This window comes from Micromonospora sp. U56, assembly GCF_018070095.1.
Lineage (GTDB): Bacteria > Actinomycetota > Actinomycetes > Mycobacteriales > Micromonosporaceae > Micromonospora > Micromonospora purpureochromogenes.
This window is the reverse complement of record NZ_JAGPYL010000016.1, coordinates 1-56,262: the sequence shown is the minus strand read 5'-3', so window position 1 is coordinate 56,262 and position 56,262 is coordinate 1. Positions and strand designations below refer to the sequence as shown.

Annotated in this window: 53 protein-coding genes and 1 pseudogene (1 of these 54 only partly in view); 26 read left to right on the top strand and 28 right to left on the bottom strand. The window is 73.8% G+C overall.

Annotated features, from left to right (window positions below; all coding sequences use genetic code 11):
- On the bottom strand, positions 1-459 hold the 5' portion of the coding sequence (locus KBX37_RS08760; protein WP_210775407.1) for a helix-turn-helix transcriptional regulator. It extends 366 nt beyond the left edge of the window; only the first 459 of its 825 coding nucleotides appear in the window; its start codon is at positions 457-459; the stop codon falls past the left edge of the window.
- Between the two features lie 254 nt (positions 460-713).
- Between KBX37_RS08760 and KBX37_RS08755 the strand changes: the two genes are divergently transcribed.
- The gene (locus KBX37_RS08755; protein ID WP_154941882.1) at positions 714-1,097 is read left to right on the top strand and encodes a WhiB family transcriptional regulator; all 384 of its coding nucleotides are present in this window, start codon (positions 714-716) and stop codon (positions 1,095-1,097) included.
- A gap of 269 nt (positions 1,098-1,366) precedes the next feature.
- Here the strand turns inward: KBX37_RS08755 and KBX37_RS08750 are convergent, their stop codons facing one another.
- The 3 genes from KBX37_RS08750 to groES form a co-directional block, all read right to left on the bottom strand.
- On the bottom strand, positions 1,367-3,016 hold the full coding sequence (locus tag KBX37_RS08750) for a molybdopterin-dependent oxidoreductase (protein WP_210775406.1): 1,650 nt from the start codon (positions 3,014-3,016) through the stop codon (positions 1,367-1,369).
- 128 nt (positions 3,017-3,144) lie between these two features.
- Positions 3,145-4,791: a chaperonin GroEL gene (groL, locus tag KBX37_RS08745; protein WP_210775405.1), complete on the bottom strand. Its 1,647-nt coding sequence runs from the start codon at positions 4,789-4,791 to the stop codon at positions 3,145-3,147.
- 70 nt (positions 4,792-4,861) lie between these two features.
- Positions 4,862-5,176 (bottom strand): co-chaperone GroES, encoded by a 315-nt coding sequence (gene groES, locus KBX37_RS08740; protein ID WP_088960325.1) that lies wholly within the window; start codon positions 5,174-5,176, stop codon positions 4,862-4,864.
- A 287-nt stretch (positions 5,177-5,463) separates the two neighbouring features.
- Here groES and KBX37_RS08735 point away from each other — a divergent pair.
- From KBX37_RS08735 to KBX37_RS08700, 8 genes and pseudogenes are all read left to right on the top strand, one after another.
- A pseudogene (locus KBX37_RS08735) lies at positions 5,464-6,476 on the top strand (SAM-dependent methyltransferase).
- Between the two features lie 28 nt (positions 6,477-6,504).
- Positions 6,505-6,984 (top strand): Cys-tRNA(Pro) deacylase, encoded by a 480-nt coding sequence (gene ybaK, locus KBX37_RS08730; RefSeq protein ID WP_210775404.1) that lies wholly within the window; start codon positions 6,505-6,507, stop codon positions 6,982-6,984.
- A gap of 245 nt (positions 6,985-7,229) precedes the next feature.
- A complete protein-coding gene (locus KBX37_RS08725; RefSeq protein ID WP_210775403.1) occupies positions 7,230-8,327 on the top strand; it encodes a sugar ABC transporter substrate-binding protein in 1,098 nt (365 codons plus the stop codon).
- 33 nt (positions 8,328-8,360) lie between these two features.
- On the top strand, positions 8,361-9,185 hold the full coding sequence (locus KBX37_RS08720; protein WP_210775402.1) for an ATP-binding cassette domain-containing protein: 825 nt from the start codon (positions 8,361-8,363) through the stop codon (positions 9,183-9,185).
- The gene (locus tag KBX37_RS08715; RefSeq protein WP_210775401.1) at positions 9,182-10,441 is read left to right on the top strand and encodes a sugar ABC transporter permease; all 1,260 of its coding nucleotides are present in this window, start codon (positions 9,182-9,184) and stop codon (positions 10,439-10,441) included. The genes KBX37_RS08720 and KBX37_RS08715 overlap by 4 nt, the downstream gene beginning before the upstream one ends.
- Positions 10,442-10,460: 19 nt before the next feature.
- Entirely contained in the window at positions 10,461-11,642 is a 1,182-nt protein-coding gene (locus KBX37_RS08710; protein WP_210775400.1) for an ROK family protein, read from the top strand.
- Between the two features lie 44 nt (positions 11,643-11,686).
- The gene (locus tag KBX37_RS08705) at positions 11,687-11,983 is read left to right on the top strand and encodes a DUF1707 domain-containing protein (protein WP_210775399.1); all 297 of its coding nucleotides are present in this window, start codon (positions 11,687-11,689) and stop codon (positions 11,981-11,983) included.
- A 135-nt stretch (positions 11,984-12,118) separates the two neighbouring features.
- Positions 12,119-12,856 carry a DUF4142 domain-containing protein gene (locus tag KBX37_RS08700; protein ID WP_210775398.1) on the top strand — a complete coding sequence of 246 codons (738 nt, stop codon included), beginning with the start codon at positions 12,119-12,121 and terminating at the stop codon, positions 12,854-12,856.
- Positions 12,857-12,924: 68 nt separating this feature from the next.
- Here the strand turns inward: KBX37_RS08700 and KBX37_RS08695 are convergent, their stop codons facing one another.
- Genes KBX37_RS08695 through tsaB form a run of 4 tightly spaced genes read right to left on the bottom strand, consistent with a single transcriptional unit; the run spans position 12,925 to position 15,399 of the window.
- On the bottom strand, positions 12,925-13,179 hold the full coding sequence (locus KBX37_RS08695) for a hypothetical protein (RefSeq protein ID WP_210775424.1): 255 nt from the start codon (positions 13,177-13,179) through the stop codon (positions 12,925-12,927).
- Positions 13,180-13,202: 23 nt separating this feature from the next.
- Positions 13,203-14,249 carry a tRNA (adenosine(37)-N6)-threonylcarbamoyltransferase complex transferase subunit TsaD gene (tsaD, locus tag KBX37_RS08690; protein ID WP_154941871.1) on the bottom strand — a complete coding sequence of 349 codons (1,047 nt, stop codon included), beginning with the start codon at positions 14,247-14,249 and terminating at the stop codon, positions 13,203-13,205.
- Positions 14,249-14,725: a ribosomal protein S18-alanine N-acetyltransferase gene (gene rimI, locus KBX37_RS08685; RefSeq protein WP_307849005.1), complete on the bottom strand. Its 477-nt coding sequence runs from the start codon at positions 14,723-14,725 to the stop codon at positions 14,249-14,251. The genes tsaD and rimI overlap by 1 nt, the downstream gene beginning before the upstream one ends.
- Positions 14,722-15,399, bottom strand: a complete 678-nt coding sequence (gene tsaB / locus KBX37_RS08680) for a tRNA (adenosine(37)-N6)-threonylcarbamoyltransferase complex dimerization subunit type 1 TsaB (protein WP_210775397.1) — start codon at positions 15,397-15,399, stop codon at positions 14,722-14,724. The genes rimI and tsaB overlap by 4 nt, the downstream gene beginning before the upstream one ends.
- A 266-nt stretch (positions 15,400-15,665) precedes the next feature.
- On the opposite strand from tsaB, the gene KBX37_RS08675 reads away from it, so the two are divergent.
- Positions 15,666-16,373: a helix-turn-helix domain-containing protein gene (locus KBX37_RS08675; protein ID WP_210775396.1), complete on the top strand. Its 708-nt coding sequence runs from the start codon at positions 15,666-15,668 to the stop codon at positions 16,371-16,373.
- Here KBX37_RS08675 and ung read toward each other — a convergent pair.
- The 6 genes from ung to KBX37_RS08645 all read right to left on the bottom strand — a co-directional run bounded on the left by ung (position 16,362) and on the right by KBX37_RS08645 (position 21,846).
- A complete protein-coding gene (gene ung / locus KBX37_RS08670) occupies positions 16,362-17,063 on the bottom strand; it encodes a uracil-DNA glycosylase (protein ID WP_210775395.1) in 702 nt (233 codons plus the stop codon). The two genes, KBX37_RS08675 and ung, sit on opposite strands and share 12 nt — an antisense overlap.
- A 53-nt stretch (positions 17,064-17,116) precedes the next feature.
- On the bottom strand, positions 17,117-17,599 hold the full coding sequence (gene tsaE, locus KBX37_RS08665) for a tRNA (adenosine(37)-N6)-threonylcarbamoyltransferase complex ATPase subunit type 1 TsaE (protein WP_210775394.1): 483 nt from the start codon (positions 17,597-17,599) through the stop codon (positions 17,117-17,119).
- Positions 17,596-18,687: an alpha/beta fold hydrolase gene (locus KBX37_RS08660; RefSeq protein WP_210775393.1), complete on the bottom strand. Its 1,092-nt coding sequence runs from the start codon at positions 18,685-18,687 to the stop codon at positions 17,596-17,598. Before KBX37_RS08660 ends, tsaE begins: the two co-directional genes overlap by 4 nt.
- 55 nt (positions 18,688-18,742) lie before the next feature.
- Positions 18,743-19,861: an alanine racemase gene (gene alr, locus KBX37_RS08655; protein ID WP_210775392.1), complete on the bottom strand. Its 1,119-nt coding sequence runs from the start codon at positions 19,859-19,861 to the stop codon at positions 18,743-18,745.
- A gap of 88 nt (positions 19,862-19,949) precedes the next feature.
- Positions 19,950-21,422 (bottom strand): NAD(P)H-hydrate dehydratase, encoded by a 1,473-nt coding sequence (locus KBX37_RS08650; protein ID WP_210775391.1) that lies wholly within the window; start codon positions 21,420-21,422, stop codon positions 19,950-19,952.
- 55 nt (positions 21,423-21,477) lie between these two features.
- The gene (locus KBX37_RS08645) at positions 21,478-21,846 is read right to left on the bottom strand and encodes a holo-ACP synthase (protein ID WP_088960309.1); all 369 of its coding nucleotides are present in this window, start codon (positions 21,844-21,846) and stop codon (positions 21,478-21,480) included.
- Between the two features lie 144 nt (positions 21,847-21,990).
- Here KBX37_RS08645 and KBX37_RS08640 point away from each other — a divergent pair, with 144 nt between their 5' ends.
- Complete coding sequence (locus KBX37_RS08640) at positions 21,991-22,308, top strand: hypothetical protein (protein ID WP_307849004.1); 318 nt, start codon at positions 21,991-21,993, stop codon at positions 22,306-22,308.
- Positions 22,305-24,017 carry an alpha/beta hydrolase gene (locus KBX37_RS08635; protein ID WP_210775390.1) on the top strand — a complete coding sequence of 571 codons (1,713 nt, stop codon included), beginning with the start codon at positions 22,305-22,307 and terminating at the stop codon, positions 24,015-24,017. Before KBX37_RS08640 ends, KBX37_RS08635 begins: the two co-directional genes overlap by 4 nt.
- A 142-nt stretch (positions 24,018-24,159) precedes the next feature.
- Here KBX37_RS08635 and glmS read toward each other — a convergent pair whose 3' ends face one another.
- Positions 24,160-26,073: a glutamine--fructose-6-phosphate transaminase (isomerizing) gene (glmS, locus tag KBX37_RS08630; protein ID WP_210775389.1), complete on the bottom strand. Its 1,914-nt coding sequence runs from the start codon at positions 26,071-26,073 to the stop codon at positions 24,160-24,162.
- 242 nt (positions 26,074-26,315) lie between these two features.
- On the opposite strand from glmS, the gene KBX37_RS08625 reads away from it, so the two are divergent.
- From KBX37_RS08625 to KBX37_RS08610, 4 genes are all read left to right on the top strand, one after another.
- Positions 26,316-27,275: an MmpS family transport accessory protein gene (locus KBX37_RS08625; RefSeq protein ID WP_210775388.1), complete on the top strand. Its 960-nt coding sequence runs from the start codon at positions 26,316-26,318 to the stop codon at positions 27,273-27,275.
- A 32-nt stretch (positions 27,276-27,307) separates the two neighbouring features.
- Positions 27,308-28,501 carry a pyridoxal phosphate-dependent aminotransferase gene (locus tag KBX37_RS08620; protein WP_210775387.1) on the top strand — a complete coding sequence of 398 codons (1,194 nt, stop codon included), beginning with the start codon at positions 27,308-27,310 and terminating at the stop codon, positions 28,499-28,501.
- Positions 28,498-29,607: a low specificity L-threonine aldolase gene (locus tag KBX37_RS08615; protein ID WP_210775386.1), complete on the top strand. Its 1,110-nt coding sequence runs from the start codon at positions 28,498-28,500 to the stop codon at positions 29,605-29,607. Before KBX37_RS08620 ends, KBX37_RS08615 begins: the two co-directional genes overlap by 4 nt.
- Positions 29,608-29,973: 366 nt before the next feature.
- A complete protein-coding gene (locus KBX37_RS08610; protein ID WP_247657449.1) occupies positions 29,974-30,936 on the top strand; it encodes an aldo/keto reductase in 963 nt (320 codons plus the stop codon).
- 169 nt (positions 30,937-31,105) lie between these two features.
- On the opposite strand, the gene glmM is transcribed toward KBX37_RS08610, so the two are convergent.
- The 7 genes from glmM to KBX37_RS08575 all read right to left on the bottom strand — a co-directional run bounded on the left by glmM (position 31,106) and on the right by KBX37_RS08575 (position 36,606).
- The gene (gene glmM / locus KBX37_RS08605; RefSeq protein ID WP_210775385.1) at positions 31,106-32,461 is read right to left on the bottom strand and encodes a phosphoglucosamine mutase; all 1,356 of its coding nucleotides are present in this window, start codon (positions 32,459-32,461) and stop codon (positions 31,106-31,108) included.
- A gap of 113 nt (positions 32,462-32,574) precedes the next feature.
- Positions 32,575-33,039, bottom strand: a complete 465-nt coding sequence (gene rpsI / locus KBX37_RS08600) for a 30S ribosomal protein S9 (RefSeq protein ID WP_088998399.1) — start codon at positions 33,037-33,039, stop codon at positions 32,575-32,577.
- A gap of 20 nt (positions 33,040-33,059) precedes the next feature.
- Entirely contained in the window at positions 33,060-33,503 is a 444-nt protein-coding gene (rplM, locus tag KBX37_RS08595; protein ID WP_154941857.1) for a 50S ribosomal protein L13, read from the bottom strand.
- Between the two features lie 191 nt (positions 33,504-33,694).
- Positions 33,695-35,077 (bottom strand): nitrate/nitrite transporter, encoded by a 1,383-nt coding sequence (locus KBX37_RS08590; protein ID WP_374103701.1) that lies wholly within the window; start codon positions 35,075-35,077, stop codon positions 33,695-33,697.
- 124 nt (positions 35,078-35,201) lie between these two features.
- Complete coding sequence (locus KBX37_RS08585; protein WP_088960296.1) at positions 35,202-35,495, bottom strand: type II toxin-antitoxin system PemK/MazF family toxin; 294 nt, start codon at positions 35,493-35,495, stop codon at positions 35,202-35,204.
- Entirely contained in the window at positions 35,485-35,742 is a 258-nt protein-coding gene (locus KBX37_RS08580; RefSeq protein WP_154941856.1) for a DUF6364 family protein, read from the bottom strand. The genes KBX37_RS08585 and KBX37_RS08580 overlap by 11 nt, the downstream gene beginning before the upstream one ends.
- A gap of 162 nt (positions 35,743-35,904) precedes the next feature.
- Entirely contained in the window at positions 35,905-36,606 is a 702-nt protein-coding gene (locus KBX37_RS08575; protein WP_210775383.1) for a class I SAM-dependent methyltransferase, read from the bottom strand.
- Positions 36,607-36,752: 146 nt separating this feature from the next.
- Here KBX37_RS08575 and KBX37_RS08570 point away from each other — a divergent pair, with 146 nt between their 5' ends.
- From KBX37_RS08570 to KBX37_RS08550, 5 genes are read left to right on the top strand one after another with little or no spacing between them, the layout of a single operon-like run.
- A complete protein-coding gene (locus tag KBX37_RS08570) occupies positions 36,753-38,861 on the top strand; it encodes a molybdopterin oxidoreductase family protein (RefSeq protein WP_210775382.1) in 2,109 nt (702 codons plus the stop codon).
- A complete protein-coding gene (locus KBX37_RS08565; RefSeq protein WP_210775381.1) occupies positions 38,858-40,288 on the top strand; it encodes an FAD-dependent oxidoreductase in 1,431 nt (476 codons plus the stop codon). Before KBX37_RS08570 ends, KBX37_RS08565 begins: the two co-directional genes overlap by 4 nt.
- Before the next feature lie 56 nt (positions 40,289-40,344).
- The gene (gene nirB / locus KBX37_RS08560) at positions 40,345-42,876 is read left to right on the top strand and encodes a nitrite reductase large subunit NirB (RefSeq protein WP_210775380.1); all 2,532 of its coding nucleotides are present in this window, start codon (positions 40,345-40,347) and stop codon (positions 42,874-42,876) included.
- A gap of 32 nt (positions 42,877-42,908) precedes the next feature.
- Positions 42,909-43,256, top strand: a complete 348-nt coding sequence (gene nirD / locus KBX37_RS08555; protein ID WP_210775379.1) for a nitrite reductase small subunit NirD — start codon at positions 42,909-42,911, stop codon at positions 43,254-43,256.
- Positions 43,256-44,344 carry a uroporphyrinogen-III synthase gene (locus KBX37_RS08550; protein WP_210775378.1) on the top strand — a complete coding sequence of 363 codons (1,089 nt, stop codon included), beginning with the start codon at positions 43,256-43,258 and terminating at the stop codon, positions 44,342-44,344. Before nirD ends, KBX37_RS08550 begins: the two co-directional genes overlap by 1 nt.
- A 12-nt stretch (positions 44,345-44,356) precedes the next feature.
- On the opposite strand, the gene KBX37_RS08545 is transcribed toward KBX37_RS08550, so the two are convergent.
- The 4 genes from KBX37_RS08545 to KBX37_RS08530 all read right to left on the bottom strand — a co-directional run bounded on the left by KBX37_RS08545 (position 44,357) and on the right by KBX37_RS08530 (position 49,066).
- Positions 44,357-44,977, bottom strand: a complete 621-nt coding sequence (locus tag KBX37_RS08545; RefSeq protein WP_210775377.1) for an ATP/GTP-binding protein — start codon at positions 44,975-44,977, stop codon at positions 44,357-44,359.
- Positions 44,958-45,320, bottom strand: coding sequence for a DUF742 domain-containing protein (locus tag KBX37_RS08540; RefSeq protein WP_088960287.1), 363 nt, complete (start codon positions 45,318-45,320; stop codon positions 44,958-44,960). The genes KBX37_RS08545 and KBX37_RS08540 overlap by 20 nt, the downstream gene beginning before the upstream one ends.
- Positions 45,321-45,410: 90 nt before the next feature.
- The gene (locus tag KBX37_RS08535; protein WP_007465177.1) at positions 45,411-45,818 is read right to left on the bottom strand and encodes a roadblock/LC7 domain-containing protein; all 408 of its coding nucleotides are present in this window, start codon (positions 45,816-45,818) and stop codon (positions 45,411-45,413) included.
- Positions 45,815-49,066 (bottom strand): sensor histidine kinase, encoded by a 3,252-nt coding sequence (locus KBX37_RS08530; protein WP_210775376.1) that lies wholly within the window; start codon positions 49,064-49,066, stop codon positions 45,815-45,817. Before KBX37_RS08530 ends, KBX37_RS08535 begins: the two co-directional genes overlap by 4 nt.
- 436 nt (positions 49,067-49,502) lie before the next feature.
- Here KBX37_RS08530 and KBX37_RS08525 point away from each other — a divergent pair, with 436 nt between their 5' ends.
- On the top strand, positions 49,503-50,684 hold the full coding sequence (locus KBX37_RS08525; RefSeq protein ID WP_210775375.1) for an ABC transporter substrate-binding protein: 1,182 nt from the start codon (positions 49,503-49,505) through the stop codon (positions 50,682-50,684).
- Between the two features lie 12 nt (positions 50,685-50,696).
- Here the strand turns inward: KBX37_RS08525 and KBX37_RS08520 are convergent, their stop codons facing one another.
- Positions 50,697-51,581 carry an ABC transporter permease gene (locus KBX37_RS08520; protein ID WP_307849003.1) on the bottom strand — a complete coding sequence of 295 codons (885 nt, stop codon included), beginning with the start codon at positions 51,579-51,581 and terminating at the stop codon, positions 50,697-50,699.
- A 103-nt stretch (positions 51,582-51,684) separates the two neighbouring features.
- A complete protein-coding gene (locus tag KBX37_RS08515; RefSeq protein ID WP_210775373.1) occupies positions 51,685-52,713 on the bottom strand; it encodes an ABC transporter substrate-binding protein in 1,029 nt (342 codons plus the stop codon).
- Between the two features lie 268 nt (positions 52,714-52,981).
- Here KBX37_RS08515 and KBX37_RS08510 point away from each other — a divergent pair, with 268 nt between their 5' ends.
- The 4 genes from KBX37_RS08510 to KBX37_RS08495 form a co-directional block, all read left to right on the top strand.
- Entirely contained in the window at positions 52,982-53,761 is a 780-nt protein-coding gene (locus KBX37_RS08510; RefSeq protein WP_210775372.1) for an ABC transporter ATP-binding protein, read from the top strand.
- Positions 53,762-53,763: 2 nt separating this feature from the next.
- Positions 53,764-54,714 (top strand): LLM class F420-dependent oxidoreductase, encoded by a 951-nt coding sequence (locus KBX37_RS08505; RefSeq protein ID WP_210775421.1) that lies wholly within the window; start codon positions 53,764-53,766, stop codon positions 54,712-54,714.
- Positions 54,711-55,019 carry a cupin gene (locus KBX37_RS08500; protein ID WP_210775371.1) on the top strand — a complete coding sequence of 103 codons (309 nt, stop codon included), beginning with the start codon at positions 54,711-54,713 and terminating at the stop codon, positions 55,017-55,019. The genes KBX37_RS08505 and KBX37_RS08500 overlap by 4 nt, the downstream gene beginning before the upstream one ends.
- 65 nt (positions 55,020-55,084) lie before the next feature.
- Positions 55,085-56,262 (top strand): hypothetical protein (locus KBX37_RS08495; protein ID WP_210775370.1); only part of this gene is annotated, 1,178 nt, incomplete at its 3' end.

The window sequence follows — 56,262 nt, the reverse complement described above, 5'->3', positions numbered from 1 at the left end:
GCCCGGGGTACGCCCGGCCGAGGGCCGGGGCGGCGCGCCGACCGCGGCGGTGTCCCGGGCCGGATCGGTGACCCGGTTCCGGGTCGTCCGGCCGGGGGCGGAGAGCAGCAGCAGGGCCTTGGCCACCGCGCTGGTCAGGTCGTGGTCGGTGCCCTGGATCAGTCCCCGGGCCCCGGCGTTGATCGTCGCCGCGGCGGCCTCGGACTCCTCGGCGCCGAGCAGCAGCACGGCGGCCTGCGGCGCGCGGGCGAGCACCCGGCGGACGAAGCCGGCACTGTCGGGCCGGGTGAGCGCGGTGTCGGCGAGCACGACGTCGACGGGGCGCTCGGCCAGCCGCAGCATCACCTCGGGATCGGAGACGGCGGTCCGCACGACCGCGGCCAGGCCGAGCCGGGCGGCGGCCGAGGTCAACTGCTGCGCGGCGAGCGGTGTCCGGACGCAGACGAGAACGGTACGCACGGTGGTCTCCTCTCCGCAGAGAGCAGACCATGGCCGGCTGGGCCGGGGTGGAGGTTCTCGGCAATCCTCCGAACTTTTCCGACATCCAGGGCATATGCCGCGACTTGTCCGAGGTTTTCGATCACAGAAGTGTGAGTCTGGGAAAGGTCGGGTACCGAGACGCCAGGCCGGAAACGGTGCGCCTGCGCGGACCGCCGCCCGGACACCGGATGCGAACGAGACCTCCGCGGTGCCGCGCGGGAGGAGGGGTGCTGATGTCGAACGTACGTAGACTGCCCGGACCCATCGTCGACCTGTGGGACTGGCAGCGGCTCGGTGCCTGCCGGGGCCGCGACAGCGCGCAGTTCTTCCACCCCGACGGCGAGCGCGGCTCCTCACGGCTGCGCCGCGAGTCCGGTGCCAAGGCCGTCTGCCGGGCCTGCCCGGTCCGGGCCGAGTGCGCCGCCCACGCGCTGTCCGTCCGCGAGCCGTACGGCGTCTGGGGCGGCTTCAGCGAGTCGGAGCGGCTGCGGCTGCTCGCGCTGGGCTGGGAGGACCTGGCCGACCGCCGGCAGACCCGGGTCGACATCGCCCGGCTGGAGGCCCGCCTGGGCCGCCCCCACAAGTCCGCCGTGCCGGACCAGCGCAAGGTCGCCTGACCCGCCCGCACAGACCTCGTCGACGCCGCACCCCGCACCGGGGCGCGGCGTCGTCGTGTCGGGGCGGACGCGACGGCCGGGCGCAGTCCCCCCGGTTCGGTGCCGACCTGCAGCGACCGGACGGGGTCGGCGAACGCTATGGAGCTGATGTCGTCAACGACTCAGCGGCCGCCCTCCCTACCGTGAATCGTCGACGACATCAGCTCGACAGTGCTCCAGACCGCCGCGTCCCCGGTGCGGCACACCGGGACGCGGCGAACGCGGCCGGGTCAGCGGACGGTGACCTTGACCGTGTGCCAGCCGGTGGCGCCGTCCGGCTCGACCGGCTGTTCCCGGCCGGTCTGCGTCTCACCGGTGGCATCGGTCGCCCGCACCTGGAAAGTGTGCTCGCCCGGGGTGGCGTCCCAGCGCCAGGACCACTGCACCCAGGTGTCCATCGACACCGTCGGGGCGAGCGCCGCCTCCCGCCACGGGCCGCCGTCGACGCGTACCTCCACCCGGCTGATCCCCCGGTGCTGGGCCCAGGCCACCCCGGCCACCATCACCGGGCCGGCGGTGAGCCGGTTGCGCGGGCGGGGCGTGTCGATTCGGGACTGCGTCTTGACCGGTCCCTGCGCCGACCAGCCGCGCGGCACCCAGTACGCGTCGAAGTCGGCGAAGCTGGTCAGCTCCAGCTCGGTCACCCATTTGCACGCCGAGACGTAGCCGTACAGGCCGGGCACCACCATGCGGACCGGGAAGCCGTGCTCGACCGGCAGCGGCTCGCCGTTCATCCCGACCGCCAGCAGGGCGTCCCGCCCGTCCCGCAGCACCGCCGTCGGGGTGCCACAGGTCCAGCCGTCGACCGAGCGCCCCACCACCTGGTCCGCGCCCTCCTCCGGGTCCGCCTCGTCCAGCAACTCCTTGAGGGGTACGCCCAACCACCGGGCGTTGCCGATCAGGTCCCCGCCCACCTCGTTGGAGACGCAGGCCAGGGTCACGTACCGCTCCACCATCGGCCGGGCGAGCAGGTCGGCGAAGCTCAGCTCGATCGGGTTGCGCACCCGCCCGTGGATCCGCAGCCGCCAGGTCTCCGGGTCGACCTGCGGCACCACCAGCGCGGTGTCGATCCGGTAGAACCCGCTGGTCGGGGTGACGTAGGGGGCGAGCTGCGCCAGGGACAGATCGGCACCGGCCGGTACCGCGGGCGCCGCCGCCGACGGGGCGGGCAGCGTGACCGCCTCCCGGGCCGCCGACACGCCCCGGCGGCCGGCGAGCCAGTGCCCGCCCAGCCCGGCCACGGCGGCCGCGCCGGCCAGCACGCCCACCCCGCGCAGGAACCGGCGCCGCGAATCCGGGTCGCTGCTCTCCAACGGCTCCCACCCGGCCGGCGGGCGGCTCACCGGATCCGGGCCGGGTGCGGCCGCCACACCGGCGGCCGGGTCGGGCGCGGCCGGCGTCGACGGGCCGGGCGGGGGTGTCGGCGGGGTCCAGGGCCACGGGTCGACCTCCAGCGGGCCGGCGAGGAAGGCCCAGAGCACCAACCCGCCCAGCCCCGCCCCGACCAGCGAGGGCAACGCGTCGGCGGCGTCCGCGCCGGCCCGGGTGAGGGCGGCGGCCACGCCGAGACCGGCGAAGGCCGCGATGCCGGCCAGGCCGATCCACAGCCGGCGGACCGCCAGCAGCCCGAGCAGCGCGGCGAACGCGGCGAGCAGCAGCGCCGTCCCGACCAGCAGGGCCATCTTGTCGTACGTGCCGAACAGGGTGATGGCGAACTGCTTCAACGGCTCGGGTACGACGTCCACGACCAGCCCGCCGACCGCGATCAGCGGGGCGGACCGGGGGCCGGTGAGGACCGCGACCGGCTCGGCGACGCCGATGGCCACGGCGGCGGCCGTGATCCCGGCGAGCGCGGCGAGGCCGCGGGGCGTGGTGCTCATCGGACCAGTGTTGTCGATCAACCGGACCGACCGCCAACCACGTCAGCGTTCCGTAATGCCCGCCGCAGACGCGTCAGGGCGCACCGTCTGGCGGAGACGGTGCGCCCTGAGTCGGCGTACGCCGTGGGTCAGAAACCCGGGCCGTGCTGGTGGCCGTGACCGTGGCCGTGGCCGTGGCCACCGGCGGCGGCCGGCTCGGCCTTCTCCGGCTTCTCCACCACGAGGCTCTCGGTGGTCAGCAGCAGGCCGGCGATCGAAGCGGCGTTGGTGACCGCGTTGCGGGTCACCTTCACCGGGTCGATGATGCCGGACTTCACCAGGTCGACGTACTGGCCGGTGGCGGCGTCGAGGCCGTTGCCCCACTCCTTGCCGGCGACCTTCTGCACCACCACGTAGCCGTCGTGGCCGGCGTTCTGGGCGATCCAGCGCAGCGGCTCGACCAGCGCCTTGCGGACGATCGAGACGCCGGTCTTCTCGTCACCGGTCAGGCCCAGGTCGTCGGCGAGCACCGGCAGGATCTGCGCCAGGGCGGCACCACCACCGGGCACCGTGCCCTCCTCGACGGCGGCCTTGGTCGCGGCGATGGCGTCCTCGATGCGGTGCTTGCGCTCCTTCATCTCGACCTCGGTCGCCGCGCCCACCTTGATGACCGCGATGCCACCGGAGAGCTTCGCCAGCCGCTCGGCCAGCTTCTCCCGGTCCCACTCGGAGTCCGAGGCCTCGATCTCCTTGCGGATCTGCGCGACCCGGTCGGCCACCTCGGAGGACTGGCCGCCACCGTCGACGACGGTGGTGTTCTCCTTGTCGACCACGACGCGCCGGGCGGTGCCGAGCACCTCCAGGCCGACCTGGTCGAGCTTGTAGCCCAGCTCCGGGGCGACCAGCTCGGCGCCGGTCAGGATCGCCATGTCCTGGAGCATCGCCTTGCGGCGGTCGCCGAAGCCGGGGGCCTTCACCGCGCAGACCTTGAGGGTCTTGCGGATCGAGTTGACCACCAGGGTCGACAGCGCCTGGCCCTCGACGTCCTCGGCGATGATCAGCAGCGGCTTGCTGTTCTGGAGGACCTTCTCCAGCAGCGGCAGCAGCTCCTCGATCGCCGAGATCTTCTGCGTGGTGATGAGGATGTACGGGTCCTCCAGGACCGACTCCTGCGACTCCGCGTCGGTGACGAAGTTCGGCGAGATGAAGCCCTTGTCGAACTGCAGACCCTCGGTCACCTCCAGTTCGGTGGTGAGCGCGGAGCCCTCCTCGACGGTGATGACACCGTCGCGGCCGACCTTCTCCATCGCCTCGGCGATCAGCTCGCCGATGGTGGCGTCCTGCGCGGAGATGGTCGCGACGTTCGCGACCGCCTCCTTGCTGGAGACCTCGACGGCCCGGTCGAGCAGCGCCTCGGAGACCTTGGCCGCCGCCGCGTCGATGCCCCGCTTGAGACCGGACGGGTTGGCCCCGGCGGTCACGTTGCGCAGGCCCTCGCGGACCATGGCCTGGGCCAGCACGGTCGCGGTGGTGGTCCCGTCGCCGGCGACGTCGTTGGTCTTCGTCGCCACCTCCTTGACCAGCTGCGCGCCGAGATTCTCGTAGGGGTTGGTGAGCTCGATCTCCTTGGCGATGGTCACGCCGTCGTTGGTGATCGTGGGCGCACCGAATTTCTTGTCCAGGACGACGTTGCGCCCGCGCGGGCCGAGGGTGACCTTGACCGTGTCCGCGAGGGCGTTGACACCGTGCTCGAGCAGGTGTCGGGCGTCGTCCGAGAAGCTCAGGATCTTCGCCATGAATGTCCCTTCGAAGCGCCGTTGCCCCGGCCGGGCGTGCGGGACCGGGGCAACGACACTGATCGGTTGCTTACTTCTCGATGACCGCGAGGACGTCGCGGGCGGAGAGCACCAGGTACTCCTCGCCGGCGTACTTGACCTCGGTGCCGCCGTACTTCGAGTAGATGACGGTGTCGCCGACGTTCACGTCAACCGGGATCCGGTTGCCCTTGTCGTCGATGCGGCCCGGGCCGACAGCGAGGACGGTGCCCTCCTGCGGCTTCTCCTTGGCGGTGTCGGGGATCACGATGCCCGACGCCGTGGTGGTCTCAGCCTCGTTCGCCTGGACCAGGATCCGGTCCTCGAGCGGCTTGATCGCAACCTTGGTCGCGGTAGTCACGGGCATACCCTCCTGGGGTACTGGTTTCGTTGCCGGTCGACCGGGGCCGACCAGCGTCAATCTGCCACATGCCACCGGGCGGGGCCGTCGTCGCGGGTGCCGGTCCGCCTGGCGTTCAGCGCCCGCGCCGGATGACTCGGGAGCTGGCACCCTCGGGGTGAGAGTGCTAATCGCAGGTTATTCCTCGGCTAGCACTCCGTCAAGGAGAGTGCCAGCGCGTCGCGCCCGAAGGGCCGCGATCGACGCGGCAGGGGCCGGTCGGACGGCGCGAGGCGGGTCGGGAGAATGGGCGCGTGGACATCGACCAGCTCGCCGCGCTGCGTACCCCCGAGGGGTCGGCCGCGCTCGCCGCGGCGGCCGAGCTGGCCGGCGGCGACCCGCTGGCCTCGGCCGCCGCGGTGCGCGCCGCCGGGGTGCCGGCCGGGCTGGCCGCCGCCGCGCTGACCCAGGCCGAGCTGCGCCGCCGGGCGGGGGCATCCGGGTGTACGGGGTGGAGGCCGACCCGGTGACCGCCGCGATGGCCGCCGCGAACGCCGAGGCGGCCGGGCTGGCCGAGGAGTTCACCGTGGAGTGCGGCGACGCCACGGCGTTCGACGTGACCCGGGTGGACGGGGTGTTCTGCGACCCGGCGCGACGCCGGGCGGGCACCGGCCGGCGGATCTTCGACCCGAACGCCTACTCCCCACCCTGGGACTTCGTCATCCGGCTGGCCGCGCGGGTGCCGTACACGGTGGTGAAGGTGGCCCCCGGCATCGACCACGCGCTGATCCCGGCGGGCGCCGAGGCGGAGTGGGTGAGCGCGGACGGTGACCTGGTCGAGGCGGCGCTCTGGTGCGGCCGGCTGGCCGAGGTGCCCCGCCGGGCCACCGTGCTGCGCGGCGACGTCGCGCACCGGCTCACCGGCTCGGGTGCGGCGGAGGCGGCCGTCGGCCCCACCCGCCCCTTCCTGTACGACCCGGACCCGGCCGTGGTCCGCGCGCACCTGGTCGCCGAACTGGCCGACACCCTCGGCGCGACGATCGCCGATCCGAGCATCGCCTACCTGTACGCGGACACCCCGACCCCGACCCCGTTCGCCCGCTGCCTGGAGGTCACCGACGTGCTGCCGTTCTCGCTCAAGCGGCTGCGCGCGCTGCTGCGGGAGCGCCGGGTCGGCCGGGTGGAGATCCTCAAGCGCGGCTCGGCGCTGGAGCCGGAGAAGCTGCGCCGGGACCTGAGGCTGGCCGGCGACAAGCCGGCCAGCCTGGTGCTCACCCGGGTCGCGGGGGCGCCGACCGTGCTGGTCTGCCGGCCCGTCGCGAGCTGACCTCCGGCGTCCGGTTAGCGTGACCGGCATGGCGGGACAGGGCACTCCGGCGACGGCGCTGCTGGCGAAGCGGAAGATCCGGCACAGCACCCACCCGTACGACGTCTCCCCCGACGCGCCGAACTACGGCGCGCTGGTCGCCGAGGCGCTCGGGGTGCCGCCGGAGCGGGTGTTCAAGTCGCTGGTCACCGAGGTGGACGGGGGGCTGACGGTGGCCGTCGTCCCGGTCACCGGCGAACTGGACCTCAAGGCGCTGGCCGCGGCCGTCGGCGGCAAGCGGGCGACGATGGCCGACCGGGCGGCCGCCGAGCGGGCCACCGGTTACGTCCGGGGCGGGATCAGCCCGCTCGGCCAGCGCCGGCGGCTGCCCACGGTGCTGGACTCCTCGGCGCTGGCGTACGACACCATCTACGTCTCGGCCGGCCGTCGCGGCCTCCAGCTCCAACTGGCCCCGGCCGATCTGATCGCGCTGACCGACGCCACCACCGCGGCCCTCGCCGCCCACTGATCAGTTCCGGCCGCCGGAAAAGAAAAACGGCACCGGTGTGGAAACGATTCTCCACGCCCAAACTCGTCGCGCGGCAGAGCGGATCGGACCTGCGGAGATCGCGCTTTTCCCCGCGTTACGGGATCGTTACGGCGGTCCGCCAAACTCGTGAGCTCGGCAGTCTTGCGCCGCCGACACGGGTGGCAATACGTTGCCGCTCACAACAAACCAGCCTGCCACCACCACCCCCGAAAGGACCCGTGCAGATGCGCAAGGGCCTCCTCGCACTCACCGTCGTCGGCCTGCTGGCCGCCAACGGCGTGGCCGGTTGCGGCGACCAGCTCAGCGGCGGCGACGCGGCCGGTGGCGCCAGGAAACCGAAGATCGGCGTGATCCTGCCTGACAGCAGGACCTCCGCCCGTTGGGAGGGCGCGGACCGCCGATTTCTCGAGGAGGCGTTCGACGCCGCCGGAATCGACTCCGACATCCAGAACGCGCAGGGTGACAAGAGCCAGTTCTCCAACATCGCCGAGCAGATGATCACCAATGGCGCGAGCGTCCTGATGATCGTCAATCTCGATTCCGGCACCGGCAAGGCGGTGCTGGAGAAGGCGCGGTCGCAGGGCATCGCCACCATCGACTACGACCGGCTCACCCTCGGCGGCTCGGCGCAGTACTACGTCAGCTTCGACAACGAGGCGGTGGGCAAGCTCCAGGGCCACGGCCTGGCCCGATGCCTGACCGAGCAGGGCGCCCGGAAGCCGGTCGTCGCCTTCCTCAACGGTTCACCGACGGACAACAACGCCACCCTGTTCAAGAGCGGCTACGACTCGGTCCTCAAGCCGAAGTTCGACGCCGGGGAGTTCCGCCGCGGCCCGGACCAGTCGGTGCCGGACTGGAACAACGCCCAGGCCGGGGTCATCTTCGAGCAGATGCTCACCCAGACCGAGGGCCGGATCGACGGCGTCCTCGCGGCCAACGACGGCCTCGGCAACGCGGCCATCTCGGTGCTGAAGAAGAACAAGCTCAACGGCAGGATCCCGGTGACCGGTCAGGACGCCACCACCCAGGGGCTGCGGAACATCCTCGCCGGCGACCAGTGCATGACCGTCTACAAGGCGATCAAGGACGAGGCGAAGGCCGCCGCCGACCTGGCCATCGCGCTGGCCAACGGGGAGCGCAAGGAGACCGGCCAGACGGTCCGGGATCCGGAGAGCGGCCGCGCCGTCGACGCCATCCTGCTCACCCCCAAGGCCATCTACGCCGACGACGTCAAGGACGTGATCGCCGACGGCTTCGTCACCCGGGACGAGGTCTGCTCCGGCGAGTACGCCAAGCTCTGCGCCGCCGCCGGCGTCAACTGACGGCACCCCTGCCGACGCGCAAAGGAGAACCCCGTGTCCGCGACCCCCCTGCTGGAACTGCGCGGGATCGACAAGAGCTTCGGTCCCGTGCAGGTCCTGCGTGACGTCGCTCTCTCCGTTCACCCGGGCGAGGTGACCGCGCTGGTCGGCGACAACGGCGCCGGGAAGTCCACCCTGGTCAAGTGCATCAGCGGTATCCACCCGACGGACTCCGGCGAGTTCCTCTTCGAGGGCCGCCCGGTCACCGTCAGCAGTCCCCGCGACGCCGCCGCGCTCGGCATCGACGTCGTCTACCAGGACCTCGCGCTCTGCGACAACCTCGACATCGTGCAGAACATGTTCCTCGGGCGCGAGAAGCGCCGCGGGATCGCGCTCGACGAACCCACCATGGAGCAGATGGCGGCCGAGACGCTCGCCGGGCTGGGCGTACGCAACCTCAAGTCGCTGCGCCAGCACATCTCCAGCCTCTCCGGCGGCCAGCGGCAGACCGTCGCCATCGCCAAGGCCGTGCTCTGGAACAGCCGACTGGTCATCCTCGACGAGCCGACCGCCGCGCTCGGCCTCGCGCAGACCGCGCAGGTCCTGGAGATAGTCCGCCGGCTGGCGGACAACGGCCTGGCCGTGGTGCTCATCTCGCACAACATGAACGACGTCTTCGCCATCTCCGACCGGATCGCCGCGCTCTACCTCGGCCAGATGCTCGCCCAGGTGAAGACCACCGACATCACCCACTCGCAGGTCGTCGAGCTGATCACCACCGGCCGCTCCCGCCACCTCGGCCTGGGCGCCGGGCCGGACGCGGGCGGCACACGCGACGGCAGCGAACCGGCCCACCTGACCCCGGGAGCAGTCCGATGACCACCACCCTCCTGCCGCGGGACGGGCGCGGGGCCGGCACCCCGGCGCCGACCGTCGGCGACCACGTCCGCGACTACCTCGCCCGGGTACGCGGGGGCGACCTCGGCTCGCTGCCGGCCGTCATCGGCCTCACCGTGCTCTGCCTCGCCTTCGCGACCGTCCGGCCGGTCTTCTTCTCGGCGGCCAACTTCGCCAACCTGTTCACCCAGGGCGCCGCGGTGACCGTGATCGCGATGGGCCTGATCTTCGTGCTGCTGCTCGGCGAGATCGACCTCTCCGCCGGCTTCGCCAGCGGCGTCTGCGCCACCGTGCTGGCCAACGTGCTCAGCGTGCTCGGCTACCCCTGGTACGTCGCGGTCCTCGCCGCCATCGGCACCGGTGTCCTCATCGGCCTGACCATCGGCGTGCTGGTGGCCAAGGTCGGCATCCCGTCCTTCCTGGTCAGCCTGGCCGGCTTCCTCGCCTTCCAGGGCATCGTGCTGCTCCTGATGAAGGAGGGCACCAACATCTCGATCGACGACCAGGTGATCATCGCGATCGAGAACAACTACGTGCCGCCCGTGATCGGGTGGGTGCTGGCCGGCGTCGCCGTCGCCGGGTACGGCGCCGTGCAGTTCCTGCGCCACCGCAACCGGGCCACCCGGGGCCTGGTCACCGAGCCGGTCGCCGTGGTGGCCGCCCGGGTCGCCGGGCTGGCCCTCCTGCTCGGCTGCGCCGTCGGAGTCCTCAACCAGGAACGCAGCATCAACACGGCGATCAGCTCCACCAGGGGGATGCCGGTGGTCGTACCGCTGATCGGGGCCCTGCTGGTCTTCTGGACCTTCGTGCTCAACCGCACCGCGTACGGCCGGCACCTGTACGCGGTGGGCGGCAACCCGGAGGCCGCCCGGCGGGCCGGGATCAACGTGGACCGCCTGAAGATCTCCGCCTTCGTCATCTGCTCCAGCATGGCGGCCGTCGGCGGCATCATCGCCGCCAGCAAGGACCGCTCGGTCGACCCGAACACCGGTGGCAGCAACGTCCTGCTCTACGCGGTCGGCGCGGCGGTCATCGGCGGCACCAGCCTCTTCGGCGGCAAGGGGCGGATGATCCACGCGGTACTCGGCGGCGCGGTGGTGGCTGTCATCATCAATGGCATGGGCCTGCTGGACCTCAGCTCCGGCCTCAAGTACACCTCGACCGGACTGGTGCTGCTGCTGGCCGCGGGCGTCGACGCACTGTCGCGGCGCCGTTCCGTCGCCACCGGCACGCGCTGACCACGGAGTACCAGGAACGATGCGGGTAGGACCGAGCCAGGACGAGATCCGGCGGCAGAACCTCGGGGCTCTGCTGCGGCACGTGCACGTCCACGGCGCGACCTCCCGCGCGGAACTGACCACCACCCTCGGGCTCAACCGCAGCACCATCGGCGCGCTCACCGCCGACCTGGCCGGCGCCGGGCTGGTCAGCGAGGGGACGCCGAAGGAGACCGGTCGCGCCGGCCGGCCGTCGCTGGTCGTCCGGCCCGAGTCGGCCCGGGTCTACGCGTACGCGTACAGCATCGAGGTGGACCGGCTGCGGGCCGCGCGGGTCGGTCTCGGCGGTGAGGTGCTCGACCGCCGGGACCTGGACCGGCCGCGCGGCCTGGACGCCGGGGAGACCGCGCCGCTGCTGGCCGGCGCGCTCAAGGAGATGCACCAGCACGTGGCACCCGGCTCGCTCTGCGTCGGCGCCGGGGTGGCGGTGTGCGGGATGGTCCGCCGCGACGACGGGCTGGTCCGGCTCGGCCCGGCCACCGGCTGGGTGGACCAGCCGATCGGCACGGTGCTCGCCACCGAGCTGGGCATCGACGTACCCGTCACGGTAGGCAACGTGGCGGACATGGCCGCCTTCGCCGAGCACGCCCGGGGCGTCGCCGCCCGCTGCGACAACGTCATCTACCTGTACGGCGACGTCGGCGTCGGCGCCGGCATCATCGCCGGCGGGCGGCGGCTCACCGGCCATGGCGGCTACGGCGGCGAAGTCGGACACATGGTGGTGGTCCGCGACGGCGCCCCCTGCGAGTGCGGCTCCCGGGGCTGCTGGGAGACCGAGATCGGCGAGCACGGGCTGCTCCGCGCCGCCGGCCGTTCGGACGCCCGCGGCCGCGACGCGCTGCTGGCCGTCTTCGACGCCGCCGACCGGGGCGACGCCCGGGCCCAGACGGCGGTCCGTCGGGCCGGCGACTGGCTGGGCTTCGGGGTGGCGAACCTGGTCAACATCTTCAACCCGGAGATGGTCATCTTCGGCGGCACCATGCGCGACCTCTACCTGGCCGCCGCCGCCCAGGTCCGCAGCCGGCTCAACTCGATGGGGCTGCCCGCCTGCCTGGAGCACGTCCGGCTGCGCACCCCCAAGCTCGGGGCGGACGCGGCGCTGATCGGCGCGGCGGAGCTGGCCTTCGAGCGGCTCCTCGCCGACCCGCTCGACGCCGGCTGACCGGCGGCTCCCGCCGACGCCCCGGCCTGCGTACCCTGTCGCACGTGGACGTCCAGCTGCGCGCCTCCGACGACGACCGGCACCGGGTGGTTGCCGAGCTGCAACGGCACACCGGCGCGGGGCGGCTCACCCTGGACGAGTTCTCCGATCGCGTCGCCGCGGTCTGGACGGCGCGGACCCTGGGCGAGCTGGCCGACCTGACCCGCGACCTGCCCACGGCACCCGCGCCGGCCGCCGCGGGCGACGCCACCGGGCACGGCCGGCGGGAACTGCTGGTGCTCTTCGCGGTCGCCGCGGCCACCCTGCTGCTACTCGGGATCTTCATGGCGCTGTCCCGCTGACCGGCATCCTGGGCTGACTTGTCGCTCAGCATTGGTGAACTGATCGGGTCGGTGGTCCGTACCAGTGGACGGACGGGCAGCCGGGTGCGCTGCCCGGCGTGACACGTACGGCCCGGACCGAGGAGGCACCGCAGGATGGCACCGCTGGAATCCGCACGTCGTCGGCCAGGGCACCGGACCCACCGGGTGGCGGTGCTGCTCATCGCGCTGGTGGCGGGGCTCGGCGTCCTGCCCGGCGTGGCCGTGGCCGCACCGGGCAACCAGATCAACGCCGCCGACATGACGCTGCTCAACGGGGTACGGCTGGCCGGGCTCTGGGAGATGCCGGCCGGGCAGATGGCCGCCGAGAAGGGGGTGTCCCCCCGGGTACGGGAGATCGGGGCCGAGATCGCCCGCCAGCACGGGGTGCTCGACCAGTTGGTCGTCAACGCCGCCAACAAGCTGAACACCACCCTGCCGACGGATCCCACCACCGAGCAGAAGGGGTGGCTGACCGAGATGCAGGAGGCGAACGGCAACCAGTTCGACCAGATCTTCGTCACCCGGCTCCGGGTGGCGCACGGCAAGATCTTCCCGGTGATCGGCGCGGTCCGGGCCAGCACCCGGGACGCCACCGTCCGTAGGCTCGCGGACGAGGCCAACAAGTTCGTCACCGACCACATGGCGATGCTGGAGAGCACCGGGCTGGTCCGCTGGCAGCAGATGCCGCCGGCCGCGCTGCCGCCCGCCCAGAGCGACTCGCTGATCGCCGCCGCCAAGGCCGGCGCCCCCGCCCCGTCGGTCGGGGTCAGCACCACCATCGTCTGGGCGGTCTTCCTGCTCGCCCTCGGCGTCGGAGGCGTCTCCACCTGGCGCATCCTGCGCCGCAGCTGACCACCGGATCGCCGACGGCGGCCGGGGACGGGGCAGGCCCGTTCCGGACCGGCCGCCGTCGGCGTGCGTCAGCGGTCGACCTGGGTGAAGTCCCAGGAGCGCGGGGGCCGGGCGACCAGCATGGCCGGCGGCTCGGGCAGTGGCCGGGGGCTGCTCCGCCACTTGGAGACGACCACCACCCGGTGATCGGTGGAGGAGAAGACCTCGCTGGACAGGTGCAGCGGGTCGTGTTCCAGCTCCGGCAGGGCGGTGTCGCAGACCCAGGTGATCAGGTCGGCGAAGCCGTACGGCTCCGCGCGCGCCTCCCACATCCGCACGATCACGTCGGCGCTCCCCTTCCGTGCCGTCACACGCTGACCGTGGTCAGCGGCAGGGCCGAGTCGGCCGGCAGGTCCAGCCGGCTCGGCGTCACCCCCGCCGCGACCAGGTGCGAACCGAGCGCCGCGACCATGGCGCCGTTGTCGGTGCAGAGCTTCGGCCGGGGTACGCGGACCCGGATGCCGTGCTTCGCCGCGCGGTGCTCGGCCATCGCCCGCAGCCGCGAGTTGGCGGCCACTCCCCCGCCGATCACCAGCGTCTCGATCCCGTTGGCCCGGCAGGCGTCGAGCGCCTTGGCGGTCAGCACGTCGCAGACCGCCTCCTGGAAGGAAGCCGCCACGTCGGCCACCGGCACCGGCTCACCGGCCCGCTGGCGGGCCTCGACCCAGCGGGCGACGGCGGTCTTCAGGCCGGAGAAGGAGAAGTCGTACCGGTGGGCGGCGAGGTCCTTGGCGGCGGTGAGACCACGCGGGAACCCGATCGCCGCCGGGTCGCCGGCCCGGGCCTCCCGGTCGATGTACGGGCCGCCGGGGAAGGGCAGTCCGAGCAGGCGGGCCACCTTGTCGAAGGCCTCCCCCGCCGCGTCGTCGATGGTCGCGCCGAGCGGGGTGACCCCCCGGGCGAGGTCGTCGACGAGCAGCAGGGAGGAGTGCCCGCCGGAGACCAGCATGGCGACCGCCGGCTCGGGCAGCGGGCCGTGTTCCAGGGTGTCCACGGCGACGTGCGCGGCGAGGTGGTTCACCCCGTACACCGGCTTCTCGGCGGCCAGCGCGTAGCCCTTGGCGGCGGCCACGCCGACCAGGAGCGCGCCGGCCAGCCCCGGACCGGACGTCACCGCGATCGCGTCGATGTCGGCGAGCGTCACGCCCGCCTCCTTCAGCGCCCGGTCCATGGTGGGCACGATCGCCTCCAGGTGCGCGCGGCTGGCCACCTCGGGCACCACGCCGCCGAACCGGGCGTGCTGCTCGACGCTGGAGGCGATCGCGTCGGCGAGCAGGGTGTGCCCGCGCACGATGCCGACACCGGTCTCGTCGCAGGAGGTCTCGATCCCCAGGACCAGGGGCTCGTCAGCCATCAGTCGTCCGTCCCGTCCTCGGTCGGGGCCGCGACGCGCCGCATGACCAGCGCGTCGGTGTTGCTCGGTTGGTAGTAGCCGCGGCGGACGCCGATCGGCTCGAAGCCGTACGTGGCGTAGAGCTTCTGGGCGGGCGCGTTGTCCGCCGCCACCTCCAGCAGGACGGTGCGGACGTCGCGCCGGGCCGCCTCGGCGAGCAGCTCCTCCAGCAGCATCCGGCCGACGCCGCGCCGCTGAGCGTCCCGCCGGACGGCGACGTTCTGCACCCAGGCCTCGTCCGGCTGGACGGTCAGCCCCGCGTACCCGAGCACCGTGCCGTCGACGTCGGTGGCGACCCGGTACCAGTGGCCGCTCGCCAGCTCGTTCCAGAACATCGCGGGGGACCACTGCTCGGCGCCGAAGAGGTCCGCCTCGATCGGCAGCACCTCGTCGACGTGCCACCAGCGGAACCGGGTCAGTCGTACCGGCGCGCTCACGGCAGGACCGACTTGCGGGCGGTCGCCGCCACCGCGTCCGGCCGGCGCAGGTACAGCGGGGTGAGCGCCTCCGTCGGCGCGCCGGCCCGGATCCGCTCGGCGGCCAGCGCGGCCAGCGCGGTGGCGTCGGGGTAGCGCGGCTCGACCCGCAGCGGCAGGTCGAGCACGTCGGCGTACCGGTGGGCGCCGTCGCCCACCGCGGCGGTGACGGCCAGGCCGCGGGCCCGTTCGGCGGCGACCGTGGGGGTGTCGACGTTCGGCCCGGCGATCCGCTGGCCGGCGCCGTCGTAGACGGCCCAGTAGACCTCCCGGCGGCGGGCGTCGCTGGCCGCGAGGACCGGTTCGCCGAGCGCCGCCGGGTAACCGATGGCGTCCAGCGAGCAGACGCCGTACGTGGGGACGCCGAGCACCTGGCCCATCGTGGCGGCGGTGACCAGGCCGACCCGCAGCCCGGTGAACGGGCCGGGACCGAGCCCGGCGACGATCGCGCCCAGGTCGCGCGGCCGCACCTCCGCGTCGGCGAGCACCGCATCCACCTGCGGCGCGAGCAGTTCGCCGTGGGCCCGCGCGTCGACCGTGCAGCGGTGCGCCCGCGGCACGACCCCGTCCGCCGAGACCTCCACCAGCGCCGCGGTCACCGCGGGGGTCGAGGAGTCCACCACCAGTACGAGCACGGTATGCCAGCCTAGTCGCCCTACCGGTCATCCCCGGTCACACCCCGTCGGCCCGGGCGCCGCGGGGCGGTCCTCCGGGCGCGAGCGACCGGTCAACCGCCCACGGCCGCCACGAGTGCCGCGTGGTGGACCGGTTGACCATCGGAACGGCCGCCGTCACGGAAGGTAACGTCAGCCCCCCGCACCCCGCAGTGAGCGATATGCCTGTGAGGCATAAATATGACTGACAGGCATATCGCTCACTGCCGTTAGGCCATCATCCGTGGATGCCTGAGAGTAGTCGTCTCGCCACCCAGATCGCCGCCATCCTGCGTCGGGAGCGGGGCGCACGGTCGCTGACGCAGCAGGAGCTGGCTGACCTGGCCGGGGTGAGCCAGGGGGCGGTGGCGCGCGTCGAACGGGGTGAGCGGGTACCCAGCGTCCCGCTGATCGAGCGACTCCTCGCCGCGTTCGATCTCCAGCTCACCGTCGCCGTCGAGCCACTGGACTGCCACCTCGACGCCCGGATGGACGCCCTGGCCGCCCGGCCACTCGCCCAGCGGGTCGATGAGCTGGGGCTGGACCGAATCCTGGACCGGCTGAGCGAGCTACCCCATCTGCTGACCGGCAGTACCGCGGCGCTGCTCCAGGGCGCCCCGGTGCCAACCGACGCGGTCGAGATTGCCGTTCGCTGGCGTGACTCGGCCCGCTTCACCGCCTGGCTGGACGCGGCCTACGGACAACGGTGGAACGCCCGGTGGAGCGAGTTCGGCGGGCTCCGCCTGGAACCGGAGGAGCCCGGCGAGCACCGCTGGCAGACCCGGTACGGCCAGCTCCGCGCGCAGATGTGCGAAGAACTGCCGGAGGCGATCGAGGTGCGGCACGGGGACCGGAGCTACCGGGTGGTGCCGCTGGTCGCGGTGGAGCTCACCGACCCCCGCGCCGCCGAACTGCTGCGTCGCCACCGCCAGCGGACGGCCGGGTCAGCCGGCTGAGCGCTCCCAGTCGACGGTGGGCAGACCGGCGTCGGCGAGCGCCTTGTTCGCGGCGCTGAACGGGCGGCTGCCGAGGAAGCCGCGTGGGTTCATCGGGCTGGGGTGCCCGGCCTCCAGCACCACGTGCTGCGGGTTGGTGACCAGGGCCGCCTTCTTGCGGGCGTAGCCGCCCCAGAGCAGAAAGACCACCCGCTGCTCCATCGCGTCGAGCGCCCGGATGGTGGCGTCGGTGAACTCCTCCCACCCCTGGTTGCCGTGCGAGCCGGGAGTGGCCTGGCGGACGGTCAGCACCGCGTTGAGCAGCAGCACGCCCTGCGCCGCCCAGCCGTTGAGGTTGCCGCTGCGTGGCTTCGGCACGCCGAGGTCCTCGCCCAGTTCCTTGAAGACGTTGCGCAGGGACGGCGGCACCGTCACCCCGTCCCGGACGCTGAAACTGAGCCCGTGCGCCTGCCCGGCCCGGTGGTAGGGGTCCTGCCCGAGGATCAGCACCCGGCACTGCTCCGGCCCGCACAGCCGGTAGGCGGAGAAGAGGTCCTCCACCGGCGGGAAGACGGTCTGGGTGGCGTACTCACGGGCGACGAATTCGACCAGCGCCGCGGTGCGGGCCGGGTCGAGGTGCGGGGTGAGCACGGCACGCCACTCCTCCGGCAGGAGCGCCAGCAGGTCCAGGGCGGGGGTGTCGTCGGGCATCGGCAACCTTTCGCAGTCTGTGCCGGCACTCTAGGCAGCTGGTACGACAGCCCTCAGCGCAGGGCTGCCAGACGCCGCGCCCAGTCGCCCCCGACCGGCTCCAGCTCGACCAGCCGGGTGTCGTCCTCCCGCCGGTCGAGGCGTACCCGCAGGTGGGCGTCGACCAGCTGTTCGACCAGTCCCTCGCCCCACTCGACCACGGTCACCGAGTCGTCCACCGAGGCGTCCAGGTCCAGGTCGTCGATCTCGGCCCGCGGGTCGGCCGCGTCGCCCAGCCGGTACGCGTCGGCGTGCACCAGGGCCACCGTGCCGCCCCGGGCCGGGTCCGGCCGGTGCACCCGGGCGATCACGAAGGTCGGCGAGGTGATGGCGCCGAGCACCCCCAGCCCGGCGCCGATGCCCTGGGTCAGCGCGGTCTTGCCGGCGCCCAGCGGGCCGGTGAGCAGCAGCAGGTCGCCGGCGCGCAGCACCCCGGCCAGCCGGCGGCCGAACGCGTGGGTGTCCTCGACCGTCGGCAGCGTGACGGTCAGCGTCACAGCCCCTCCAGGAAGTCCCAGAGCGCCTTGTCGACCTCGTCGGCGTGTTCCAGCATCACCACGTGCCCGCTGTCGTTGACCTTGATGTACCGGGCGTGCGGCAGCCGGCGCACGATCTCCTCCGAGTGGGTCACCGGCGTGATCATGTCCTTGTCACCGACCACGACCAGCACCGGCGTGCCGCTGAGCGCGGCCAGCGCCGGGAAGCGCGAGTGCGTGGCGAGGGTACGCAGGTAGCGGGTGACCGTGTCGGCGGACGTCCGCGAGTTCATCTCCTCCACATAGGAGACCAGGGCCGGGCTGGGCTTGCGGGTGCCGAAGCCGTACTTGCGGGTCAGCAGCCAGGCGACGTTGGAGGTCGACTTCCGGGCCCGGTCGATGACCGTCCCGCCGTACCGGGTGGCGTTGCTCATCATGTAGAGCACCGGCGCGCCGACCCGGCCGATCAGCGCCGGGGCCACCAGCTTGGTCTCCGCGAGCAGACCGCCCGAGGTGGCCATCAGCACCGTGCCGACCACCCGGTCGCCGAACATCTCCGGGTACAGCTCGGCGAAGGCCATGATGGTCATTCCGCCCATCGAGTGGCCGACCAGCACCAGCGGCCCCTCCGGGGCGGTCCGGTCGATCACCCGGCGCAGGGTGCGGCCCAGCGCGGCGAGGTCGTACTCGCCGCTCTCCAGCCGCCCGGAGCGGCCGTGACCGGGCTGGTCGTACGCCACGATCCGGTGCTCGCCCCGCTCGGCGAGCAGCTTGCGCTGGAAATGGAACGTCCCCATGTCCAGGCAGAAGCCGTGCACCAGCACCACGGTCGGCCGCCCCGGCGCCGGACGGGTCGGCTCGACCACCTCGACGTGGATGTCGGTGCCGTCCGGCAGCTCCAGCCGGAACGCGTCGTCGTACCGCTGCTCGCCGAAGACCTCGTGCGCGTACCGGTCGGTGGGGTCGGCCTTGAGCCGGCGGACCAGGGCGCGCTCGCTCACCACGCCCGCGGCGAGCCCTGCGGCGGCGACGCCGACCGCGGCCCCGACCACGCCGGCGACCTTGCCGGCGGCGGTGCGCGGCCGGGGGATGCGAAAGCGCTGGCTCACGGCGCTACCTTGATTCGCGACTGCGGGGCTCGCAAACCCGGCTCACTCCTCGCGCTCACGGCCGCTCGCCGTCGTAGACCCGGGGCACCCGGCTGCTGCCGAAACGGGTGACGATCTCGTAGTTGATGGTGCCGACCGCCTCGGCCCAGTCGTCGGCGGTGGGCTCGCCGTCCGCGCCGCTGCCGAAGAGGGTGGCGACGTCCCCGGCGGCCACCGCGTCCTCGCCGCAGTCGAGCACGAACTGGTCCATGCAGACCCGCCCGGAGATGGTGCGCCGCTTCCCGCCGAGCTGCACCGGCCCGACGTTGGAGGCGTGCCGGGGCACCCCGTCGGCATAGCCGAGCGGCACCACGGCCAGGTTCGCCTCCCGCCCGGTGGTGTAGGTGTGACCGTAGGAGACGCCGGTGCCCTCGGGCACCCGCTTGGTCAGCATCACCCGGGCCCGGCCGGTCATCGCCGGACGCAGCCCGAAGCGCTCCCCCGCCACCGGCGAGAGGCCGTAGCCGGCGATCCCCGGGCGGACCAGGTCGAAGTGGGTGTCCGGGCGGGTCAGCGTGGCCGCCGAGTTGGCCAGGTGCCGGTAGCGCGGGCGCAGCCCGGCCCGCTCGACCATGGCCAGCCCCTCGTGGAAGACCGCCAGCTGGCGGTCCGTGGTGGGGTGGCCGGGCAGGTCCGCGTACACGAAGTGGCTCCACACGCCGACCACCTCGACCAGGCCGTCGGCCTGGGCCTTCGCGGCGGCCTCCAGCAGGGTCGGCCAGTCGGCGACGGTGGCCCCGCCCCGGGACAGCCCGGTGTCGATCTTCAGGTGCAGCCGGGCCGGGCGGTCCGCCCGGCGGCTCGCCTCGATCATCTCGTCCAGCTGCGGCAGGCTGGCGGCGCCCAGGTCGACCCCGGCCGCGACGCCCTCGTGCAGCGGCAGCCCGGGGGCGAGCAGCCAGGCCAGCACCGGCGCGGTGATCCCGGCCCGGCGCAGGGTCAGCGCCTCGTCCAGCGTGCAGACCCCGAGCCAGTCCGCCCCGGCGTCGAGCGCGGCCCGGGCCGACGGGACCATGCCGTGGCCGTACCCGTCGCCCTTCACCACCGCCATCAGCTCGGCGCTCGTGCCCGACCGGAGCCGGGCCACGTTGTCACGGATCGCGTCGAGATCGACGCGTACCTCGGCCTGCCACATACGCCCAGCCTACTTGCGCCGGTGATCACACGACCGCGCTCCCGCCCGCGTCGGCGACCCGCGCCACGCCGGGGAGCGCGACCGCGGCTCAGTCCACCAGCGGGGCCAGCACCGGGCGCAGGGCGGCCGCCACGTCGGACGCGGTCGCCGGCCCACCCCGGGCCGCCTCCCGTCCGGCCAGCCCGTGCAGGTACGCGGCCGTCGCCGCCGCCCGCTCCGGGGCCAGCCCGGCGGCGAGCAGCGAGCCGAGTAGCCCGGCCAGCACGTCCCCGGTGCCCCCGGTGGCCAGCGCGGAGGTGCCGGTCGGGTTGACGTACGCCCGGCCGTCCGGCGTGCCGATCACCGTGCGGTCCCCCTTGAGCAGGACCGTCGCGTTCATCCAGGCGGCCAGCCGCAGCGCGGCGGAGACCCGGTCGGCCCCCGGCTCCTCCCCGCAGAGCCGGGTGAACTCGCGGTCGTGCGGGGTGACCACGATCGGGGCGTCCCGGTTGCGCAGCCGGTCGGCGAGCGAGCCGTCCACCAGCAGGGTGAGCGCGTCCGCGTCGAGCACCGCCGGCACCGGCGCGGAGAGCACCGCGCGCAGCTCGCCGGCGGCGTCCTCGCCGGTGCCCAGCCCCGAGCCGCAGACCCAGGCCTGGACCCGGCCGGCGTCGGCGACCCGCCCGGTGGCGATCACCGACGGGTGCTGGTGCAGCACCTCCGCGCGGGCCCCGCCGGCGTAGCGGACCATGCCGGTCGGCCCGGCCAGGGCGCCACCCACCGAGAGCACCGCCGCGCCCGGGTACGTGGCCGACCCGGTCGCCACCCCGACCACGCCCCGGCTGTACTTCTCCGTGGCCGGGCCCAGCCGGGGCCACCACTCGACCATGTCCGACCACTCGGTCACCCGCAGCGCCGGTGACCCGCGCAGCCACGGCTCCAGCCCGATGTCGACCAGCTCCACCTGCCCGGCGAGGGCGGCGGCCGGCCCGACCACCAGGGCGGGCTTGAGCGCGCCGAAGGCCACCGTCACGTCGGCCCGCACCGCGCTGTGCCGGCCGGCGGCGGTCAGCGGCACGTGGCCGGTGTCCACCGCCACCCCGCTCGGCACGTCCACCGCGACCACGGTCGCCCGCGCGCCGTCGCGCCCGCAGTACCGGACCAGGCTGGCCGCGAGCTGCTCGGCGGTCTCCCGCAGCCCGCCGGTTCCGCCGATCCCGACGATGCCGTCGAGCACCAGGTCGACCAGGGCCGGGGGCCGGTCGACCAGCCGCCCGCCGGCGGCGCGCAGCGCCGCCACCCCCTCGGCGTGCGCCCGGCCGGGGGTCAGCAGCAGCGCCGACACGGCCACCCCGCGCCGGGCCAGCAGCGCCCCGGCGTAGAGCGCGTCACCGCCGTTGTCGCCGGTGCCGACCAGCAGCAGGACCCGCGCGCCGTACACCCCGCCCCGGTCGGCGAGGAGCAGCGCGCAACGCCGGGCCAGCCCGGCCGCGGCCCGCTTCATCAGCGTCCCGGGCGGGAGGGTGGCCATCAGGCCGGCCTCCGCCGCGCGCACGTCCGCGACCCGCCACACCGGTTTCATGCCACACCGTCCCGTCTGTCACCTCGCGGGCCGGCCCGGGGGCCCGCCCGGCCGATCAGCGTTCCGCGACCACCATGGCCGAGGCGATCCCGCCGTCGTGCGACAGCGAGAGATGCCAGCGGTTGATCCCGCGCTCCACCGCGGCGGCGGCCACGGTGCCGGAGACGGTGAGCCAGGGCCGGCCGTCCGGGTCCGGCACGATCTCGCAGTCGTGCCAGCTCAGGCCGGCCGGGGCGCCCAGGGCCTTGGCGACCGCCTCCTTGGCGGCGAACCGGGCGGCCATCGACTCCGGGGAGCGCGGGTTGCCGGAGCGGGTGTATCGCTCCGCCTCGGTGAAGAGCCGGTCGGCGAGCAGCGGCGTGCGGGCCAGCGCCCGGGCGAACCGGTCCACCAGCACGACGTCGATGCCGACCGCGACGATCACGACGCTCACCCTACCGGCGGGAAGGGCGGCAGATTAGCTGCCTGCTCGGCTGTGGGCAACGCCTGTGGAAAACCCTCGGGTACGACCACCGTCCGCCGTCCACAGGCCCCCCGGTGACCGGTGCCGCTGCCTAGCGTCGACGTGGTGCTGACGGAGGGGGCGCGGGTGGACGGGGAGCCGGTGCAGGTGCGGGCCGCGGTGCTGCGCGAGGTGGCGGGCGGGCTCGCCGACGAGGCGTACGCGCTGGCGCACGGGCTGGTCGGCGTGCCGGGGCTGGTGGTGGCGGCGGCCGAGTGGCGGGCGGCGGCCGCGCTGACCCGGCTGGAGTCCGCGGTGCACGACTGGCACGGCGCGCTCGCCGCCCGGGTGGCGGAGGCCGGATCCGCGCTGCGCGCGGCGGCCGACGGGTACGACGCGGCCGACGACCGGGCGGCCGGCCGGCTCGCCGGGCTGCCCCGATGACCGGGTACGCGCAGCTCTGGCGGGCCGCGCCCGGCAGGTGGGGTGCGGCCGGGGCGGCCTGGCGCGGGCTGGCCGACCCGGTGCGGCGCCGCCGGGCGGCGCTGAACGAGCGCGCGACGACGCTGCGCGCGGCCTGGTCGGGTGGGGCCGCCGGGGCGGCCGACGGGCGGCTCGGCGTGCTCCGGGGCGAGCTGACCGCGCTGCTGCCCGCCCTGATCGAGGCCGACCAGGTGCTGGCCGAGTTCGCCGGCCGGCTCCGGGTGGCGAAGGCCCGGCTGGCGGAGGCGGTGGCGCTAGCCGACCGCACCGGCGTGCTCGTCGACCGCCACGGCCGGGTCAGCACGGCTCCGCCCAGCGCGCCGACCTGGGCCGGCCCGGAGGCCGGTGTCCTGCCCGGCGCCGGGCTCCGCTCGGGCGCACCGCCGGGCGGCCGGTCCCTGCCCGGCGGGCGGACCGGGTCGGGTTCGGCCGCGATGCCGGGCGCCGACGTCGACGCGGCAGCCGGACCGCTGGCGCTGGACCAGGTGGCCACCGCGCTGCGGGACGCGCTGGCGCTGGCCGACGCGGCGGACCGGGAGGCGGCCATCCGACTGGACGAGCTGAGCGGGGCGGCGCGCGCCGGCTGGGCCGACCCGCCGCCACCGGGCCGTCCACCGGCCGACGCCGACCCGGCGACCGTCCGGGCCTGGTGGGCGGGGCTCACCCCGGCCCAGCGCCGCTGGCTGGTGCGGCACGAGCCGGGCCGGGTCGGGCGGCTCGACGGGGTGCCGGTCGCCGCCCGGGACCAGGCCAACCGGCTGCTGCTCGACGACCGGCGGGAGGCACTGCTCGCCGCGCGGCGGGAGTTGCTGGGGCGGGCGGCCCCCGGCCTGGCGGAGCGGGCCGGGCTGCGCCGCCTGGACGCGGGGCTGGCCGGCCTCGACGGGCTCGCCGGGCGGCTGGCGGCGGGGCCGCCCCGGTCGTACCTGCTGGGGCTGGATCCGACCGGGGACGGGCGGGCGATCGTGGCGCTCGGCAACCCGGACCGCGCCGACCGGGTGCTGACCTACGTGCCGGGGATGACCGCCGACCTCGCCGACGCCCCGGCCGAGCTGGGCCGGGCCGGTCGGGTGCTGTCCCGCTGCGCCGGCCTCGCGCCGGGGCGGGAGACGGCGGCGGTGCTCTGGCTGGACTACGACGCGCCGGACTTCCTGCCCGAGGCGGCCCGGTCCAGCCAGGCCGGGGACGCCGGGCCGGCGCTGCACCGCTTCCAGGAGGGGCTGCGCGAGACCCACGAGGGCCCGCCGGCCCGGCAGACGGTGCTGGGGCACAGCTACGGGTCGCTGGTGGTGGGCGCCGCCGCCCGGGACCACGGTCTCGACGCGGACGCCCTGGTCTTCGTGGGCTCGCCGGGAGTCGGGGTGGACCGGGCCGAGGCGCTGGGCCTGCCACCGGAGCGGGTCTGGGCGAGCACCGCGCCGGACGACGTGATCCGGCTGGTCGAGCCGCCCGGGCAGCTCACCGGCCGGGCGGTCCTGGCGGCGTCGCCGCTGGCCACGGCGGTGTCGCTGCTCCGCCCCGACGACCACGAGCTGTGGTTCGGCCACGACCCCAGCGACCCGGGCTTCGGCGGGCGCACCTTTCCCAGCGGCCGGTACGGCCACACCGGTTACTGGGAGGCCGGCAACCCGGCGCTGGACGGGATGGCCCGGATCGTGCTCGGCCGGTGAGCGGCTCCACCCGTGCCGTCGGTCGTCCCGCCGGGCGGCCTCAACCGTCCGGGTCGGCCGGACCACGGCCGGGCGGGCGGAACGAGCGGACCCCGCCGGCCGTGGTCACGGCGGGCGGGGTCCGGTGGACGCTGGCGTCAGGTCACTCCACGGTGACCGACTTCGCCAGGTTGCGCGGCTGGTCCACGTCGTGTCCCCGGGCCGCGGCGATCTCAGCGGCGAGCACCTGCAGCGGCACGGTGGTGACCAGCGGGGCCAGCAGGGTCGGCGTACGCGGCACGTAGATCAGGTGGTCGGCGTAGCGGACGACCGCCTCGTCGCCCTCCTCGGCGATCACGATGGTCCGGGCGCCCCGGGCACGGACCTCCTGGATGTTGGAGACGACCTTGTCGTGCAGCATGCCCCGGCCGACCGGCGACGGCACCACGCAGATCACCGGGGTGCCCTTGTCGATGAGCGAGATCGGGCCGTGCTTCAGCTCGCCGGCGGCGAAGCCCTCGGCGTGCATGTACGCGAGCTCCTTGAGCTTGAGCGCACCCTCCAGGGCCACCGGGTAGCCGACGTGCCGGCCGATGAAGAGGATGGTCGGCTCGGACTTCAGGTCGCGGGCCAGCTCGCGGACCGGCTCGATCCGGTCGAGCAGCTCGCGCAGCTTGCCCGGCATCTCCTGGAGCTGGGCGACGACCGCGCCCACCTCGTCGGCGAACTTGATCCCACGCACCTGGGCCAGGTGCAGGCCGATCAGGTAGCAGGCCACGACCTGGGTGAGGAACGCCTTGGTGGAGGCGACGGCGATCTCCGGGCCGCCGTGCGTGTAGAGCACGGCGTCGGACTCGCGCGGGATGGTGGAGCCGTTGGTGTTGCAGATGGCCAGCACGCGGGCCTTCTGCTCCTTGGCGTGGCGCAGCGCCATCAGGGTGTCCATGGTCTCGCCGGACTGCGAGATCACCACGATCAGCGTGGACCGGTCGAGCACCGGGTCGCGGTAGCGGAACTCGCTGGCCAGCTCCACCTCGCAGGGGATCCGGGTCCAGTGCTCGATGGCGTACTTGGCGACCAGGCCGGCGTGGTAGGAGGTGCCACAGGCCACGATGAAGATCTTGTCGACGTCGCGCAGGTCCTGGTCGCTGAGGCGGACCTCGTCGAGGGCGATCTCACCGGTCTCGGTGAGCCGGCCGAGCAGCGTGTCGGCGATCGCCTGCGGCTGCTCCTCGATCTCCTTGAGCATGAACCAGTCGTAGCCGCCCTTCTCCGCGGCCGAGGAGTCCCAGTCGATGTGGAAGTCCTTGCCGGTGGCGGGCTGACCGGCGAAGTCGGTGATCTCGATGCTGTCGCCGGTGATCAGGACGATCTGGTCCTGGCCCAGCTCGACCGCCTCGCGGGTGTGCTCGATGAACGCGGCCACGTCGCTGGCCAGGTAGTTCTCCCCGTCGCCGCGACCGACGACCAGCGGCGAGTTGCGCCGGGCGCCGACCACCGCGCCGGGGATGCCGGCGTCGACGGCCAGCAGGGTGAAGGCGCCCTCCAGCCGCCGGCAGACGACCCGCATGGCCGAGGCCAGCAGCTGCGGACTGTCGGCCTCGCCGGCCCCGCGCAGGTCGGCCAGCGCCGCCGACAGCAGGTGGGCGGCGCACTCGGTGTCGGTGTCGCTGGTGAACTGGACGCCGTCGGCCTCCAGCTCGGCCCGGAGCTTGGCGAAGTTCTCGATGATGCCGTTGTGGATCACGGCGACCCGGCCGTCGGGGGCCAGGTGCGGGTGGGCGTTGCGGTCGGTCGGACCGCCGTGGGTGGCCCAGCGGGTGTGCCCGATGCCGGTGGTGCCGTCCCCGATGCCGATCGGGCTGGCGGCGCAGTCGTCGGGGTTGCTGGCGGCGCGCTCGGAGAGCACCTTCTCCAGGTTGGCCAGCTTGCCGGCCTTCTTCTCGGTCAGCAGTTCGTCATCGCAGACGATCGCCACGCCGGCCGAGTCGTAGCCGCGGTACTCCAGCCGCCGCAGTCCGTCGAGCACGATGCCGAGCGCCGGGCGCGAGCCGGCGTAACCCACGATTCCACACATGGTCCGCAGCCTAACCCAGTTTCGCTCATCACGCGTGCGCGGAAGTCGGCTAAACAATCACTGAATTTGAGCGATCGGCCGGTAACGGGGGTCCTGCGGACAACCCTGCCCCGCCGTCCGTGCGGGCCACGGGGGCCGACGGGGTTGCGGGCCCGCCCCCGGTACGACAGTCTCTCGGCGGATCCGGCACGTCCCTCGGGCGGCCCGTTCGTCCCGTTCCCCCTCGCCGTTCCGGAGCAGCCATGTCCGACCCGTCCTCGCCCGACCCGTCCTCGCCCGAGCCGTCGCCGCCCGCACCGCAGGCTTCCGAGCCGTCGCCCGCCGCCCCGGTCGAGCCGTCGACCCCGACGGGTGGCACGGGGTCCGCCCCGGCCGACCCGACCGCCCCACCGGCCCCCTCGCCGTCCACCTGGACGCCGCCGGACCCGCTGGCCGCGCCGCAGCCCTGGACGGCGCCGGAGCCCTGGGCGGCCCGGCCGGCCGCACCCCGGCCCGCGACGCCCCCCGCCGGGCCGCACGCCCCACCCGCCGCGCCCGGCGGCGCTCTCGGCGGCGCACCCGGCGGCCCGGTCGGACCGGGTACGCCGCCCGCCGGCTGGCCCCCGGCCGGGTACCCGTCGCCCTACCCGCCGTCCGGCTATCCGCCGCCCTACGCGTACCCCGGGTACCGGCCGGCACCCGACCCGGCTCAGGGACGGCGGGTCGTGGGCATCGTCATCGCCGTCGTCGCGGTGCTCGTCCTGGGCGTGTGCGGGTGCGTGGGGGTGGGCAGCGCGCTGGTCGGGCGGTACACCCCGACCGCCGACGATCCGTACTACGACGACCCGGACCCGTACTACGACGACGACTACGACGAGGAGAGCGCCGCCCCGACCTGGACGCCGCCCACCCCCAGCGAACCGGCGACGGCGGCCGCCACGCCGTCGACCGGCCGCGGCCGGTTCGTGGTGTCGTACGAGGTGACCGGCGAGGGGCGCGGCGACGTCCAGTACTACGACGCCAACGGCGAGTTCATCCGGCTCGAAGGCGTGCGGCTGCCCTGGCGGCAGCAGATCCGCACAGACGACCCGGAGCGGGTGCTGGTGATGGCCTGGAACAACGCCGACGAGGGAAGGGTCACCTGCTCCGCCCGGGTCGGCGACCGCCGGCCGGTGACCGACGCCGGCGAGCCGGGATACCAGGTCAGCTGCGGGGCCCACTGAGGTCGGTGCCGCGCGCCCGTAGGCTGGCCGGCGTGACGACGCCAGATGTCGACCCGCTCGTGGCCCGGATGCGTCCGTTCGGCACCACGATCTTCGCCGAGATGTCCGCGCTGGCCGTCCGCACCGGCGCGGTCAACCTCGGGCAGGGCTTCCCGGACAGCGACGGCCCGCCGGAGATGCTGGCGGCGGCGGCCGAGGCGCTGCGCGGCGGGCAGAACCAGTACCCGCCGGGCCCGGGCATCCCCGCGCTGCGCCGGGCCGTCGCCGACCACCAGCGCCGCTTCCACGGGCTGGAGTACGACCCGGACGGCGAGATCGTGGTCACCGCCGGCGCCACCGAGGCGATCGCCGCCAGCATCCTCGCCCTCTGCGAGCCCGGCGACGAGGTGGTCTGCTTCGAGCCGTACTACGACTCGTACGCGGCCTCCATCGCGCTGGCCGGCGCGGTCCGGCGGCCGGTGACCCTGCGTCCCGGCGACGACGGCCGGTACGCCTTCGACCCGGCGGCGCTGCGCGCCGCGTTCGGCCCGCGGACCCGGCTGGTGCTGCTGAACTCCCCGCACAACCCGACCGGGAAGGTGTTCACCCCCGACGAGCTGGCCCTGGTCGCCGAGCTGTGCCAGGAGCACGACGCGTACGCGGTCACCGACGAGGTGTACGAGCACCTGGTCTTCCCCGACGCCGCCGCGCCGCACGTGCCCCTGGCCACCCTGCCCGGGATGCGGGAGCGGACGCTGCGGATCTCGTCGGCGGGCAAGACCTTCTCCTGCACCGGTTGGAAGGTCGGCTGGGCCAGCGGCCCGGCTCCCCTGGTCTCGGCGGTGCTGCGGGTCAAGCAGTTCCTCACCTTCGTCAACGCGGCGCCGCTGCAACCGGCGGTCGCCGTGGCGCTGGCCCTGCCGGACTCCTACTTCACCGACTTCCAGGAGGGCATGCGCCGGCGCCGGGACCAGCTCGTCGCCGGGCTGACCGACGCGGGCTTCAACGCGCTGACCCCGGAGGGGACGTACTTCGTCACCGCCGACGTGACCGCGCTGGGCGGGCGGGACGGGGTGGAGTTCTGCCGGTCGCTGCCCGAGCGGTGCGGCGTGGTCGCGGTGCCCACCCAGGTCTTCTACGACGACCCCGAGGCGGGCCGGCGGCTGGTCCGGTTCGCCTTCTGCAAGCGTCCCGAGGTGCTCACCGATGCGGTCACCCGCCTGCGCCGACTGAAAGAGGCCCGATGACCGACGGGTACACCGAACGGGTCCGCCGGCTCACCGCGCTGCGCGGCTGCGACACCGTGCTCTCCGGGGCCCGGCCGCCCTCGGTCGTCGAGCAGCTCGACGCCATCCGCGCCGCCGCCTCCGACGAGCTGCTGCCGGACTTCTACGGCGAGGGCGGCGCGGTCGAGGCGCTGGAGCGCCGGGTGGCCGACCTGCTCGGAACGGAGGCGGCCGCCTTCTTCCCCACCGGCACGATGGCCCAGCAGGTCGCCATGCGGTACGGCGCCGAGGTGACCGGGCGCAGCGCGATCGGCCTGCACCCGCTGAGCCACCCGCTGGTGCACGAACGGGACGCGTACGCGGTGCTCGGCGGGCTGCGGGCGGTGCTCACCACGACGGCCCCGCGCAACCCGACCGCCGAGGAGGTCGCCGCGCTCGACGAGCCGGTCGGCAGCCTGCTGCTCGAACTGCCACTGCGCGACGCGGGTTTCGTGCTGCCGACCTGGGACGAGCTGGTGGCGGTGGTCGGGGCGGCCCGGGACCGGGGCGCCGGGGTGCACTTCGACGGTGCCCGGCTCTGGGAGTCCACCGTCCACCTCGGTCGGTCCCTGGCCGAGATCGCGGCCCTCGCCGACAGCGTCTACGTCTCGTTCTACAAGTCCCTCGGCGGCCACGCCGGCGCCGTGCTGGCCGGCCCGGCCGACCTGGTCCGCTACGCGCGGGCCTGGCGGCACCGGTACGGCGGCACCGTCTTCCAGCAGTGGCCGGCGGCGCTGGCCGCCCTCGCCGGCCTGAACGGGAAGCTGCCGCGGCTGGCCAGCTACGTCGGGCACGCGAAGGTGGTGGCCGCGGCGCTGGCCGGCCTGCCCGGCGCGCGGGTGTACCCAGCACCGCCGCACACCCACCAGTTCCGGCTGTGGCTGCCGCATCCGGCGGGCGCGCTGAACGACGCGAACCTCGCCCTCGCCGAGGAGGAGAAGGCGTGGTTCGTCGGCGGCTGGCAGGACACCGAGGTGCCGGGGCTGGCGATGGCCGAGGTCACGGTGGCCGGGCCGGCGACCGAGCTGGCCGCCGACCAGGTGGTCGAGCTGGGCGGGCGGTTCCTCCGCCGGGTCCGCACCGCCTGACGGCCGGCGGCCGGCCGCGCCGGGGAAGGTGGAGCGCGCAACTCAGCGGGCCGTGCACATCCGGCCCCCAGCACCTGCATCTCGGCTCCGTCCATTTTCCCCCGTTGTTCATTTCCGGTCGGCCCGCCGAGGTGTATGCGCGGTCCACCGCGGCACACCCGGCGCATCGATCGGCGGACAACATCGGCCGACCCGACAGTCGCGCCGCTCACCAGCGCAGATCCACTGCGGGTGAGAATTCCCCCGGCCGCAAATGACCATTCCCCGTCACGAGTGGCTGACGTCAATACCCTGTCACATTCTCACACCCGCATCCAATGATGTCGGGTGATAGGCTGACCCGAGCCCGATTGCAATCAATTCGGCATGGGGGAGAAGATGCGCTACGCACGGCTCGGCGGCGACGGTCCGCAAATACGAGCCATCGGCCTCGGCTGCATGGGGATGTCCTGGGGATACGACGAGGACGGGCGCGACGACGACCATTCCGTCGCGGTCATCCACCGGGCGATCGAGCTGGGCTGCAACCTTCTCGACACGGCGGACCTGTACGGCCCGTTCACCAACGAACGCCTGGTCGGCCGGGCGCTGCGCGGGCGCCGTGACCAGGTCGTGCTGGCGACCAAGGGCGGCCTGCTGGCCGACGGCAGCCGCGCGGTGCACCGCAACGGACGCCCCGAACACCTGCGGGCGGCGTGCGAGGCGAGCCTGCTCAGGCTGGGGGTGGACCATGTCGACCTCTACCAGCTGCACCGCGTCGATCCGGCCGTTCCGATCGAGGAGAGCTGGGGGACGCTGTCCGAGCTGGTGACCGAGGGCAAGGCCCGGATGATCGGGTTGTCCGAGGTGTCGGTCGACGAGATCCGGCGGGCCGAGGAGATCCACCCGGTCGCGAGCGTCCAGTCCGAGCTGTCCCTGTGGACGCGTGAGCCGCTGGATTCGGTCCTGCCGTACTGCACCGAGAAACAGATCACCTTTTTGCCGTTCGCGCCGCTCGGCCGCGGTTTCCTCACCGGTCGTTTCGCCGGCACCGCCGACCTGCCGGTCCGGGACGGCCGGCGCAACCTGCCACGTTTCCAACCAGATACAATTTCCGCAAATCAAGAAATCGCCCGGCGGATTGTTCGTATCAGTTCCGAAATGGGGTCGACACCTGCGCAGGCGGCGCTCGCCTGGCTACTGGCGCTCGCCGACAACGTGGTTCCCATTCCGGGCACGAAGACGCTCAGCCATGTGGAAGAAAACATGGCCGCGGATTCGATCACGCTGACTGCGGACGCGCGTTCGGCACTCGACGCCCTCCCCGAGCCCATGGGCACCAGGTACTGAGCCGGCACACATTCCGCGACGCAATTCGACGGCGGTTGTCGCCCCACATCATCGGGGCGGCAACCGTCGCGTCGTGGAGGACGTCACCTCGGCGACGGCGAGGACCCCAGCGCCTCTGAATGGCGCCGGGCCCGGCCGCGAGCCCTGAGCGCGCGGCCGGGCCGACCCGTCAGGCGGTCGGGCTGGCGGCGCGTACGTGCTCGGCGATCCGCTCGGCGACGCTCCGGGCGGTCGCCTCGGTGGCGGCCTCCACCATCACCCGCACCAGCGGCTCGGTGCCGGACGGGCGCAGCAGCACCCGGCCGGTCTCGCCCAGCTCTGCCTCGGCGCGCTCCACCTCGGCCCGTACCTCGGGGGCGCCGGCGCCGACGGTGCGGTCACCGACCGGCACGTTGATCAGCACCTGCGGCAGCTTCGTGACCACCGAGGCCAGCTCGGCCAGCGACTTGCCGGTGGCGGCGAGCCGCGACATCAGGTGCAGCCCGGTGAGCACGCCGTCGCCCGTGGTGGCGTACGCCGGCATGACGATGTGACCGCTCTGCTCGCCGCCGAGGGCCAGGCCGGAGGCGCGCAGTTCCTCCAGGACGTACCGGTCGCCGACCTTGGTCTCGATCAGCCGGATGCCCTCCGCGGACATCGCCAGGCGCAGGCCGAGGTTGCTCATCACGGTCGCGACCAGGGTGTCCTGGGCGAGCGTGCCGGCCTCCCGCATGGCGAGCGCGAGGATCGCCATCAGCTGGTCGCCGTCGACCTCATCGCCGTCGGCGGTCACCGCGACGCACCGGTCGGCGTCGCCGTCGTGCGCGATGCCCAGGTGGGCGCCGTGCTCGACGACGGCGGCGCGCAGCCCGTCGATGTGGTTGGAACCGCAGTCGTCGTTGATGTTGAGCCCGTCCGGCTCGGCGTGGATGGCGATCACCTCGGCGCCCGCCTCCCGGTACGCCACCGGGGCCACCTCGGCGGCGGCGCCGTTGGCGCAGTCCACCACCACCTTGATCCCGTCCAGCCGGTGCGGCACCGTGCCGACCAGGTGCTGCACGTAGTGGTCGGCGCCGTCGAGCAGGTCGTGCACCCGGCCGACGCCGGCGCCGATCGGCCGGTCCCAGGCGGTGGTGGCGTTCGCCTCGACGGCCGCCTCGATCCGCATCTCGATCTCGTCCGGCAGCTTGTGCCCGCCGGCAGCGAAGAGCTTGATCCCGTTGTCCGGCATCGGGTTGTGCGAGGCGGAGAGCATCACGCCCAGGTCGGCCTTGGCCTCGGCGGTGAGGAAGGCGACCGCCGGGGTCGGCAGCACGCCGACCCGGACCACGTTGGCCCCGGCGCTGGTGAGCCCGGCGACGACGGCCGCCTCCAGCATCTCGCCGCTGGCCCGGGTGTCCCGGCCAACCACGGCGAGCGGGGGATGCGTCTTGTCCGACTCGGCCAGCGTGTGTGCGGCGGCCACCGCCACCGCCAGCGCCAACTCGGGGGTGAGATCCGCGTTCGCCCGCCCGCGTACGCCGTCCGTGCCGAACAACCGGCCCATACCCGCCAACCTCCGATGAAAGGGTCCCAGGGGAAACGGCGAACGGCCGGGCCACCTCCCGTGTGGGGAGGCGATCCCGGCCGTCCGTCAGAAGTACAACGTGTCGCTGATGATCAGCGCTTCGAGTACTGAGGAGCCTTACGGGCCTTCTTGAGGCCGTACTTCTTGCTCTCCTTGACCCGGGCGTCCCGGGTCAGGAAGCCGGCCTTCTTCAGGGCCGGGCGGTCGTCCGGCTCGTTGACGATCAGCGCCCGGGCGATGGCCAGCCGCAGCGCACCGGCCTGGCCGGTGGTGCCGCCGCCACGCAGGTTGGCGATGACGTCGAACGCCTCGGGCTTCTCGGCGGTGACCAGCGGGTCCTTGATGAGCTGCTGGTGCACCTTGCTCGGGAAGTAGGCCTCGAGGTCCCGGCCGTTGCAGGTGATCTTGCCGCTGCCGGGGACGATGCGCACCCGGACGATGGCCTCCTTGCGCCGACCCACGGTCTGGATCGGGCGGTCACCACGAGGCGCGCGGGCGACGGGCGCCGGCGCCTCGGTGGCCTCGGGGGCGACCTCGGTCTCGGTGATGTCGGTCATGCTGCTTCCTTCGCCCGCGCTCACTGCGCGATCTGCTTGATCTCGAACGGCACCGGCTGCTGCGCGCCGTGCGGGTGCTCGGCACCGGCGTAGACCTTCAGCTTCTTGATGAGCTGACGACCGAGCTTGTTGTGCGGGAGCATGCCCTTCACGGCCAGCTCGATGGCCCGCTCGGGACGCTTGGTCAGCAGCTCGTCGTAGCCGACCTGCTTCAGACCACCCGGGTAACCGGAGTGGCGGTAGGCAATCTTGGTCTGACGCTTGTTGCCGGTCAGCGCAACCTTGCCCGCGTTCACGATGACGACGAAGTCGCCCGTGTCGACGTGCGGCGCGAAAGTCGGCTTGTGCTTGCCGCGCAGCAGCGTGGCGGCGTGGGTGGCCAGGCGGCCCAGCACGACATCAGAGGCGTCGATAACGTGCCACTGACGCTCGATCTCACCCGGCTTCGGGCTGTACGTACGCACAGGTCTACCTTGTCTCGTCGTCGGTCTGGGGTCGCGCGCCGAGGTGACCAGGCGCGCACGAACGACCAAGCGTACCTGATGCGGCACGCCTCTGGATGTCGTACAACAGCAGGCAACGATACCCGGCGCCCCGTCGGCAGGTCAAAACGGGGGGTCACCCAGCGTGGCTTGCGACGTGACGATGGTACAGGTCATACCCCGGCCAGCCGGCGCGGGCCCGGGCGCAGGTACACCGCCCAGGTCAGGGCGAAGCAGAGCGCGTACCAGCCGATGAAGGCCAGGTACGCCGCGTCGGCGTTGCCGGAGGTCAGGAACGACTGCCGGAAGGCGATGTTGACCAGCACCCCACCGGACGCGCCGACCGCCCCGGCGATGCCGATCAGCGACCCGGACAGCCGGCGGGCCCGCCGCTCGGCCGCCTCGGGGTCGCCGGTCAGCTCCCCCTCGGCCGCCGCCTTGGCGCGGAAGATCGCCGGGATCATCTTGTACGTCGACCCGTTGCCGATCCCGGAGAAGACGAAGAGTGCCAGGAACCCGGTCAGGTAGAGCGGGAACGACTGCTCCCGGGCCGCGTACAGCACCAGCCCGGCGCCCAGGGCCATCGCCACGAAGTTCCAGAAGGTGACCCGGGCGCCGCCGAGCCGGTCGGCCAACTGGCCGCCGAGCGGCCGGATCAGCGACCCGACCAGCGGGCCGAGGAAGGTCAGCCAGGCGGCGTCGACCGGGGTCGGAAAACGCTCGGCGAACTGGAGCTGGAGCACCTGCCCGAAGGCGAAGCCGAAGCCGATGAAGGAGCCGAAGGTGCCGATGTAGAGCAGCGACATCACCCAGGTGTGCGGTTGGCGGGCCGCCTCGCGCAGCGCGCCCGGCTCGTTGTGGGCGTTGGGGAGGTTGTCCAGCCAGCGCGCCGAGGCCAGCGCGGCCAGCACGATCAGCGGCAGGTATACCGCCGGCACCAGCCGGGGGTACGCCGCCCCCGCGGTGGCCAGCACGGCGAGCCCGACCAACTGCACCGCCGGCACGCCGAGGTTGCCGCCGCCGGCGTTGAGCCCCAGCGCGCGGCCCTTGAGCCGGTCCGGGAAGAAGAGGTTGATGTTCGCCATCGAGGAGGCGAAGTTGCCCCCGCCGACCCCGGTGAGGCAGGCCAGCACCATCAGCGTGGTGTACGACACTCCCGGTTCCAGCAGCACCGTCATCGGCACCGCCGGCACCAGCAGCAACAGGGCGCTGACGATGGTCCAGTTCCGGCCGCCGAAGCGGGCCACCGCCAGCGTGTAGGGCAGCCGCAGCACCGCGCCGAGCGCGGCCGGCACGGCGGTGAGCAGGAACTTCCCCGCCGGGTCGATGCCGTACGCGGGACCGAGGAAGAGCACGGTGACCGACCAGAGGCTCCACACGGAGAAGCCGATGTGCTCGGCGAAGATCGACACCCAGAGGTTGCGGCGGGCGATCGGCGCCCCGGTCGTACGCCAGAACGTGGGGTCCTCGGGGCGCCAGTCGTCGATCCGGTGCCGGCGCCCGGCGGCGGCCGTGGGGTCGGCGGGGGCTGTTGTCGTGGGGGCGAGCGTGCTCACGGCGGCTCCTCCTGGTCGATGTGACATCCAGGAGGTTAGGAACGGCCGGTTACCCGACGGTGCCTGTCGCGGGTCGTTCCGGAAACGGAGATCGCACGTCAGCCGACGGGCGGTGGTGAGGCGGTCAGAGCTGCTGGAGGATGCGCAGCGCCCGCCCCACCCGCTGCATGGTCTCGGTGTCGGCGACGTCGACGCACTCGGTGAACCACTTCTTCATCGGCGAGGAGAGCCGATCGGGCATCACCACGTAGCCGCCCATCGGCACGGCGAGCGGGGAGTCCCGCAGCAGCGCCGTCTCGACCACCTCGGCCACCATCACGATCGGCACGTCGGTGGAGTTGTAGACGTCGGTGCTGATCACCAGCCCGAGCCGTTCCCGGGCGCCCTCGATCCGCCAGATCTCGCCCCTACGCAGCACGCGGACGTCCGCCGAAGAGCGCGTCGTCGACCATGCCGACCTCCCGGGCGTCGGCCAGCGCGGCGGTCTCCAGGTCGAGCCCCGCCCGGCCGACCGCGGCGGCGTGCGCGGTGAAGACCTCGCGCAGCGCCTTCTCCCGGGCCGCCTGGTCCATCCACGCGGAGAGCGACAGCCCCTCGCGCTTGGCGAACCGGCGTGCCTCCTCGATCGTCTCGTCGGAGAACGACAGCGTCACCTTGGCAGTCATGCCGCTGAGACTACCCTCTGGTATGACCACCAGTCATCCCACCTCCCACCAGCCGACGAACCACCCAAACCGCCCCCCCTGAGCGCACTTTCAGAGAAGGAGTGGCCATTCCGCCTCGGATAGCCACTCCTTCTGTGAAAGTGCGGGGACTTGGGGGTGGGGTCAGGCGGGCGGGCGGGTGCCGCCGAAGACGGCGAACCGCCACGCCTTGAAGAAGCAGTCCACGTCGACCAGCCCGGCCTCGGCGAGCCACCGGCACTGCGCCGCCACCGGCGCCGGCCGGTCGTGCCGCATCCGCTCCCGGGCGGCGGCCAGTTCCGCGTCGTCGGACCCGAGCGCGGTGGCCTGGGCCACCCAGACCTCGTCGTAGCGGCGGTCTAGGCCGGGGGTCGGGCCGGCGACCTGTTCGGCGTTGACGAACACCCCGCCGGGCGTCAGCGCCGCGGCGGCGCGCCGGTAGAGGGCGCGCTTGCCGTCGTCGTCGAGGTGGTGGACGGCCAGGGCGGAGACCACCGCGTCGTACCGGCCGGCGGGGAGCGGATCGGCCAGGTCGGCGACCACCGTCCGGTGCGGCACGCCCCGGGCGGCCAGCGCGTCGGCGGCCACCGCCAGCATCCGCGGGGCGCCGTCGAGCAGGGTCACCCGGACCCCGGGCAGCGCCGCGGTGAGCAGCAGCGAGAGCAGCCCGGTGCCCGCGCCCAGGTCCAGCACCTCGGGGGTACGCCCTGCGGCCAGCGCGGCCCGCAGCGGCACGGCTGCCACCTCCACCGCGGTGCCGTAGAAGTCGTCGAAGCGCGGCACCAGGCGCCGTCTGGCCTGGTCGTAGCTGCCGGCCACCGCGTCGAACGCCACCGTCACGCTCATCGTCGCCTCCCATATTTCAGGACGGTTGTCCCGTATTCTAGACCCGCCGACCGGCCGGCTGCCCCGGGTCGGTGTGAGGCGCTCTTGACAGGACCGAAACAGACGGGACCCGGACCGGAAACCGCCCCCCGGCACGCTTCACTGGCATGACAGACCGTGCCCGCTCCGCGACCCGATCGGGGGGCGACCCCCGGCAGGCGGAGACGCACTGCCCGTACTGCGCCCTGCAGTGCGGGATGGTCCTGCGCGAGACCGGCGACCGGGTGGAGGTGCTCCCCCGCCAGTTCCCCACCAACCGGGGTGGGCTGTGCCAGAAGGGCTGGACCGCCGCCGAGCTGCTGGACCACCCGGACCGGCTGACCACCCCCCTGGTGCGCGACCCGGCCACCGGCGAGCTGCGCCCGGCGACCTGGGCCGCCGCGCTCGACCGGATCGCCGCCGGCATCCGCGCCGTCCAGGCCGGACACGGCCGGGACGCGGTGGCGGTCTTCGGCGGCGGCGGGCTCACCAACGAGAAGGCGTACGCGCTCGGCAAGTTCGCCCGGGTGGCGCTACGTACCCGGCACATCGACTACAACGGCCGGTGGTGCATGTCCTCCGCCGCCGCGGCCGGGATCCGCGCCTTCGGCGTCGACCGGGGGCTGCCCTTCCCGCTGGCCGACCTCGGCCGGGCGGAGACCCTGCTGCTGGTCGGCGCCAACCCGGCGGAGACCATGCCACCGCTGATGCGCCACCTCGCCGACCAGCGGGAACGCGGCGGACGCCTGATCGTCATCGACCCCCGGGTCACCGCCACCGCCCGGCAGGCCGACCTGCACCTGCAACCGCTGCCCGGCACCGACCTGGCGGTGGCCAACGCGCTGCTGCACATCGCGCTCACCGAGGGCCTCATCGACAAGGACTACGTCGCCGCCCGGACCACCGGCTTCGACGAGGTACGCCGTACCGTGGCCGGCTACTGGCCGGCGGAGGTGGAACGGCTCTCCGGAGTGCCGGTGGCCGACCTGGAGGCGACCGCCCGCGCGCTGGCCACCGCCGGCAGCGCGATCATCCTCACCGCCCGGGGCGCGGAGCAGCACGCCAAGGGCGTCGACACCGTCAGCGCCTTCGTCAACCTGGCGCTCGCCCTCGGCCTGCCCGGCCGGCCCGGCTCCGGCTACGGCTGCCTGACCGGCCAGGGCAACGGCCAGGGCGGCCGGGAACACGGGCAGAAGGCCGACCAGCTGCCCGGGTACCGGAAGATCGACGACCCGGCGGCCCGGGAGCACGTGGCGGGCGTGTGGGGCGTCGATCCCGAGGACCTGCCCGGGCCGGGCGTGCCGGCGTACCAGCTGCTGGAGTCGCTCGGCACCCCGGGCGGTCCCCGGGCGATGCTGGTCTTCGGCTCCAACCCGGTGGTCTCCGCGCCCCGGGCGGCCCTGATCGAGTCCCGACTGCGCGGGCTCGACCTGCTGGTGGTGGCCGACTTCCTGCTCTCCGAGACGGCCGCCCTCGCCGACGTGGTGCTGCCCGTCGCGCAGTGGGCCGAGGAGGACGGCACGATGACCAACCTGGAGGGTCGGGTGCTGCGCCGCCGGGCGCTGCGCGAGCCGCCGCCCGGGGTCCGGAGCGACCTTGCGGTCCTCACCGAGCTGGCCAACCGGCTGGACGCCCCGGCGTCCTTCCCGACCGACCCGGCCGAGGTCTTCACCGAGCTGCGCCGGGCCTCGGCCGGCGGCGTCGCCGACTACGCCGGGGTGAGCTGGGAGCGGATCGAGGCCGACGAGGGCGTCTTCTGGCCCTGCCCCGACCCGGCCGGGCCGGACACGCCCCGGCTCTTCGCCGACTCCTTCCCCACCCCGGATGGCCGGGCCCGGTTCCAGCCGGTGACCCACCGGCCCGCCGCCGAGCCGGTCTGCACCGACTATCCGCTGCACTTCACCACCGGTCGGGTGCTCGCCCAGTACCAGTCCGGCACCCAGACCCGGCGGGTCGCCGCGCTGCGCCGGGCCGCCCCGGGCGGCTTCGTCGAGCTGCACCCCGACCTGGCCGCCCGGCTCGGCGTGGCCGAGGGCGACCAGGTACGGGTCGCCTCCCGCCGGGGCGAGCTGCGGGCGCCGGCCCGGCTCACCCCGACGATCCGGCCGGACACCGTCTTCGCGCCGTTCCACTGGGGCGGCGCGGCCCGGGCCAACTCCGTGACCAGTGACGCGACGGACCCGGTCTCCGGGATGCCCGAATTCAAGATCTGCGCCGTACGGGTGGAGAAGGCATGAATGTGGTCATCGTGGGATACGGCATGGCCGGGTCCCGGCTCGCCGCCGAACTGCACGCCCGGGACGGGGACCTGAAGGTCGTCGTGCTCGGGGCGGAGCCGCACCGGGCGTACAACCGGATCATGCTCTCCACCCTGCTGGCGGGGAAGGTCGCCGAGCCGGACGTGGAGCTGGCCGAGGTGGCCGGGCAGGGCGTCGACGTGCGTACCGGCGTGCAGGTGACCTCGATCGACCGGGACGCCCGCGTGGTCCACACCGACGACGGCGACCGGATCCCCTACGACCACCTGGTGCTCGCCACCGGCAGCCGGGCCATCGTGCCGCCGCTGCCCGGCCTGGACCCGGCCGACCTGCCGGAGCGGGTGGTCCCGTTCCGCACGCTGGACGACTGCCGGCGGATCCTCGCCGCCGCCGAGGGTGCCCGCAGCGCCCTGGTGCTCGGCGGCGGGCTGCTCGGGCTGGAGGCGGCGCGCGGGCTCGCCGCCCGGGGGCTCGACGTCGGCGTGGTGCACCCGGTGCCGTACCTGATGGAACGCCAGCTCGACCCGACCGGCGCGGCCGTGCTGGCCAATACCCTCGCCGGCCTCGGGGTGACCACCCACCTGTCCGTCGCGGCCACCGGCGTGGCGGCGGACGCCGACGGGGTGCGCCTCGACCTGGCCGACGGCCGGTCGCTCTCCGCCGACCTGCTGGTGATCTCCTGCGGGGTACGCCCCGACACCGCGCTGGCCGCCGCGGCCGGGCTGGACGTGGACCGGGGCGTGGTGGTCGACGACCAGCTCCGCACCGGCGACCCCCGGATCTCGGCGATCGGCGACTGTGCCCAGCACGACGGCACGCTGACCGGGCTGGTCGCGCCGGCCTGGGCGCAGGCCCGAGTGCTGGCCCAGGCGCTCACCGGCGAGGACCCGGCCGCCCGGTACCGGCCCCGGCCGGTGGTGACCCGGCTGAAGGCGGCCGGCATCGACCTCGCCGCGATGGGCGACCCCGCCGACGGCCCGGGCGAGGAGCTGACCTTCGCCGACCCGGCCCGGGGCACGTACGCCCGGCTGCGCATCCACGAGGAGCGGCTGACCGCCGCGATCCTGCTCGGGGACAACCCGTCGGTCGGCACGGTGGTGCAGCTCTTCGACCGGGGCGCGCCGGTGCCGGCCGACCGGCGGGCGCTGCTGCTGGGCCGCGCGCTGGGCGGGACCGCGGCGGCGCCGGCGGAGTCCCCGGCGCTGATGCCGGACGCGGCCACCGTCTGCCAGTGCAACGACGTGCGCAAGGGCGCGCTGGTCGCCTGCTGGCGGGCCGGGGCCCGGACGGTGGACGAGGTGGTGGCGACGACCCACGCGGCCACCGGCTGCGGCGGCTGCCGGGACGCGGTCGCCGGCATCGTCGACTGGCTGTCCGAGGCGGACTCGGTGGGGGCGAACCGATGACCGGACGGAAAGCGATCGACCGAACTGACGTGACAGGACCGCGAGGAGGTGACGCGATGACCGGCGGACGATTGGTCGTCGTCGGCAACGGCATGGTCGGACAACGGTTCGTCGAGGCGCTGCGCGCCCGCGACCACGACCGGCGGTGGCGGGTGACGGTGCTCGCCGAGGAACACCGGGCGGCGTACGACCGGGTGCGGCTCTCGGCGTTCTTCGACGGGGTGGGTGCCGACGAGCTGAACCTGCACACCCCCGACGACGGGGTCGACCTGCGCCTCGGCGAGGCCGTCACCGGCGTCGACCGGGAACGGCGGGTGGTGACCACCGCGGCCGGCGAGCACCCGTACGACGCGCTGGTGCTGGCCACCGGGTCGTACCCGTTCGTGCCGCCGGTGGACGGCGCGGCGCTGCCCGGGGTCTTCGTCTACCGCACCCTGGACGACCTGGAGGCGATCCGGGCGCACGCCCGGGGTCGGCGTACCGGCGCGGTGATCGGCGGCGGCCTGCTCGGCCTGGAGGCGGCCAACGCCCTGCGCCTGCTCAGCCTGGCCACCCACGTGGTCGAGTTCGCGCCCCGGCTGATGCCGGTGCAGGTCGACGAGGCGGGCGGCGCGATGCTGCGCCGCTACGTCGAGGAGCTGGGGGTCACCACCCACCTCGGGGTGGCCACCACCGCGCTGTGCCCCGGCCCGGACGGCGTCGTGGCCGGGCTGGAGCTCTCCGACGGCAGCAGGGTCGACGCGGAACTCGTGGTGGTGGCCGCCGGCATCCGCCCCCGCGACGAGCTGGCCCGGGCCGCCGGGCTGGCGCTGGGCCCGCGCGGCGGGGTGCTGGTCGACGCGACCTGCCGCAGCGACGACGAGCGGATCTGGGCGGTGGGCGAGTGCGCGGCGGTCGACGGCACCTGCCACGGCCTGGTCGCCCCCGGGTACGCGATGGCCGAGGTCGTCGCCGACCGGCTGCTCGGCGGGTCGGCGACCTTCCCCGGGGCGGACACCGCCACCAAGCTCAAGCTGCTCGGCGTGGACGTGGCCTCGTTCGGCGACGCGCACGGCACGACGCCGGGCTGCCTGGACGTGACCTTCACCGACCCGGCCACCCGGTCGTACGCGAAGCTGGTCCTCTCCGACGACGCGCAGACGCTGCTCGGCGGCGTGCTGGTCGGGGACGCGAGCGCCTACCCCACGCTGCGGGCCAGCGTCGGCGGGCCGCTGCCCGCTCCCCCGCTGGCGCTGCTGGCCCCGGCCGGCGGGGCGGGCGCCGGGGCCGCGGCGCTGCCCGGCGCGGCGCAGGTCTGCTCCTGCAACGCGGTGACCCGCGACGACATCGACACCGCGATCGCCGGCGGCGCGACGGACGTGCCGGCGCTGAAGGCGTGCACCCGGGCCGGCACCAGCTGCGGATCGTGCGTGCCGATGCTCAAGCAGTTGCTCGACGCGGCCGGGGTGAAGCAGTCCACGGCGCTCTGCGAACACTTCGACGCCAGCCGGCAGGAACTCTTCGACATCGTCCGGGTGCGCGGCATCCGCACCTTCTCCGCGCTCATCGCCGAGCACGGGCGGGGACGCGGCTGCGACATCTGCAAGCCGGTGGTGGCCTCGATCCTGGCCTCGCTGGGCACCGGGCACGTGCTCGACGGCGAGCAGGCCTCGTTGCAGGACACCAATGACCACTTCCTGGCCAACCTGCAACGCGACGGCAGCTACTCGGTGGTGCCCCGGATCCCCGGCGGGGAGATCACCCCGGAGAAGCTGATCGTGATCGGTGAGGTGGCCCGCGACTTCCGGCTCTACACCAAGATCACCGGCGGGCAGCGGATCGACCTGTTCGGCGCCCGGGTCGAGCAACTGCCGCAGATCTGGCGCCGGCTGGTCGACGCGGGCTTCGAGTCCGGCCACGCGTACGGCAAGGCGCTGCGGACGGTGAAGTCCTGCGTCGGCGAGACCTGGTGCCGGTACGGGGTGCAGGACTCGGTCGGCCTGGCCATCGCGCTGGAGCTGCGCTACCGGGGCCTGCGCGCTCCCCACAAGATCAAGTCGGCGGTCTCCGGCTGCGCCCGGGAGTGCGCCGAGGCCCGCAGCAAGGACTTCGGCATCATCGCCACCGACACCGGCTGGAACCTCTACGTCGGCGGCAACGGGGGCTTCCGGCCCCGGCACGCCGACCTCTTCGCCACTGATTTATCCACAGAAGCACTGATTCGACTAATCGATAGATTTTTAATGTATTACATCCGCACCGCCGACCGGCTGCAACGCACCGCCGCCTGGATCGAGGCGATGGACGGCGGCCTCGACCACCTGCGCTCGGTGATCGTGGACGACTCGCTCGGGCTCTGCGCCGAACTCGACGCGGCGATGGCCCGGCACGTGGCGGCCTACTCCGACGAGTGGCGCGACGTCCTCGACGACCCGGAGCGGCTGCGCCGCTTCACCTCCTTCGTCAACGCCCCGGACGTGCCCGACCCGTCGATCAGCTTCGCCGTCGAGCGCGGGCAACCGGTGCCCGCGCGCGGCGCACCACCCACCCCGGCGACCGACCGCCGCCGCCAGCCGGTCGCCCTCGGCCTTCCGGAGGTACGGCGATGAGCCCGACGAGCACCGTGGACGGAGGCAGGGCGATGAGCGCGACCAGCACCCTGGACTGGACGGCCGTCTGTTCCCTCGACCGGCTGGATCCCGACCGGGGCGTCGCCGCGCTGGTCGACGGCGTACAGGTGGCGCTCTTCTCGACCGGCGGCGAGTTGTTCGCGGTCGACAACCTCGACCCGGTCGGCGGCGCGTACGTGATGTCCCGGGGCATCGTGGGCAGCCGCGGCGGGGTGCCGACCCTCGCCTCCCCGCTGCACAAGCAGGTCTACGACCTGCGTACCGGGCGCTGCCTGGACCTGCCCGGCGTGACGCTGCCCGTGCACCGGGTCCGCTGCCGGGACGGGCTGGTCGAGGTGCGGCTGCGACAGGAGGAGTGATGCGGGAGGAACTGGCCGGCTTCACCATCGGGGTCACCGCCGACCGGCGGCGCGACGAACTGGCCGCGCTGCTGCAACGCCGCGGCGCCCGGGTGGTGCTCGCCCCGGCCCTGCGGATCGTGCCGCTGGCCGACGACAGCGACCTGCGCGAGGCCACCCGCGCCTGCCTGGACCGGCCGCCGGACATCCTGATGGCGAACACCGGCATCGGGATGCGCGGCTGGCTGGAGGCGGCCGAGGGCTGGGGGCTCGCCGAGCCGCTGCGCTCGGTGCTCTCCCAGTCGTACGTGGTGGCCCGCGGACCCAAGGCGCGCGGCGCGATCCGGGCCGCCGGGCTGCACGACCAGTGGTCGCCGGAGTCGGAGAGCTGCGACGAGGTGATCGACCACCTGTGCCGGCGGGGGGTGGCCGGTCAGGTCATCGCCATGCAGCTGCACGGCGACCGGCAGCCGGAGTGCACCGAGGCGCTGGAGGCGGCCGGGGCCACCGTGATCGAGGTACCGGTCTACCGCTGGGCGCCGCCCACCGACCCGGCGCCGCTGCACCGGCTCATCGACCTGGTCGCCGGCCGGCTGGTCGACGCCGTCACCTTCACCTCGGCGCCGGCGGCGGAGGCGATGATGCGGGCCGCTGGGGACCGTGCCGACACGGTGCTGGAGGCGCTGCGCGGGGACGTGCTGGCCAGTTGCGTCGGCCCGGTCACCGCGGAGCCGCTGGTCCGCCGGGGTGTGCCGGTCAGCGCGCCCGCCCGGGCCCGCCTCGGGGCACTGGTCCGGCAGATCGTCGACGAGCTGCCCCGCCGGACGGTGACCGTCAAGGCCGCCGGGCACCTGCTGACCCTGCGCGGGCACGCGGCCGTGGTCGACGGGGAGCTGCGGCCGCTCGCGCCCGCCCCGATGGCGGTGCTGCGGGCGCTCGCCGCGTCGCCCGGCCGGGTGCTGTCCCGCACCGAGCTGCTGCGGACCCTGCCCCGGGGCGCGGACGAGCACGCGGTGGAGATGGCGGTGGCCCGGCTGCGGGTCGGGCTCCAGGCCCCCAGCGTGGTGCAGACCGTGGTCAAGCGGGGCTACCGCCTCCGGGTCGACTGACCCGGAGGCGGTTCAGCCCACCGGGGCGTAGCCCCGACCGTGCTCGGACTCCAGCCGCAGCATGGCGTGCTCGACCACGGTCACCAGCACCTGCTTCACCGAGTCCCGCCGCCGGGCGTCGCACATCACCAGCGGCACGTCCGGCGAGATGGCCAGCGCCTCGCGGACCTCCTCCGGCTCGTACTGCGGCGCGTCGTCGAACCGGTTCAGCGCCACCACGTACGGCAGGTTCCGGTTCTCGAAGTAGTCCAGCGGCGCGAAGGCGTCCGTGATCCGGCGGGTGTCCACCAGCACGGCGGCACCCACCGCCCCCCGGATGATCTCGTCCCACATGAACCAGAACCGGGTCTGCCCCGGGGTGCCGAACAGGTACAGGATCAGATCCTGGGCCATGGTGATCCGGCCGAAGTCCATGGCGACCGTGGTGGTCTCCTTGCCGGGCACCTTCGACGGGTCGTCGATGCCCACGCCGGCCGCCGTCATCAGCGCCTCGGTGGTCAGCGGCGTGATCTCGGAGATGGCGCCGACCATTGTCGTCTTGCCCACGCCGAAGCCACCCGCGATCACGATCTTCGCGGAGATGATCTCCCGGCTGCGGCGCGCCCCGGCGGGGTCATAGTTCGCGAAGTCCACTTAGCACCCTTCCCAGCAGGTTCATCCGCTCCTCGTAGCCCTCGGCCGGAGCGGCAGTGTGTAGCGTCAGCAGGCCCTCGGCCACCATGTCGGCGACCAGCACCCGGGTGACGCCCAGCGGCATCCGGGTGTACGCGGCGATTTCCGCCAGCGACTGTGCCCGGCCCTCGCAGACCGTGGCGATGCGGTACTTGTCGTGCCCGGCGAAGCGCGCTTCCGCACTCTGGGTGAGGCTGGCCGACAGCACCGCCTCCAGGGCGATGTCCCGGCTCGGCTCGGTACGGCCCCGGGTGACCGCGTACGGCCGCACCAACGCCCCGCGTGGGTCCCGCCGGGGTTCCATCCGCCATCACCTCCCTCCGCCCGGAGCCCACCGGCACCGGATCGCCTGTCCCTCGCCGGGCGCGAGCGCGCCCGGCGTCGTACCGCCCGCCTACGAGCGCACGGCGTCGCGGGGCAGCGGCACCAGCGCGGCGCCCACCCGCTCGACGAGCAGCGCCATCTCGTAGCCGACCTGCCCGACGTCGCAGCTGCGCGCCGCGAGCACGGCCATCGACGACCCGTCACTGATCGACATCAGGAACAGGTAGCCGCTGTCCATCTCGATCACCGTCTGGAGCACACCGCCCGCGCTGAACATCCGGGCGGCCCCCTCGGTCAGGCTCACCACGCCGGAGGTGATCGCGGCGAGCTGGTCCGCCCGGTCCCCCGGTAGGTCCCGCGACGAGGCGAGCAGCAGCCCGTCCGCGGACACCGCCACCACGTGGGCGATACCCGCCACGCTGTCGGCGAAGTTGGTGAGCAGCCAACCCATGTCCTGCATGGCAGCTGGCCTGTTCATCGGCGTGTCTCCTTGGTCGAGGTGCTGTTCTGGTCCGTACCGGCCGAACGGCCGCGCTGCACCCCACGGTGGTAGGCGGAGAGCAGGCCGCGGACCTCGTCGGGGGTGCGGCGGCTACGGTCCCGCCCGTCCTTCGGCTCGATGCCGCCGGGGACGAGCTGGGCCTGGGGCACCCGCTTCGGCAGGCCGGAGCGGGTGGTGCCGCCGGTGGCCGGCTCGGCGGCCCGGGTGGCCCGGGACCAGCCTTCGTCGGCCGCCGTCCGCCAGGCGTCCGACTCCGCGGATGGCGGGGTGGCGGGCTCCGTGGGCGGCGGGGCGGTGGGGGTCGCCGGCGGCGCGGACGGCGCCGCCTGCGGGACGTACGACGGGGGCGCCGACGCGACCGGCGGCTGCCCGGCGGCCGAGCCGATGGACGCGGTGCCGGCGGCGGGCGACCCCACGGACGGGGTGCCGGCCGCGTTCGGGGCACCCGGCACCCGGGTCGGCAGCGGCGGCCGGCCGGGCTTCGCGGCGGAGGCGTCGGCCCGGGGCTCGTCGAAGTTGGGCCGGGTGAAGATCGCGGTGGCGTCGTCCCCGTGGGACCGGAACCAGACCGCCTCCATCTCGCGGAAGATCGGCGAGTCGGCCGGCCGGGTCGGGCGGGCCACCACCGGCACGGCCGGCGCCGGGGCGGGCGCGGTGTACGGCACCGCCCGGGTCTCCGCTGCGGCCGGGGCCTCCGGGGCCGACGGTGCCGCCGGTGCCGCCCCGAACGGGGTGAACGGTGGGGGTGCGGGGGTGAACGGTTCGGCCGGTGCCGACGGCACGCCGGCGACCGGCCCGAGGGGCAGCGCCGGGGCGGCGTCGGCGGCCGGGGTCCGCTTCGGCAGCCTCGGTCGCGGGTCGACCAGGGGCTGGGCCCCCGTCGGGTAGCCGGCTCCGTACGCCGGCTCGGCCGGGGCGGCCGAGAACGGCAGCGCGGAGGTGGGTGCGGCAGAGGTCGGCACGGCCGAGGCCGGCACCGCGGACGTCGGCACGGCCGAGGCCGGCACGGCGGAGGTGGGCGCGGACGGAACCTGGCCGCCGAGCGTCACCGCCGGGGCGGTGTCCCGCGCGTCGACCGGGGGCTGCCAGGGCGCCGGAGCCGGCGGGGCGGCCCGCCACTGGTCGGTCAACGTCGCCGCGCCGGTACGCCCGCTGGTCAGCGAATCGCCGAGGCCGGCCGGGGTGAGCGGCGGCTGCTCGACCGCCAGCGGTTGGCGCGAGCGGGGCAGCGACTGGTCCCGGCCCCGGTGGGCGGGCAGCACCACGGTCGAGGTGGGCAGCGTCACCTGGGCGACGGTGCCGCCCTCGACGTTGCGCCGCAGCTCCACCCGGATGCCGTACCGGGAGGCGAGCCGGCTCACCACGGCCAGACCCATCAGCCGGAACGCGGCCACGTCCACGCTCGGCGGCGCGGCCAGCCGGCGGTTGAGCGAGTCGAGCTGCTCGTCGGTGAGGCCCAGGCCCCGGTCCTCGATCTGGATCAGCACGTAGTCGCGGATCCGGCGGCCGTCGGCGACCACCGTGGTGGTCGGCGGCGAGAAGCGGGTGGCGTTGTCGAGCAGTTCGGCGACCAGGCGGACCACGTCGTTGACGGCGTGCGCGGAGACCGAGATGTCGGTGTCGACGGTGCCGAACTCGATGCGGTTGTAGAGCTCGACCTCGGACTGGGCGGCCCGCAGGACGTCGACCAGCAGCGCGTCGTCACGGCGGGGCACCGCCGAGTCGGCGCCGGCCAGGACGAGCAGGTTCTCGTCGTTGCGGCGCATCCGGGTGGCCAGGTGGTCGAGCTCGAAGAGCTGGGCGAGGCGCTTCGGGTCCTCCTCGCTGCGCTCGATCGCGTCCAGCTCGCCGATCATCCGGTCGACCAGCGTCTGACTGCGCCGGGCCAGGTTGAGGAACATCGCCGAGACGCTGGTACGCAGGGCGGCCTGTTCGGCGGCGACCCGGACCGCCTCGCGGTGCACGACGTTGAAGGCCAGCCCCACCTGGCCGACCTCGTCGCGGCTGCGCAGCCGGATCGGGTCGCGGACCTGGCGCACGATCTCGTCCACGCCGCCCTCGCCGACGCTGCCCATGTTCTGCAGCCGCCGCACCGCGTCCGGCAGGTCGTGGTTGGCCACCGACAGGGCGCCCTCGCGCAGCCGCCGCAGCGAGTGGTTGAGCGAGCGGGCCAGCACCACGGCGAGCGAGACGGCGATGATCAGGGTGAGCAGCACCAGCGCCGACTCGACGACGGCCTGCCGGATGACGTCGCTGCGGGCCTGCTCGGCCCGGTCGAGCAGGCGGTCCTGGAGCTGGATCTCGGCCCACCGCATCAGGTCGTTGACCGAGCCGATCGAGGCGCTCGCGTCGGCTGCGCCGACCAGTGGCTGCTGCCCCACCGAGCGGGTGATGTCGGCGGCCACCCGGTCGGCGAGGCCGACCGCGTCGCCGGAGACGGTGCCCTCGACCAGGGCCCGCTGGTCCGGGTCGGCGGCCAGGGAGAAGGCGACCAGCGCCTCCTGCTGGCCGGTCAGCGTGGTGACGAAGGCGGAGAACTGCTCCTCGTCGATCCGGCCGGCGCTCAGCGCGGTGTAGGCCACCGCCTCCTCCTCGGCGACGGCCGCCTTGGCGCGGCTGAACGCAGCCACCGCGCGGCGGGCGTCGGCGAGGCTCTCCTGGCCGGGGAGCTGGGCCAGGGCGTCGCCGTACGAGACGAGGTCGGTCAGGACGATGCCGTAGCGCAGGGTGGCCTCGGCCACCGGCATCTGCCGACGGTCGAGCACCTCCTGGCGGGTGCCGTTGAGCGTCTCCAGGTGATCGTCGATGACCTTGAGCCGGTCGCGGACGGCCGCCGGGACCTCGCCGATCCTGCCGCGCTCGGCGCGGTACTCCGCGATCCGCTGGTCGGTGGCGCGGACCCGCAGGTTGTAGTCGTCGGCCTTCTGCTGCGGCGTGGCCAGGTAGCCGGCCGCCGCCATCCGCTCCTTGTGCAGATCCTGGGTGAGCGCGGAGACGTCGACGGAGAGCGCGGTCAGCGACCGGATCCGGGTGGCGTCGTACGCGCCCTCACCGGTGGAGATGAGTCGGATAGTTGCCAGAGCAATGACCGCGGCGACCGGAACCACCAGAATGAGGGCGAGTTTGGAACGGATCCGCGCGTCCCTCAGTCGGGGCAGCCGCCGCCCCCGGTCACGCTGGGCGGCGTCGCCGATTTCGGGCAGGGTCGTCGGTCCGGTGCTCACGACATCGCCTCCGTCGTATCTTCCACGCCTGACCCGCCGACCCGTGCCTGGTGCAGCGGAGAGCGCCACGCGCGGCACGGCCGCGATTTCACCAGAGAAGATCGCGTTTGGGAAGCCGCAGTGAGGCAGGAAACGGTCAACCGACGGCCTCGCGACCCTTTAGCTTCATTCTCGCCCACGCCCTGATCAGGCATTGTCACTCCAGGGTGGCCGATCGCCTCGTCCGAAGTGAGCGTCGGTAAATATCTGATGACCCCAGCATGTGGGAAAGCCGTCCCGAAACCACTCCGGGCTTCCGCGCTTGACCGCGGGGCCCGGCATTGGCAAGGTTTTGCAGGCTTCGCGCACACCGTACGGCAGACAATCCCGTATCTCCACTGAGGACGGACTAGCGGCGGTGACCGGGCAGCGCCCGCGCCGCACCTGGAGGACTGAGTTGAGCCCCATCCGCTCCGCGACCATCGTGGCGCTCGCATCGGCCGTGCTGGCCACCACGCTCACCGGCTGTTCGTTCGGGGCGGGGCAGGAGGACACCAGCCCCATCGTCATCGCCGCGGACCTCGAACTCTCCGGCGCGGCGGCCCCGGTCGGCAAGGCGTACCAGCGCGCGCTGGAACTGAAGATCGAGCAGCTGAACACGTCCGGCGCCCTGGGCGGCCGAAAGATCCGGCTCGAGGTGAAGGACAACCGTTCCGACGCCAGTGAGTCACTGCGGAACATCACCGACTTCAGCGGCGATTCCAAGGTCAGCGCGATCGTCATGGGCGGTTGCAACGAATGCGCCGTCGGCGCCGTACTCACCATCAACGAGAAGAAAATCCCCACCATCGCGCTCGCCCCGTCCAGCGCGATCTCCACCCCGGTCGCCGATCGGCGGTACGTCTTCAAACTCGCCCCCAACGCCGCCGACAGCGCCGCGGCGCTCACCACGGAACTGCGCCGAAAGGGCATCCGTAAGGTCGCCGTGCTGCACAGCGACGACGACTACGGCCGGGAGGGCCTGACCGCGCTGCGGGGCGAGTTCGACAAGGCCAAGATCCGGCTGGTCCGCAACGAGGCGGTCCGCCCCACCGACACCGACGTCAGCCAGCCGGTCCGCCTGCTCACCTCCGGCGAGACGCAGGCGCTGCTGCTCTGGACCCCGCCGGAGCAGGCCTCCCTCGCCGCGACCAGCGCGCAGGAGGCGGGCTTCTCCGGGTCGCTCTTCCTCGACGCGGCCGCCGCCGGCGACCTCTTCCTCGGCAACGCCGCCCGGTCCACCGAGCGGGCCACCCTGATCTTCACCCAGACCATGGTGATCGACGACGTCATCGCCACCACCCCCGCCAAGGCGGCCCGGCGGCAGTGGTTCCAGGACTACACCGCCCGGTTCGGCGGCTACAACGGCTTCTCCTCCTTCGCCGCCGACGCCGTCCAGCTGATCGCCGACGCCGCGCTGCGGGCCGGCGGCCCGGCCGACCAGGTCAACCGGGACGGCATCCGGGACGTGCTGGAGACCTCCCAGATGGACGGGCTGTCCGGGCCGATCCGGATGACGCCGGACAACCACTCCGGGCTGATGCCCCAGGCGCTGACGACGCTGGTCGCCCGGGGTGGGCGCTGGCGGCTGGCCGGCTGAGGGGCGGTGTGGTCAGCGGGCGCTGGTGGTGGCGCGTACCCAGGGCAGCGCGAGGCGCTCCACCAGGGAGAGGGCGGCGTAGAGCAGGATGCTCATCGCCGCGATGAGCACGATCGCCGCCCAGGCGGTGGCGGTGTCCCCGATGCCGTTGTACTGCAGGATCTGGTAGCCGAGGCCCGGCTTGTCGGAGTAGAACTCGCCGATCACCGCGCCGATGGCGGCCAGCGGCATCGCCACCTTCAGCCCGACGAAGATCTGCGGCAGCGCGGCCGGGAAGCGCACCTTGCGGAACGCCTGCCACCACGAGGCGTTCAGCGACCGGGCCAGCTCGGCCAGGTCCGCCGGGGTGGTGGTGAGCCCGGTCGCGGTGGACAGCACGATCGGAAAGAAGCAGAGCAGGAAGACCATGGTCAGGATGGGTTTCTCGCCCCAGCCGACCGAGACCACCAGCAGCGGCCCGAGGGCGATCTTCGGCACCGCGTTGATCGCCACCAGCAGCGGCGCGAACATCCGCTCGGCCCGCCGGGAGGCGGCCAGCGCCATCCCGATCAGCACCCCGGCGGCGGCGGAGAGCACGAAGCCCAGCAGCGTCATCAGCGTGGTGATCCCCAGCGCCGGCAGCAGCACGTCGGCCGCCGCGGTCAGCGCCGCCCAGACGTCCTGCGGCGGCGGCAGGGACGCCGGATGGACCAGCTTCAACCCCGAGGTGACCAGCCACCAGACGGTCACCGCGATCACCAGGCCGAGCAACGGCAGGCCGACCGTCGCCGGGCGTACCGCCGGGCGCCGCGACGCCGCGGCCGCCGGTGGTGTGGTCGGCACCCCGGGCGCGGCGGCCGCGGCGGCCGTGTCGCGCTCCGCCTCCCCCGCTCCGGAGCGGGTACGGATCTGCGTCACGTGTCCCATCCTCTCCTGCCGGCCCGGGGCCGGCACGGCCACGGGGGCGCGGCCACCGGTCGCTGTCCCGGTGACCGCACCCCCGTGGCACGATCGGTGTCGATCAGGCCTTCGGCACCAGGCTGAAGTCGATGATCTGGTCCGGGGTGATGTTCTGCTTGAGCGCGCCGGCGCCCTGCAGCAGCGCGATGCTCTTGGCGACCCGCTCGTTGTCCAGGGTGCCGATGGCGGTGCCGGAGTTGCTCGACCGGACGTACCCGGCCATCAGCTGGAGCTCGGCGGCGGCCGCGGCCGGGACGGTGGCGGGGACGTTCTTCTTCAGCAGGTCGGCGGCCTCCTGCGGGTTGCCCAGGGCGTACTCCAGGCCCTTGAGCAGCGCCGCCGTGAAGCGCTTGACCATCTCCGGCTTCTCCTTGGCGAGCTTCGCCGACGTGATCAGCGCGTTGCCGTAGAGGTCCTGCATCACCTCGCTGTAGGGCAGCACGACCGGCTTCTTCTTGGTGACCGCCGCGACGGTGGGCTGGCCGACCACGAACTGGCCGATGCCGTCGACCGTGCCGGAGGCCAGGGTGCCCATCAGGGTCTGCGCCTCACCGTTGACCCAGGTCACCTTGCTGGCATCGACGCCGGCGAGGCGGGCGTACGTCGGGAAGAGCTGGCGGACCACGGAGGTGGGAGTGTCGGCGAGCTTCTTGCCCTCCAGGTCCTTCGGCGTGGCGATGTTCTTGCCCTCGACGGTAACCACGGCGGCCATGGTGCGCTGCTGGATCGCCGCCACCACGACGAAGTCCTTGGCGGCGCCGTTGCCGAACTGGAGCAGGCCACCGGTCAGGTCGATCGGGCCGAAGTCGGCCTGACCGCCGACGACGGTCTGGATGACCGAGCCGGTGCCCTGGCCCGGCTTGATCTCCACGTCGAAGCCGGCCTCCTTGAAGAAGCCCTTCTCCTTCGCCACCCAGGCGTACGAGTCACGGCCGAAGTTGCCGAAGGAGGTCAGGTAGGTCACCTTCTCCAACGCCTTGCCGTCACCGCCCTTGGCGTCGGAGTCGTCCGAGCCGCTGCTGCACGCGGAGACCAGGGCGAGGGCGGTGGCCAGGGCGGCCGCGGCGACCGTACGGGTCAGCCTTCTCATCAGTGCACCATGTCCTTTCCGACCGGGTCATGCCACCCGGAGGGGTTGTCGGTCCGGCGGTGCCGGCGTGGAGGGGGGAGCCGACGCCACCGTCGTGAAGGGACTCTTCGCGGGCACAGCGTACGAGAGACCCACCGTCACGACACCAGTCGCACCGGGTTGCGGAACGGAAACACTTGAGCGTCCACCCCGGACTGTCGGCAAGTGCCACACGCCGGATAGCCTTTGTCGGATTCCTGACCGCCCACTCAGGGGAGGCCCGCCGGACATGATCCGACTCGCCGACGTGTCGCGTACCTTCGACGGCCGCTCCGGCCGGGTCGAGGCGCTGCGCGGCATCGACCTGGCGGTCGCCGAGGGCGAGTTCGTCGCGGTGCTGGGCCGCTCCGGCTGCGGAAAGTCCACCCTGCTGCGCATGGTCGCCGGGCTGCTGCCGGTGACCAGCGGCGAGATCACCGTGGGCGGCACGGCGGTCGCCCGGCCCCGCCAGGACATCGCGATGCTCTTCCAGCGCCCCGCCCTGCTCCCCTGGCGCACCGTGCTGGACAACGTCCTGCTGCCGGTGGAGATCTTCGGCTGGAGCCGGGCCAGGCACCGCGACCGGGCCCGCCAGCTGCTGGAGATGGCCGGCCTCGGCGGGTTCGAGAAGCGGCTGCCGCACGAGCTCTCCGGCGGTATGCAGCAGCGGGTGTCGCTCTGCCGGTCGCTGATCGGCGAGCCCCGGGTGATGCTGATGGACGAGCCCTTCTCCGCCCTGGACGCGCTCACCCGCGAGGAACTCGCCGGCGAACTGCAACGCGTGCACATGGAGACCGGGGCCACCGTCGTCTTCGTCACCCACTCCATCGACGAGGCGGTGCTGCTGGCCGACCGGGTGGTCGTGCTCAGCCCACGCCCGGGACGGATCCGCAGGATCGTCGAGGTGACCATCCCCCGACCCCGCACCCTCGGCCGCAACGCCCACCTGGCCGACGTCGCCCGGGTCAGCGCCGAACTGCACGAACTGCTGATGGAGCGCGAGACGCCGGCCGTGGCGGAGGGACGATGAGCATGCGGGTGGCCGTCTTCGTCGAGCCGCACCGCGGTGCCAGCTACGACGACCAGCTCCGGTTCGCCCGGCTGGTGGAGGCGGGCGGCTTCGACGGGTTCCTGCGGGCCGACCACTACCAGGCGATGGGCGACGAGCCGGGGCTGCCCGGCCCGACCGACGCCTGGCTGACCCTCGCCGCGCTGGCCCGGGAGACCACCCGGATCCGGCTCGGCACGCTGGTCACCTCGGCCACCTTCCGGCTGCCCGGGCCGCTGGCCGTGATGGTGGCCCAGGTGGACCAGATGAGCGGCGGCCGGGTCGAGCTGGGCATCGGCGCCGGCTGGTACGAGCGCGAGCACACCTCGTACGGCATCCCGTTCCCCGGCGTGGGTGAGCGCTTCGACCGACTGGCCGAACAGCTGGAGATCATCACCGGGCTGTGGCGGACCCCGGTCGGCGACACCTACACCCACCTCGGCGACCACTACCGGCTGGTGGATGCGCCCGCGCTGCCCAAGCCCGTGCAACGGCCCGGTCCGCCGGTGATCGTCGGCGGGCGCGGCCCGAAGCGCACCCCCGAGCTGGCCGCCCGGTACGCCGACGAGTTCAACATGCCCTTCAAGTCGGTCGAGGAGACCGCCGGCGCGTACGAGCGGGTCCGCGAGGCGTGCGACCGGACCGGGCGTACCGAGTCGGGGCGGGCCCCGCTGGTGCTCTCCGCCGGGGTGGTGGTGGCGATCGGGCGGACCGACGCCGAGGCCCGCCGCCGGGCGGAGCCGCTGCACGTCAAGAGCGCCCTGCCGCCGGAGGACCCGGTGGTCGGCTCCCCCGCGCAACTCGTCGACCGGCTCGGCGAGTTCGCCGCGATCGGCGCCACCCGGGTGCATTTGCGCCTGATCGAACTCGACGACCTCGACCACCTGGAGCTCATCGCCGGCGAGGTGCTCCCCCAGCTGAACGGAACGCCATGACCGACGTGGTCGACGGTACGGAACTCGGCCCGGTAGGCCAGGAGATCGTCTTCGAGAACGACCGGGTACGGGTGTGGCACATCCGCCTGGAGCCGGGTGAGCAGCAGCCGCTGCACCGGCACGACCACCCGTACCTGGTGGTGGCCGTCCAGGGCGCGAAGAACGTGGTGCAGACGATCGACGGCACCCGGATCGACGCCGACGAACCCACCGGCGGGGTGGTCTACCGGGACCCGGGCGCGGTCCACATGCTCACCAACGTCGGCGACACCACGTATCTGGCCCGTCTCGTCGAGTTGAAGTAACCCCAGGCAGTCGCCCCGCCGCGCCACAGTGGCGATCGGGCGCACCGGGCCGTAACGTGCGCGACATGGCCTTTCGGACGTGGGGCAAGCTGCTGTTCACCGCATTCGGGGTGAGCGTGCTGGCCGGAGCCGGTCAGCTCGGCATGGCGTACGGGTTCGGGATCGTACGACTCAACGGCGCGTTCACGGATGTGAACCGGTGGCCGGCCCAGCTCGCCTGGGTCGGCTGGTTCGCCGTGACCGCCGCCGTGGTCGGCGCCGTGGTCACCGTCCGGCTCGCCCGCCGCGTCGGGCTGTCGGACGGCACCGGCGCACAACTCGCCGTCTCCGGCGCGGCCGCACTCGGCGCGACCGTCGTCGCCCCGCTCTGCATGCAACCCGCCCGGGCCGCGGAGCTGAGCACCGTCGACCCGGTCTGGGCGGTCGGGATCTGCGCGGTCGTCGGCGCGGTGGTCGGCGCGGGCGCCGCCTCGGCCGTGCTGCTCCGGCCGCCGCTGGGCTGGAACGTCGCCCTGCTGACCGGCGCGGTCTGGCTGATCGCGCTGGTCTCCGTCGCGCCGGCGCTGCTGTCCACCGGGGTGCTGCGCTCCGTACGCCTCGGCGTGCTGGAGCCGTCCTGGTTGGACGCGGACGCGGCGCAGCGGCTGGCCATGCTGACCCTCCCCGCGGTGGCACTGCTGGCCGGCGCGGCGACCGGTGCGCTGGCCCGCTGGCGCGGGCACGTCCCGCTGGTCAGCGGGGCGACCGGGGTGGCCGGCCCGGTGCTGCTCGCCTTCGCCTACCTGACCGCCGGCCCCGGCGACTCCGCCGACCGCTACCAGCTCGCGCCGTACTACGGCGCGGTGATCGCCGTCGCGGCCGGCGCCCTGGGCTCGGCCGCCGCCACGCTGCTGCGCTGGCCGCTCTTCCCGGCGAGCGACGCCGGGAACGCTGCCGGAGCCGACGACGCCATCGAGCCGACCGACATCCTGCGCCCGCTGCCCGACAGCCCGGCCCTGAGCAGCGCCCCCGGCGACGATACGGGGACCTCGGACCTGGCCGGCACCGCCGGCGCGGGCACCCTGCCGGGATCCGGCACGCCGGCCGGCGCGGAACGGGCCGCTGACCGGGCCGCGACCCGGGCGACCGGGCCGACCCCGGCGCACTGGGACTGGCCGGTGACCCCCGGCACCGCGACCCCGTCCGGGACGCGCCCGGACAGCGGGTTCGCCCTCGACGCCCCGGCCGGCGCACCCGCGTCGAC

What these genes read in the sequence shown, in the direction of transcription:
- KBX37_RS08755 (WP_154941882.1), top strand. Translation starts at nt 714, where the DNA reads ATGTCGAACGTACGTAGACTGCCCGGACCCATCGTCGACCTGTGGGAC.
- KBX37_RS08750 (WP_210775406.1), bottom strand. Translation starts at nt 3,016, where the DNA reads ATGAGCACCACGCCCCGCGGCCTCGCCGCGCTCGCCGGGATCACGGCC.
- groL (WP_210775405.1), bottom strand. Translation starts at nt 4,791, where the DNA reads ATGGCGAAGATCCTGAGCTTCTCGGACGACGCCCGACACCTGCTCGAG.
- groES (WP_088960325.1), bottom strand. Translation starts at nt 5,176, where the DNA reads ATGCCCGTGACTACCGCGACCAAGGTTGCGATCAAGCCGCTCGAGGAC.
- ybaK (WP_210775404.1), top strand. Translation starts at nt 6,505, where the DNA reads ATGGCGGGACAGGGCACTCCGGCGACGGCGCTGCTGGCGAAGCGGAAG.
- KBX37_RS08725 (WP_210775403.1), top strand. Translation starts at nt 7,230, where the DNA reads ATGCGCAAGGGCCTCCTCGCACTCACCGTCGTCGGCCTGCTGGCCGCC.
- KBX37_RS08715 (WP_210775401.1), top strand. Translation starts at nt 9,182, where the DNA reads ATGACCACCACCCTCCTGCCGCGGGACGGGCGCGGGGCCGGCACCCCG.
- KBX37_RS08710 (WP_210775400.1), top strand. Translation starts at nt 10,461, where the DNA reads ATGCGGGTAGGACCGAGCCAGGACGAGATCCGGCGGCAGAACCTCGGG.
- KBX37_RS08700 (WP_210775398.1), top strand. Translation starts at nt 12,119, where the DNA reads ATGGCACCGCTGGAATCCGCACGTCGTCGGCCAGGGCACCGGACCCAC.
- tsaD (WP_154941871.1), bottom strand. Translation starts at nt 14,249, where the DNA reads ATGGCTGACGAGCCCCTGGTCCTGGGGATCGAGACCTCCTGCGACGAG.
- KBX37_RS08675 (WP_210775396.1), top strand. Translation starts at nt 15,666, where the DNA reads ATGCCTGAGAGTAGTCGTCTCGCCACCCAGATCGCCGCCATCCTGCGT.
- ung (WP_210775395.1), bottom strand. Translation starts at nt 17,063, where the DNA reads ATGCCCGACGACACCCCCGCCCTGGACCTGCTGGCGCTCCTGCCGGAG.
- alr (WP_210775392.1), bottom strand. Translation starts at nt 19,861, where the DNA reads ATGTGGCAGGCCGAGGTACGCGTCGATCTCGACGCGATCCGTGACAAC.
- KBX37_RS08650 (WP_210775391.1), bottom strand. Translation starts at nt 21,422, where the DNA reads ATGAAACCGGTGTGGCGGGTCGCGGACGTGCGCGCGGCGGAGGCCGGC.
- KBX37_RS08635 (WP_210775390.1), top strand. Translation starts at nt 22,305, where the DNA reads ATGACCGGGTACGCGCAGCTCTGGCGGGCCGCGCCCGGCAGGTGGGGT.
- glmS (WP_210775389.1), bottom strand. Translation starts at nt 26,073, where the DNA reads ATGTGTGGAATCGTGGGTTACGCCGGCTCGCGCCCGGCGCTCGGCATC.
- KBX37_RS08625 (WP_210775388.1), top strand. Translation starts at nt 26,316, where the DNA reads ATGTCCGACCCGTCCTCGCCCGACCCGTCCTCGCCCGAGCCGTCGCCG.
- KBX37_RS08615 (WP_210775386.1), top strand. Translation starts at nt 28,498, where the DNA reads ATGACCGACGGGTACACCGAACGGGTCCGCCGGCTCACCGCGCTGCGC.
- KBX37_RS08610 (WP_247657449.1), top strand. Translation starts at nt 29,974, where the DNA reads ATGGGGGAGAAGATGCGCTACGCACGGCTCGGCGGCGACGGTCCGCAA.
- glmM (WP_210775385.1), bottom strand. Translation starts at nt 32,461, where the DNA reads ATGGGCCGGTTGTTCGGCACGGACGGCGTACGCGGGCGGGCGAACGCG.
- rpsI (WP_088998399.1), bottom strand. Translation starts at nt 33,039, where the DNA reads ATGACCGACATCACCGAGACCGAGGTCGCCCCCGAGGCCACCGAGGCG.
- KBX37_RS08580 (WP_154941856.1), bottom strand. Translation starts at nt 35,742, where the DNA reads ATGACTGCCAAGGTGACGCTGTCGTTCTCCGACGAGACGATCGAGGAG.
- KBX37_RS08575 (WP_210775383.1), bottom strand. Translation starts at nt 36,606, where the DNA reads ATGAGCGTGACGGTGGCGTTCGACGCGGTGGCCGGCAGCTACGACCAG.
- KBX37_RS08570 (WP_210775382.1), top strand. Translation starts at nt 36,753, where the DNA reads ATGACAGACCGTGCCCGCTCCGCGACCCGATCGGGGGGCGACCCCCGG.
- KBX37_RS08565 (WP_210775381.1), top strand. Translation starts at nt 38,858, where the DNA reads ATGAATGTGGTCATCGTGGGATACGGCATGGCCGGGTCCCGGCTCGCC.
- nirB (WP_210775380.1), top strand. Translation starts at nt 40,345, where the DNA reads ATGACCGGCGGACGATTGGTCGTCGTCGGCAACGGCATGGTCGGACAA.
- nirD (WP_210775379.1), top strand. Translation starts at nt 42,909, where the DNA reads ATGAGCGCGACCAGCACCCTGGACTGGACGGCCGTCTGTTCCCTCGAC.
- KBX37_RS08550 (WP_210775378.1), top strand. Translation starts at nt 43,256, where the DNA reads ATGCGGGAGGAACTGGCCGGCTTCACCATCGGGGTCACCGCCGACCGG.
- KBX37_RS08540 (WP_088960287.1), bottom strand. Translation starts at nt 45,320, where the DNA reads ATGGAACCCCGGCGGGACCCACGCGGGGCGTTGGTGCGGCCGTACGCG.
- KBX37_RS08535 (WP_007465177.1), bottom strand. Translation starts at nt 45,818, where the DNA reads ATGAACAGGCCAGCTGCCATGCAGGACATGGGTTGGCTGCTCACCAAC.
- KBX37_RS08515 (WP_210775373.1), bottom strand. Translation starts at nt 52,713, where the DNA reads ATGAGAAGGCTGACCCGTACGGTCGCCGCGGCCGCCCTGGCCACCGCC.
- KBX37_RS08510 (WP_210775372.1), top strand. Translation starts at nt 52,982, where the DNA reads ATGATCCGACTCGCCGACGTGTCGCGTACCTTCGACGGCCGCTCCGGC.
- KBX37_RS08505 (WP_210775421.1), top strand. Translation starts at nt 53,764, where the DNA reads ATGCGGGTGGCCGTCTTCGTCGAGCCGCACCGCGGTGCCAGCTACGAC.
- KBX37_RS08500 (WP_210775371.1), top strand. Translation starts at nt 54,711, where the DNA reads ATGACCGACGTGGTCGACGGTACGGAACTCGGCCCGGTAGGCCAGGAG.